47 protein-coding genes and 2 pseudogenes (1 of these 49 running past the window's edge) are annotated in these 56,609 nt (G+C 68.7%); 13 read left to right on the top strand and 36 right to left on the bottom strand.

Features of this window, described 5'->3' with window-relative positions; all coding sequences use genetic code 11:
• Together JWP60_RS00305 and JWP60_RS00300 are read right to left on the bottom strand one after the other, a co-directional pair.
• A protein-coding gene (locus tag JWP60_RS00305) for a nitrate/sulfonate/bicarbonate ABC transporter ATP-binding protein (protein WP_299785238.1) crosses the window boundary here: on the bottom strand, positions 1–890 show its 5' portion. The gene continues 424 nt to the left of window position 1, outside the view; the window shows 890 of its 1,314 coding nt (coding positions 1–890); it begins with the start codon at positions 888–890; its stop codon lies off the left edge, out of view.
• Positions 891–899: 9 nt separating this feature from the next.
• Positions 900–2,636, bottom strand: coding sequence for an ABC transporter permease subunit (locus JWP60_RS00300; RefSeq protein WP_299785236.1), 1,737 nt, complete (start codon positions 2,634–2,636; stop codon positions 900–902).
• 554 nt (positions 2,637–3,190) lie between these two features.
• Between JWP60_RS00300 and JWP60_RS00295 the strand changes: the two genes are divergently transcribed.
• From JWP60_RS00295 to JWP60_RS00285, 3 genes are read left to right on the top strand one after another with little or no spacing between them, the layout of a single operon-like run.
• Complete coding sequence (locus JWP60_RS00295; protein ID WP_299785233.1) at positions 3,191–4,213, top strand: glycosyltransferase family 2 protein; 1,023 nt, start codon at positions 3,191–3,193, stop codon at positions 4,211–4,213.
• On the top strand, positions 4,210–5,778 hold the full coding sequence (locus tag JWP60_RS00290; protein WP_299785231.1) for a glycosyltransferase family 39 protein: 1,569 nt from the start codon (positions 4,210–4,212) through the stop codon (positions 5,776–5,778). The genes JWP60_RS00295 and JWP60_RS00290 overlap by 4 nt, the downstream gene beginning before the upstream one ends.
• Complete coding sequence (locus JWP60_RS00285; RefSeq protein WP_299785229.1) at positions 5,775–6,644, top strand: ChbG/HpnK family deacetylase; 870 nt, start codon at positions 5,775–5,777, stop codon at positions 6,642–6,644. Before JWP60_RS00290 ends, JWP60_RS00285 begins: the two co-directional genes overlap by 4 nt.
• 449 nt (positions 6,645–7,093) lie before the next feature.
• Here the strand turns inward: JWP60_RS00285 and JWP60_RS00280 are convergent.
• The 7 genes and pseudogenes from JWP60_RS00280 to JWP60_RS00250 form a co-directional block, all read right to left on the bottom strand.
• A pseudogene (locus JWP60_RS00280) lies at positions 7,094–7,939 on the bottom strand (methyl-accepting chemotaxis protein); the annotation flags it as partial.
• Positions 7,940–8,413: 474 nt separating this feature from the next.
• Positions 8,414–8,572, bottom strand: coding sequence for a tripartite tricarboxylate transporter substrate-binding protein (locus JWP60_RS00275; RefSeq protein ID WP_299785227.1), 159 nt, complete (start codon positions 8,570–8,572; stop codon positions 8,414–8,416).
• A complete protein-coding gene (locus JWP60_RS00270; protein WP_299785225.1) occupies positions 8,569–9,948 on the bottom strand; it encodes a heavy metal sensor histidine kinase in 1,380 nt (459 codons plus the stop codon). Before JWP60_RS00270 ends, JWP60_RS00275 begins: the two co-directional genes overlap by 4 nt.
• On the bottom strand, positions 9,945–10,637 hold the full coding sequence (locus JWP60_RS00265) for a heavy metal response regulator transcription factor (RefSeq protein WP_299785223.1): 693 nt from the start codon (positions 10,635–10,637) through the stop codon (positions 9,945–9,947). Before JWP60_RS00265 ends, JWP60_RS00270 begins: the two co-directional genes overlap by 4 nt.
• A 15-nt stretch (positions 10,638–10,652) precedes the next feature.
• Positions 10,653–13,819 (bottom strand): annotated as a pseudogene (locus tag JWP60_RS00260) (efflux RND transporter permease subunit).
• Entirely contained in the window at positions 13,816–14,985 is a 1,170-nt protein-coding gene (locus JWP60_RS00255) for an efflux RND transporter periplasmic adaptor subunit (RefSeq protein WP_299785221.1), read from the bottom strand. Before JWP60_RS00255 ends, JWP60_RS00260 begins: the two are co-directional and overlap by 4 nt.
• Positions 14,986–15,021: 36 nt before the next feature.
• Complete coding sequence (locus tag JWP60_RS00250) at positions 15,022–16,488, bottom strand: efflux transporter outer membrane subunit (protein WP_299785220.1); 1,467 nt, start codon at positions 16,486–16,488, stop codon at positions 15,022–15,024.
• A gap of 226 nt (positions 16,489–16,714) precedes the next feature.
• On the opposite strand from JWP60_RS00250, the gene JWP60_RS00245 reads away from it, so the two are divergent.
• Positions 16,715–17,626, top strand: coding sequence for a sterol desaturase family protein (locus JWP60_RS00245; RefSeq protein WP_299785218.1), 912 nt, complete (start codon positions 16,715–16,717; stop codon positions 17,624–17,626).
• Here JWP60_RS00245 and JWP60_RS00240 read toward each other — a convergent pair.
• From JWP60_RS00240 to JWP60_RS00210, 7 genes are all read right to left on the bottom strand, one after another.
• Positions 17,529–18,428, bottom strand: coding sequence for an ABC transporter ATP-binding protein (locus tag JWP60_RS00240; RefSeq protein WP_299785216.1), 900 nt, complete (start codon positions 18,426–18,428; stop codon positions 17,529–17,531). The genes JWP60_RS00245 and JWP60_RS00240 overlap by 98 nt on opposite strands.
• A complete protein-coding gene (locus JWP60_RS00235; RefSeq protein WP_299785214.1) occupies positions 18,425–19,492 on the bottom strand; it encodes a dihydrodipicolinate synthase family protein in 1,068 nt (355 codons plus the stop codon). The genes JWP60_RS00240 and JWP60_RS00235 overlap by 4 nt, the downstream gene beginning before the upstream one ends.
• Positions 19,493–19,500: 8 nt before the next feature.
• Positions 19,501–20,379 (bottom strand): GNAT family N-acetyltransferase, encoded by an 879-nt coding sequence (locus tag JWP60_RS00230; protein ID WP_299785212.1) that lies wholly within the window; start codon positions 20,377–20,379, stop codon positions 19,501–19,503.
• Complete coding sequence (locus JWP60_RS00225; protein WP_299785210.1) at positions 20,366–21,430, bottom strand: NAD(P)-dependent oxidoreductase; 1,065 nt, start codon at positions 21,428–21,430, stop codon at positions 20,366–20,368. The genes JWP60_RS00230 and JWP60_RS00225 overlap by 14 nt, the downstream gene beginning before the upstream one ends.
• Positions 21,427–22,239 (bottom strand): ABC transporter permease, encoded by an 813-nt coding sequence (locus JWP60_RS00220; protein ID WP_299785208.1) that lies wholly within the window; start codon positions 22,237–22,239, stop codon positions 21,427–21,429. The genes JWP60_RS00225 and JWP60_RS00220 overlap by 4 nt, the downstream gene beginning before the upstream one ends.
• A gap of 92 nt (positions 22,240–22,331) precedes the next feature.
• On the bottom strand, positions 22,332–23,699 hold the full coding sequence (locus tag JWP60_RS00215; protein ID WP_299785206.1) for an L-serine ammonia-lyase: 1,368 nt from the start codon (positions 23,697–23,699) through the stop codon (positions 22,332–22,334).
• Position 23,700: 1 nt separating this feature from the next.
• Positions 23,701–24,426: a TetR/AcrR family transcriptional regulator gene (locus JWP60_RS00210; RefSeq protein ID WP_299785204.1), complete on the bottom strand. Its 726-nt coding sequence runs from the start codon at positions 24,424–24,426 to the stop codon at positions 23,701–23,703.
• Between the two features lie 85 nt (positions 24,427–24,511).
• On the opposite strand from JWP60_RS00210, the gene JWP60_RS00205 reads away from it, so the two are divergent.
• The gene (locus JWP60_RS00205) at positions 24,512–25,504 is read left to right on the top strand and encodes an ABC transporter substrate-binding protein (RefSeq protein ID WP_299785202.1); all 993 of its coding nucleotides are present in this window, start codon (positions 24,512–24,514) and stop codon (positions 25,502–25,504) included.
• Between the two features lie 78 nt (positions 25,505–25,582).
• Here JWP60_RS00205 and JWP60_RS00200 read toward each other — a convergent pair whose 3' ends face one another.
• From JWP60_RS00200 to JWP60_RS00185, 4 genes are all read right to left on the bottom strand, one after another.
• Complete coding sequence (locus JWP60_RS00200) at positions 25,583–25,981, bottom strand: c-type cytochrome (protein WP_299785200.1); 399 nt, start codon at positions 25,979–25,981, stop codon at positions 25,583–25,585.
• 14 nt (positions 25,982–25,995) lie between these two features.
• Entirely contained in the window at positions 25,996–27,774 is a 1,779-nt protein-coding gene (locus JWP60_RS00195; protein WP_299785198.1) for a GMC family oxidoreductase, read from the bottom strand.
• Positions 27,775–27,787: 13 nt separating this feature from the next.
• Entirely contained in the window at positions 27,788–28,522 is a 735-nt protein-coding gene (locus JWP60_RS00190; protein WP_299785196.1) for a gluconate 2-dehydrogenase subunit 3 family protein, read from the bottom strand.
• 194 nt (positions 28,523–28,716) lie between these two features.
• Positions 28,717–28,938, bottom strand: coding sequence for a hypothetical protein (locus tag JWP60_RS00185; RefSeq protein WP_299785194.1), 222 nt, complete (start codon positions 28,936–28,938; stop codon positions 28,717–28,719).
• 209 nt (positions 28,939–29,147) lie between these two features.
• Between JWP60_RS00185 and JWP60_RS00180 the strand changes: the two genes are divergently transcribed.
• The 3 genes from JWP60_RS00180 to JWP60_RS00170 all read left to right on the top strand — a co-directional run bounded on the left by JWP60_RS00180 (position 29,148) and on the right by JWP60_RS00170 (position 32,787).
• Entirely contained in the window at positions 29,148–29,597 is a 450-nt protein-coding gene (locus JWP60_RS00180; RefSeq protein ID WP_299785192.1) for a hypothetical protein, read from the top strand.
• Positions 29,598–29,789: 192 nt separating this feature from the next.
• Entirely contained in the window at positions 29,790–31,781 is a 1,992-nt protein-coding gene (ftsH, locus tag JWP60_RS00175) for an ATP-dependent zinc metalloprotease FtsH (RefSeq protein ID WP_299785190.1), read from the top strand.
• Positions 31,782–31,848: 67 nt separating this feature from the next.
• Complete coding sequence (locus JWP60_RS00170; protein ID WP_299785188.1) at positions 31,849–32,787, top strand: ornithine cyclodeaminase family protein; 939 nt, start codon at positions 31,849–31,851, stop codon at positions 32,785–32,787.
• A gap of 7 nt (positions 32,788–32,794) precedes the next feature.
• Here JWP60_RS00170 and JWP60_RS00165 read toward each other — a convergent pair whose 3' ends face one another.
• A complete protein-coding gene (locus JWP60_RS00165) occupies positions 32,795–34,699 on the bottom strand; it encodes an ABC transporter ATP-binding protein (protein WP_299785186.1) in 1,905 nt (634 codons plus the stop codon).
• 232 nt (positions 34,700–34,931) lie between these two features.
• Here JWP60_RS00165 and JWP60_RS00160 point away from each other — a divergent pair, with 232 nt between their 5' ends.
• On the top strand, positions 34,932–35,168 hold the full coding sequence (locus JWP60_RS00160; protein ID WP_299785185.1) for a hypothetical protein: 237 nt from the start codon (positions 34,932–34,934) through the stop codon (positions 35,166–35,168).
• An 18-nt stretch (positions 35,169–35,186) separates the two neighbouring features.
• Here JWP60_RS00160 and JWP60_RS00155 read toward each other — a convergent pair whose 3' ends face one another.
• Positions 35,187–35,897: a glutathione S-transferase N-terminal domain-containing protein gene (locus JWP60_RS00155; RefSeq protein ID WP_299785183.1), complete on the bottom strand. Its 711-nt coding sequence runs from the start codon at positions 35,895–35,897 to the stop codon at positions 35,187–35,189.
• A 326-nt stretch (positions 35,898–36,223) separates the two neighbouring features.
• On the opposite strand from JWP60_RS00155, the gene JWP60_RS00150 reads away from it, so the two are divergent.
• Positions 36,224–37,204, top strand: a complete 981-nt coding sequence (locus JWP60_RS00150) for an LLM class flavin-dependent oxidoreductase (RefSeq protein WP_299785181.1) — start codon at positions 36,224–36,226, stop codon at positions 37,202–37,204.
• An 87-nt stretch (positions 37,205–37,291) separates the two neighbouring features.
• On the opposite strand, the gene JWP60_RS00145 is transcribed toward JWP60_RS00150, so the two are convergent.
• Entirely contained in the window at positions 37,292–37,891 is a 600-nt protein-coding gene (locus JWP60_RS00145) for an ATP-dependent Clp protease proteolytic subunit (RefSeq protein ID WP_299785179.1), read from the bottom strand.
• A 178-nt stretch (positions 37,892–38,069) separates the two neighbouring features.
• Here JWP60_RS00145 and JWP60_RS00140 point away from each other — a divergent pair, with 178 nt between their 5' ends.
• On the top strand, positions 38,070–39,323 hold the full coding sequence (locus JWP60_RS00140) for an MFS transporter (RefSeq protein ID WP_299785177.1): 1,254 nt from the start codon (positions 38,070–38,072) through the stop codon (positions 39,321–39,323).
• A 3-nt stretch (positions 39,324–39,326) separates the two neighbouring features.
• Here the strand turns inward: JWP60_RS00140 and JWP60_RS00135 are convergent, their stop codons facing one another.
• Positions 39,327–40,274, bottom strand: coding sequence for a hypothetical protein (locus JWP60_RS00135; RefSeq protein WP_299785175.1), 948 nt, complete (start codon positions 40,272–40,274; stop codon positions 39,327–39,329).
• 228 nt (positions 40,275–40,502) lie between these two features.
• Between JWP60_RS00135 and JWP60_RS00130 the strand changes: the two genes are divergently transcribed.
• A complete protein-coding gene (locus JWP60_RS00130; protein ID WP_299785173.1) occupies positions 40,503–40,937 on the top strand; it encodes an RcnB family protein in 435 nt (144 codons plus the stop codon).
• Positions 40,938–40,956: 19 nt separating this feature from the next.
• On the opposite strand, the gene JWP60_RS00125 is transcribed toward JWP60_RS00130, so the two are convergent.
• The 3 genes from JWP60_RS00125 to JWP60_RS00115 are packed head-to-tail and all read right to left on the bottom strand — an operon-like array spanning position 40,957 to position 46,757.
• Entirely contained in the window at positions 40,957–42,357 is a 1,401-nt protein-coding gene (locus JWP60_RS00125; RefSeq protein ID WP_299785171.1) for an efflux transporter outer membrane subunit, read from the bottom strand.
• Positions 42,357–43,559: an efflux RND transporter periplasmic adaptor subunit gene (locus JWP60_RS00120; RefSeq protein ID WP_299785169.1), complete on the bottom strand. Its 1,203-nt coding sequence runs from the start codon at positions 43,557–43,559 to the stop codon at positions 42,357–42,359. Before JWP60_RS00120 ends, JWP60_RS00125 begins: the two co-directional genes overlap by 1 nt.
• A 6-nt stretch (positions 43,560–43,565) precedes the next feature.
• Positions 43,566–46,757 carry an efflux RND transporter permease subunit gene (locus tag JWP60_RS00115; protein ID WP_299785167.1) on the bottom strand — a complete coding sequence of 1,064 codons (3,192 nt, stop codon included), beginning with the start codon at positions 46,755–46,757 and terminating at the stop codon, positions 43,566–43,568.
• Between the two features lie 254 nt (positions 46,758–47,011).
• Here JWP60_RS00115 and JWP60_RS00110 point away from each other — a divergent pair, with 254 nt between their 5' ends.
• Positions 47,012–47,305: a hypothetical protein gene (locus JWP60_RS00110; protein WP_299785165.1), complete on the top strand. Its 294-nt coding sequence runs from the start codon at positions 47,012–47,014 to the stop codon at positions 47,303–47,305.
• Between the two features lie 62 nt (positions 47,306–47,367).
• On the opposite strand, the gene JWP60_RS00105 is transcribed toward JWP60_RS00110, so the two are convergent.
• The 9 genes from JWP60_RS00105 to JWP60_RS00065 all read right to left on the bottom strand — a co-directional run bounded on the left by JWP60_RS00105 (position 47,368) and on the right by JWP60_RS00065 (position 56,376).
• Positions 47,368–47,715, bottom strand: coding sequence for a hypothetical protein (locus JWP60_RS00105; RefSeq protein ID WP_299785163.1), 348 nt, complete (start codon positions 47,713–47,715; stop codon positions 47,368–47,370).
• Positions 47,716–47,786: 71 nt separating this feature from the next.
• Positions 47,787–48,518, bottom strand: a complete 732-nt coding sequence (locus JWP60_RS00100; protein ID WP_299785161.1) for a DUF2894 domain-containing protein — start codon at positions 48,516–48,518, stop codon at positions 47,787–47,789.
• A complete protein-coding gene (locus JWP60_RS00095; RefSeq protein WP_299785159.1) occupies positions 48,515–49,174 on the bottom strand; it encodes an OmpA family protein in 660 nt (219 codons plus the stop codon). The genes JWP60_RS00100 and JWP60_RS00095 overlap by 4 nt, the downstream gene beginning before the upstream one ends.
• A complete protein-coding gene (locus JWP60_RS00090; protein WP_299785157.1) occupies positions 49,171–51,351 on the bottom strand; it encodes a DUF802 domain-containing protein in 2,181 nt (726 codons plus the stop codon). The genes JWP60_RS00095 and JWP60_RS00090 overlap by 4 nt, the downstream gene beginning before the upstream one ends.
• On the bottom strand, positions 51,348–52,034 hold the full coding sequence (locus JWP60_RS00085; RefSeq protein WP_299785156.1) for a DUF3348 family protein: 687 nt from the start codon (positions 52,032–52,034) through the stop codon (positions 51,348–51,350). Before JWP60_RS00085 ends, JWP60_RS00090 begins: the two co-directional genes overlap by 4 nt.
• Before the next feature lie 239 nt (positions 52,035–52,273).
• Positions 52,274–53,173, bottom strand: a complete 900-nt coding sequence (locus JWP60_RS00080) for a dienelactone hydrolase family protein (protein WP_299785155.1) — start codon at positions 53,171–53,173, stop codon at positions 52,274–52,276.
• Between the two features lie 72 nt (positions 53,174–53,245).
• Positions 53,246–54,217 carry a tripartite tricarboxylate transporter substrate binding protein gene (locus JWP60_RS00075; RefSeq protein ID WP_299785154.1) on the bottom strand — a complete coding sequence of 324 codons (972 nt, stop codon included), beginning with the start codon at positions 54,215–54,217 and terminating at the stop codon, positions 53,246–53,248.
• A gap of 45 nt (positions 54,218–54,262) precedes the next feature.
• Positions 54,263–55,243, bottom strand: coding sequence for a zinc-binding dehydrogenase (locus JWP60_RS00070; RefSeq protein ID WP_299785153.1), 981 nt, complete (start codon positions 55,241–55,243; stop codon positions 54,263–54,265).
• Between the two features lie 53 nt (positions 55,244–55,296).
• A complete protein-coding gene (locus JWP60_RS00065; RefSeq protein WP_299785151.1) occupies positions 55,297–56,376 on the bottom strand; it encodes an isocitrate/isopropylmalate family dehydrogenase in 1,080 nt (359 codons plus the stop codon).
• Positions 56,377–56,609 lie beyond the last annotated feature (233 nt).

Below are 56,609 nucleotides of genomic sequence, written 5' to 3'. Positions count from 1 at the left end.
GCGCGGCCATTGAAGGGCGGGGCCGCGAGCAGGTGAAGCACCGCCTCGATGCGGCTGACGTCGGTATCCGGGAGTCGATAGTGGACATGGGCGGAAGCGGCGGCCAGCGTGGCAGCAGCCGAAACAGGGCGCATGGTCATCAGACCGTACACCTCGTCGATGAGACCTCGCACCTGGGCAGAGTCGGCATTGCGCGGCCGCGCGACTTCGATGAGGTACTCGCTGCGGATGCGACCCGGGTCGCTCGCAAGGATGATGATGCGGTCCGCCATCATGACCGCCTCTTCGATGTTGTGCGAGACCACGAGCATGCCCTTGGTCGGGATGCTCCCGCTGTCCCACAACTCCAGGATGTCACTGCGAAGCGTCTCTCCCGTGAGCACGTCGAGCGCGGAAAAGGCTTCGTCCATCAGGAGCACGTCCGGGTTCGTGACCAGGGCACGGGCGATTCCCACCCGCTGGCGCATGCCCCCGGAAAGCTCGCGTGGCAGGGCCCCTCCGAAGCCGCCAAGGTTCATGAGTTCCAGCATCGAGTCGGCGCGCTCCTGGCGCTCGTGCGACGCGATCCCTTGCGCCTCGAGGCCGAGCTCCACGTTCTGCTGCACCGTGAGCCAAGGAAAGAGCGCGAAGGACTGGAACACCATGGAAACGCCGGCGACGGGGGCGGTGATCGCGCGGCCGCGATACGTGACGCTGCCCGCGTCGGCCGCCAGCAGTCCGGCCATGATGCGCAGGAGGGTTGATTTCCCCGAGCCCGACTTGCCAAGCAGTGCGACGATCTCACCTTCCATGAGCGTGAAGTTCACGCCTTCAAGGACAAGCCGCGGCGCTCCGTCGGCGGTGCGGAAGGACTTCGAGACGCCCTTGAGGTCAAGCAGGAATTGCTTCATCGCGGATTCCTATGTGCTGCGGTCTTCCGCGAGGAGGTACAGGCGCCGCCAGAAGAAACGATTGAGCACCATGACGAACACGCACATGACGCCAATGCCCAGGGCGATGCGGTGGAAGTCCCCCGCATCGGTCATGCGCTTGATGTAGCTGCCCAGGCCATCCGCAACCAGCGAGGTCTTGCCCCAGGTTACGTACTCGGCGACGATGCTCGCGTTCCACGATCCGCCGCTTGCGGTGATGGCGCCCGTCACGAAGCTGGGGAACACCGCGGGCAGGTAGACGCGCTTCCACTTCAACCAGCCCTTGAGGCCCAGGTTCTCGGCCGCCAGCCGAAGCTCATTGGGCAGCGTCGACGCACCCGCAACCACATTGAAGAGGATGTACCACTGGGTGCCAAACACCATGAGCGGGCTGAGCCAGATGTTCGGGTTCAATCTGTACCTGACCAAGACGTACACGACCAGCGGGAACATCAGGTTCACGGGGAACGCCGCGAGAAACTGCGCGAGCGCCTGGACCTTCTGCGACCAGGCGGGGCGCAGCCCGATCCACACGGAAACGGGAACCCAGACCAGCGATGCGAGTGCGATCAGCACCAGCACCCGTGTCAGCGTGATGAACCCCAGGCCGAGCACGTGCGCCGCCTCGCGCCAGCCCACCACGCTGTGCACGTACAGGAAAAAGGCAAGCGCCGTGATGACCGCGATCAGGAGCATCGAGATGTCCCACACGCGCGTCCAGGGCACGCTGGACGTCTGCTTCTGGGGGGCACGTTGCACGTCGCGTGAGCCGGGTCCGCTGAACCAGCCCAGGGCGCCACGCATGCCAGCCCAGAATTGATCGGAGATGGCGCGTACGACGGCGCTGCGCCGGCCCCAGTCGAGCAGCCAGGAGTTCTGGGCTGTGTCGCCTTGGGACTCTTCGAACCGGAACTTGTCTGCCCAGGCCAGCAGCGGCCGGAAGAACAGTTGGTCGTACAGGATGATGCCGGCCAGCATCGCGCCGATCGCCCACAGGATGGCGCGACCGTTTTCCTCGGCGATCGCCACCGCAATGTAAGCACCGATGCCGGGCAGCTTGATGTCCTGGTTGGCGACCGACACCGCCTCCGCGGCGACCAGGAAAAACCAGCCTCCTGACATCGACATCATCATGTTCCACAGCAGCCCCGGCGTGGCGTAGGGAAGCTCCAGCCGCCAGAACCGCTGCCAACCGGAGAGCCGGAACACGCGCGCAGCCTCGTTCAACTCCGGCGGAATCGTCTTCATGGACTGGTACAGGCTGAATGCCATGTTCCACGCCTGCGAGGTGAAGATGGCGAAGATCGCTGCGCACTCGACACCCAGGAGATTGCCCGGGAACAGCGCGATGAAAGGGGCGATGGCAATCGCCTGGAAGCCGAGGATCGGCACCGACTGCAGCACATCGAGCAGCGGAATGAGGACCTTTTCCGCAGCACGGTACTTCGTTGCGAACGTCGCGAACACGAAGCTGAAGAGAAGCGAGCAGGTCAGCGCCATGAACATGCGCAAGATGGTGCGTAGCAGGTAGTAAGGCAGCTGCAACGGGTCCAGGGTGACGGGCGTGGGCTGTCCGAGCACGAAAGGTCGGCTCATTTGCGCCGCGCCGAACGCAAGCCCCACGAGAACGCTCAGGACGATGGGCAACAAGGCCCAGTCCCACCGGTTCGGGGTCGTCGATAGCAAGGACGTGCCGGTGCGACGCGATGAGAATATGGAAAACATGCCTTGGCCTCAGTGTTCCCACTGCGCTCGACCGCGGTAGACGGGCACGGGCCCGGGGTCTACGTTGTAGCCACGATGCGTAATGCGCTGCAGGTCCACGCGCACCTTTCCTTCAGAACAGGCCACCAACGTTGAACAGCGTCAGCAGTCCGAGCACGGAAAACAAGGCAGCAGCGATGCCGTGCACCAAGGCCAAGTGTGTCGACGAGAGTCCTGCGGCGCAGGGCAGCTACTCCCCAACGACGAGGGGGCGAAGTTTAGCGCATGGCCCAGTCGCCTCAGTGGTGGTGGGCCCGGCGACACTACGGCAGTCTGCGTCGGGTCGCGCAGTCGCAGCCCCGCTCCCTAGGCAACCCGACCACCTCGTACTGCACGTCAATAACTGCGTCGGCTCCGCGCTGCAGGTCGCGGAACTTGCCGGCCACGGCAAGAGCGCGAACGGCCTTTACGGGTTCTTAACGAGGAAACGTCTATGCTCCATCCATTCCACGACACCGCTGCGCCGGGCAGCTGGTGAGAGACCGCTGTAGCCCGGTCCGCTCCACGCACCTCCCATGCACACTGCACCGCAAATCCGCCATCCACTGCATGCAGCGGAAGGCGTACAACGGGACCGCAGCGAACGCTCGCTGCCCCCGCGCCTGTCCTGCGTCGTCCCCTGCCGCAACGAGGCCCGCAACCTGACCCTGCTACTGCCGATGTTGCGCGAAACGCTGGCCGCGCTTTGCACCGAGTGGGAAGTGATCCTGGTGGACGACGGCAGCACTGATGACACCGCGCTCGTCATGGAAGACTGCATCGAGGTGCCTGGCGTGCGCTTGATCCAGCTCTCGCGCAACTTCGGGAAGGAGGCGGCGCTGACCGCCGGACTGCAGGCGGCGCAGGGCGACGTGGTGGTGATGCTGGACGCCGACCTGCAGCACCCTGTCACCCTCATTCCGGAGATGGTAGAGCGCTGGCGAGCCGGCGCGGACGTGGTCTATGCCTATCGCGCCAGCCGCGCCGACGAATCGCTAGTCAAGCGCTCCGGCACGCGCTTGTTCTACTCGCTGCTCAATCGTTTCCATCGTTTCCCGATTCCGGAGGACGCGGGCGACTTCCGCTTGCTGGATCGCCGTGCCGTCGACGCGCTGCTGGCGCTGCCCGAGCGCAATCGCTTCATGAAGGGGCTGTACGCCTGGATCGGCTTCGACGCAGTGGGCGTTCCCTACGTGCCGCCACCGCGCGTGCATGGCCGCTCGCACTTTGGCGGATTGCGCCTGCTGGGATTGTCGATCGACGGCCTGACCGCCTTCACCACCTGGCCGCTGCGCATCGTCAGCGCTGTCGGCACGGCCATCGCCGGGGCGAGCTTCGCCTATGGCGCTTACCTCACGGGCGTGTACCTGCTGTACGGACACGAGGTTTCCGGCTGGACCACCATCGTGGTGGCACTGATGTTCTTTTCCGGTATTCAGATGATCTTCGCGGGCATCCTGGGCGAGTACATCGCCCGCATCTTCGAGGAGGTGAAGGCCAGGCCCCTGTACCTGGTCAAGCGCCAGATGGGCCGCGGCCTGAGTGGAGGGCCCCGGTGAACGCGCAGATGTTACGCGGCCGCCATGTTCCGCTGCTGCTGCTGTTCGTCTGGCTGGGCTTCACGGCCTGGGTGCGGCCGCTCGGGCTGCCGGACGAAGGCCGCTACGTCGGCGTGGCCTGGGGCATGCTGACTTCAGGCGACTGGATCGTTCCACGGCTGGACGGTCTGCCCTACTTCCACAAGCCGCCGCTGTTCTACTGGATGACCGCCGGGTCGATGGCGCTGTTCGGACCGCATGAGTGGGCGGTGCGCCTCACGCCCTGGCTGGGCGCTTGCGCCGGCGCCACCGCCCTCCATCTGTTCGCGCGGCGCTGGTGCGGCGAGCGGGTCGCGCGCGCCGCCTTGCTGGTGCTGGCGACGCAGCCCCTCGTCTTCATCGGCAGCCAGTTCGCCAACCTCGACATGCTGGTGGCTGGCTGCATGGCCGTCTCGGTGTTCGGCTTTGCCCATGCCGTCCTGGCCGATGCGTTGCCGGGGCCCCGGCGCGCCGGCCTCGCGGCGGGCTATGCCTTCGCGGCTCTCGCAGTGCTGGCCAAGGGGCTGATCGGCATCGTGCTGCCCGGTCTGGTGCTGCTCGCGTGGTTGCTGCTGCGCCGGCAATGGCGCTTGCTGCCGCGACTGTTGTGGCTTCCCGGCATGCTGCTGTTCACGCTGCTGGCCGGGCCCTGGTTCGTGCTGATGCAACTGCGCTTTCCCGAGTTCGCGCGCTACTTCTTCATCGTGCAGCAATTCTCGCGGTTCGCGCAGGGCGGCTTCAACAACCGCCAGCCGGTGATTTTCTATCCGGTGGTGCTGGCGGTGCTGGCCCTGCCGTGGTCCGGGTGGCTGGTGGCCGCGGTGCGCCGCGACAGCGAGCTCGATGCGACCGGACGGGCGATTCGCCAGTTGTTGTGGACCTGGTTGATCGCCATCACCGTGTTCTTCTCGCTGCCCCAATCCAAGCTCGTGGGCTACATCCTGCCGGTGTGCTGGCCGCTGGCCCTCCTGGTGGCGCAGCGCTTCGGCGCAATGGAGTGGCGCACGCCAGCACGCATCGGCCGCTTCTGGCGTGCCAGTGCCGGCGTGGCGTTGGCGGGATGCCTGGCCCTCGTTGTGGGCGTCGCCGTGTTCCCACGCAAATCGGGCCGAGCCATCGGCGTGGAGCTGCGCCAGGTCGTGGCGGACGGGGACCGGGTCGTTCTGCTGCAGGCCTACGACTTCGACCTGTCCTTCTATGCGCGCCTGCGGCATCCGGTGGTCGTGGTGGAGGATTGGCAGGGGGTCGAGGCGCGGCAGGACAACTGGCGCAAGGAACTCGCGGATGCCGGCCACTTCGACCCGGTGCAATCGCGCGCCGTGCAGGTCACTCCGGCACAGTGGCCGTCGATGTTGTGCGATGGCCGCACCACCTGGGTGATTGCCGCGCCAGAAGTGGCGGCGCGCTATGCAGTCATGGCCGATGCCAAGGTGATCGCGGCCACTGCAGACCGCAAGCTGTGGCAGTTGCCAGCCAACGCCCCAGCCGTGCTCAAGGCGGCGGGCTGCGGCCGATCACCCGCAGCGCACCCGCAAGGCATGTCATGACGGAAGTGGCAAGCCGCACGGGCGACCGCCTTGACCCCAGTGAAGCGTCATCGTCCATGCCGCAGCCCCGCCTGACGGTATGCGTCGATGACTTCGGCCTGGATGCGGGCATCCACCGCGCCGCCCTGGGCCTGGCGGCGCTCGGACGCCTCGGCGCTGTGAGTTGCATGGTCGCTGCGCCGGCCTGGCGTGAAGCAGCAAAGGCCACCGCGGAGCTCGCCCCGTGGCGGGTCGGCGTCGGCCTGCACCTGGACCTGACCGAATACACCGTGGATCCGCGGTGCCGTGGCTCGTTGCCTGAATGGTTGGCGCGCAGCGCCTTGGGACGGATCGACACCCTGCGGCTGCGCGCAGAGATCGAGGCGCAGTGCGATCGCTTCGAAAGCGCCGTCGGACGTGCGCCCGCGCATGTCGACGGGCACCAGCACGTGCATCAGCTGCCGGGCGTGCGCGAAGTCCTGATTTCGGTGCTGGCCTCTCGCTACCGGGAACTACCGTGGGTACGCAGCACGCGCGTGCCCCCTGCCGCAGGCGGCAAGGCACGGGTGATCCAGGCCCTGGGCGAACATGGACTGCGCCAGTTGTGCGCAGCGACGGGCATTGCCCAGAACCGGCATCTGCTGGGGGTGTATGGATTCCATGGTGGCGCGGATCGCTATCTTGCCTTGCTGACGACCTGGCTACGCTCCGCGGGCGACGGCGACCTGCTCATGTGCCATCCGAGCGTCGGCGGCGGGGCGGCGGCGTTCACCGCGGCGCGCCGCTGTGAATTCGATGTTCTTGCCGGGTCGGGTTTCGACGCGCTCGTGCGGCTTTGCGGGGTACAGCTAGGGGCTTTTGCCGCAGTGCCGCAGGTTGCTGCGTAGGGTGAGCGGACACATTGCGATCGCGCTGGCCGTCGCGCAGCGGCTGATCTGGTGTGTACCGCTCTCGCCTGCAGCGACGGGACAGCGTACCGGGGCACGGCACTGCGCCGTTGCTGGTGAAAGGCGCTTGGCGCAACCAGCGCGCGGAGAGGCGTGAAAGAGGCCTCTCCGCAGCGTCCCTGAGACTCAGAACGCGTATTTCATCCCGACGCTCACGCCTTGAAGGTGGCCTCCCGCCCAGCACCTCGGAGCCCCTCCGTTCGGGTCGAAGCCGGTGGAGTCCGGGTTGCTCGCATCATGGCAGTCGGTCGTCACGGAGCGACGCGCCGCGTCACCCGGGTCGTACGACGCACGACGGTACTGCCGTCCGGGCGCACCACGCGCGTCGTGCGGTGCATGACCGCACCCGGCGCGGCAGCGCCGGTCAGACCAGCGTGTCGGGCGCCCCCTCAGAACTGTCTCCACTCCATGGGGGAGCCGTTGGCAGTGACGCGGGCCGCAAGCGCCCCGCCGAACCCGCCGTGCAGCGGTCGCGTGCCTTCGCTGGGGCCGCGGATCCATTCCGGCGCCGCGATCCCGCGCGACGTGGTCCGCGTCACATCGGCAGACTGCGTACCGGGCATGGCGTGCTCGCCCTTGAGTTTGAACCGGGACACCTTCTGCAGCAGCGCCGCGGCCTGCTCTTTCATCGATTCGGTCGCCGCCGTGGCTTCTTCCACCAGCGACGCGTTCTGCTGCACGACCTGGTCCATCTGGGTGATCGCGGTATTCACCTGCTCGATGCCGGCGCTCTGCTCCTGGCTGGCCAGAGCGATCTCGGCGATGAGCTCGCTCACTTTACTGACCGAATCGACGATCTCCTGCATGGTCTTCCCGGCAGCATCCACCAGCTTGGTGCCCGCGTCGACCTTGTCGACCGAATCGACGATCAGCGTCTTGATCTCCTTGGCCGCTTGCGCGCTGCGCTGCGCCAGGTTGCGCACCTCCGCCGCAACCACGGCGAAGCCGCGGCCCTGTTCGCCGGCACGCGCCGCTTCCACCGCGGCATTCAGAGCCAGTATGTTGGTCTGGAACGCGATGCCATCGATCACACCGATGATGTCCGAGATTCTGCGCGACGCCTCGGAGATGCCGGTCATGGTGCTCACCACGCGGCCGACAACCTGTCCGCCCTTGCGCGCCACTTCCCTGGCCCCCACCGCCAGCTCGCTGGCCTGGCGGGCGTTGGCGGCGTTCTGAGTCACGGTCGATGTGAGTTCTTCCATCGAGCTGGACGTCTCTTGAATGCTCATTGAAAGAGTGGCTTGCGCGTTCCTCAGCGGTCTCTCGACGTGGTGCTGCGGTCCGGCACCCGTGAGTCTGTCGCAATGTGACGAGTTGTTAACACGTGCGGATGAGCTCGCAGCCGAATGCGTGGTGAATGTCACGGCACCCAAGTGCTGCCGCGCCGGACGGCATTCGCTTCAGGACAGGCGGTAACGCACCACGACGCTTGCAGACAGCACAAAGCCGGCTGGTCAGTAGTCTCTTTACGGCGCGTCCCGACCTGGCCGATGCGAAGTCTGCCTCCGAACTCACTCGGCGCGAGGCAGGGTCGCTAGCCCGCTCGGTCGCCGCCTTCCGCCTGGCGCATGAAGCCGTGCTGACGGCGGGCCGGGCCGCAGAAGTGCACGCGCCCCCGCCGCTCGTCCTGCAGTCCGCATGAGGGCGTGACGCGCCCTTTGCTGCGGCGTTCCCTGCTTACTCCCGGGTAACGTTGGCTTGGCGGATCACCTGGTGCCAGCGATGGCGGCTACCAGGGACTCGTTGAGCGCCTTGACCATGTCGGCCGGCGTACCCAGGGGCGCGACCACCGCGTACCAGGTGACGGCCTGCATCTGCGGCAGACCGATCTCGGCGAAAGCCGGCCTGCGGGCGCGGCGAATCAAGTCTGGGTCGCAGTGCGCAGCAGGCTGAAACCGATGGTCGTGACGCCGTTGTCGCTCCTCGCCGTCACGCGGCCGCCGTGCATGCGCGCGATGGCCTTCACGATCGCCAGGCCGAGGCCGAAACCGTGTTCGCTCTGGCCGTCGTTGCGCGCCACGTCCACGCGATAGAAGCGATCGAACAGGCGCTGCAGGTGCGCTTGAGCGATCGCCTCGCCGGCATTGCTGATCGCCACCCACACGAAGCGCTCGTCCGTGCGGATGCTCACCACCAGGCGCGCGCCAGGCCGGGAATGCGTGATGCCGTTCTGCACGAGATTCGACAGCGCCCGGCGGAACAGGGCCCGCTCCATCGTGGCGGTCACGTCCAGTTCGCCTTCCACCGTCACGACGATGTTCTTCTCGTCGAGCAGGAATTCGAAGAAGTCCAAGGTCTTGCGGACCTCGCCGGCCACGATGCATTCGGCCAGCGCGGTCGCCACCTCGCCCTGGTCGGCGCGGGCCAGGAAAAGCATGTCGTTGACGATCGAACGCAGCCGCTCAAGCTCCTCCAGGTTCGACTGGAGCACCTCCTGGAACTGCACCGCATTGCGCGGGCGCGAAAGCACGACCTGGGTCGCGCCGATCAGGTTGGCGAGCGGCGTTCGCAGTTCATGCGCAACGTCGGCATTGAAGCCCTCCAACTGCTGGTACGCATTTTCCAGCCGCTCCAGAGCGCCGTTGAAGGCGCCGGCCAGGTCGCGCAATTCCACCGGCAGGGCGCCGGCGGCCAGGCGCTGGGCGGACCGGTTCGGCTGCAGCGCCTGGGCATCGCGCGAGAGCTGGCGCACGGGCCGCAGCCCGACGCGCCCGATCCAGAAACCCATGCCGGCGGCCACCAGCGTGGCGACCAGCGCCAGCAGCGAGTAGGCGGCGGCGAAAGTGGCCAGGGTGCGTTCGAAGAAGCGCTTGTTCACGCCCACGACCAGCCGCACCGGCGGGCGCTCCTCCAGCGGGCCGATGGTGCGCGCGAGCGTCCGATAACCGATGCCGCTGTCGCTGACTCTGTCGCTGCCGTCCGCACGGATCTGCGCCGCCACATCCCGCGCGCCGCGGCCATAGCCGAAGCGCGGATCCGGCGACAGCACCCAGAAGCGCACGCTGCCGTCCGCAGGAGTCAGTGTGTCCATCTTGGCCGTCACCCGGGCCCAGCGCTCGAGCGTGCCGCTGCGCTCGATGCTGTATTGCAAGCCCTGGGAATAGGTCGTGAGCTGGTCGTCCTCGCGCCGCACCAGCTCCGTCTGCAGCACCATGTAGAGCGCGGCGCCCATGACTGCGAAGGTGACGAACGCCACCACGGCGTACATGCAGGCCAGCCGCCAGGTGATCGAGCCCTTCATTCGGCGCTGGCCTCCACCTCGTCGCGCGCCTCCAGCACGTAGCCCATGCCGCGCATGGTGTGCAGCAGCTTCGGGCTGAAGCCGCCGTCGATCTTGGCGCGCAGACGCTTGATGGCGACCTCCACCACGTTGGTGTGGCTGTCGAAGTTCATGTCCCACACCATTTCCGCGATGGCGGTCTTGGACAGGATCTCTCCCTGGTGCCGTGCCAGCACGGCGAGCAGCGCGAACTCCTTCGCGGTCAGGTCGATGCGCGTGGAGCCGCGCCAGGCCTTGCGGGAGATCAGGTCGATCTGGAGGTTGGCCAGGTGGAACTGCGTCGGCTCCTGGGTGCGTCCGCGCCGCGTGAGCGCCTGCAGGCGCGCCAGCAGTTCCAGGAAGGAGAAGGGCTTGACCAGGTAGTCGTCGGCGCCTTCCTGCAGCCCCCGCACCCGATCTTCGATGCGGTCGCGCGCGGTCAGCATGATCACCGGCGTCTGCTTGGCGCGGCGCAGGTCGCGCAACACCGTCAGCCCGTCCACGCCCGGCAGCATCACGTCGAGTACCACCACATCGTAATCGTGCACCAGGGCGAGGTGGCGGCCGTCGTAACCGTTGGTGGCCACGTCGACCGCGCAGCCCTGTTCGGCAAGGCCCTTTTGCAGGTACTCGATGGTCTTGGCTTCGTCTTCAACGATCAGCAGCTTCAAGTCGCGTGCCTCGCTTCACTGCGCCGCCGCTGGCTGCACGGCACCTTGCGGCGGCAGCTTGCGTTGCAGCCGCGCCTTCTTCTTGCGCGTGTACCACTGGTGGGCGCGATCGAGGTACAGGTAGACGACCGGCGTCGTGAACAGCGTCAGCGCCTGCGACAGCGCCAAACCGCCCACCATCGCGTAGCCCAGGGGCCGGCGCAGCTCGGAGCCGGCGCCATGACTGAGCATCAGCGGCAGGCCGCTCAGGAGCGCGCACATGGTGGTCATCATGATCGGGCGGAAACGCAGCAGGCACGCCTGGTAGATGGCCTGTTCGGGACTCATGCCTTGTTCGCGTTCTGCCTTGAGCGCGAAGTCCACCATCATGATGCCATTCTTCTTGACGATGCCGATCAGCAGGATGATGCCGATCAGGGCGATCACGCTCAGGTCGTAGCCGCCCGCCATCAGGATCAGCACCGCTCCCGCGCCGGCGGAGGGGAGCGTGGACAGGATGGTGAGCGGGTGGATGTAGCTCTCGTACAGCAGCCCCAGGACGATGTACACCGCGACCAGCGCCGCCGCGATCAGGTAGGGCTGGGTGGCGAGCGAGGCCTGGAAGGCCTGGGCGGTTCCTGGAATGACTCGTGCAGCGAGGCGGGCAGGCCCATCTGCCGCGTGGCTGCATTGATCGCGTCGACCGCATCGCCCAGCGCGGCGCCCGGCACCAGGTTGAACGACAGCGTCACCGCCGGGAACTGGCTCTGATGGCTGATGGCCAGGTAGGCGGTCTTGCTGGTGTCGATCTTCGCGAACGTGGACAGGGGCACCTGATGCTGGGTCAGCGGTGAGGTGATGTACAGCTTGGAGAACAGGTCCGGGTCGCGCTGCAGCGCCGGCGTGACTTCCAGCACCACGTGGTAGCTGTTGATCTGCGTGAAGTACTGGGCCACCTGGCGCTGGCCGATGGCGTCGTAGATGGTGGCGTCGATCATCGCCGGGGTGATGCCGAAGCTGGAGGCCCGGTCGCGGTCGATGACCACTTGCGCCGTCGCCGCCGAGTTCTGCAGGTCGGAGGACACGTCGGTGAGCTGCGGCAGGTGCTGCAGGCGCTCCAGGATCTTCGGCGCCCATTCGTTCAGCTCGTCGAGTTCGGGGTCCGTCAGCGTGTACTGGAATTGCGTGCGCGCCTGCCGGCCACCCACGTTGATGTCCTGGCCGGCCTGCATCAGCAGGCTCGCGCCCTCGACCGGGGCGAGCTTGGGCCGCAGCCGCGCGATGACCTCGTCGGCGCTGGCGCTTCTGCCCTCCTCCTTCGGCTTCAGCGCGATGAAGAAGTTGCCGGCGTTGAACTGCGAGGAGTTGCCGAACATGGCCAGTCCGGTGACGTCAGGGTCGCGCCGGACGATGTCGGCGAACTGCACCATGCGCTTGTTCATCGAGTCGAACGAGGAGTCCTGCGCGCTCTGGGCCGAGCCGAAGATGAAGCCGGTGTCCTGCTGCGGAAAGAATCCCTTCGGGATCACCGTGTAGAGGACCGCGGTGGCGGCCATGGTGGCGATGAACACGCACAGGGTGGCGAACTGGTGCTTCATCACCACGTCGAGGCCGCGGCGGTAGCCGTTCAGCATGGCGTCGAAGCCACGTTCGCACAGCTGGTACAGCCGCCCGTGCTTCTTGCCGTGCTCGTTGCGCAGGAAGCGCGAGCACAACATGGGTGTGAGGCTCAGGGACACCAGCACCGAGACAAAGATGGTCAGCGTGACCGTGACGGCGAATTCGCGGAACAGGCGGCCCACGATGCCGCCCATCAGCAGCAACGGGATGAACACCGCAACCAGCGACACCGAGATCGACACGATCGTGAAGGCGATCTCCGCGGCGCCCTTGTAGGCGGCCTCCAGCGGAGGCATGCCGTCCTCCACGTGCCGGTAGATGTTTTCCAGCATCACGATCGCGTCGTCGACGACGAAGCCGACCGAAATCGTCAGCGCCATCAGCGACAGGTTGTCGAGGCTGAAGCCGAGCGGGTACATGATGGCCGCCGTCCCGAGCAGCGCCAGCGGCACGGTCACGCTGGGGATCAGCGTCGCCGCGGTGCTGCGCAGGAACAGGAAGATCACCAGCACCACCAGCCCGATCGTGAGCGCCAGGGTGAATTCCACGTCGCGCACGGAGGCGCGGATGTTCTGCGTGCGGTCCACCAGCGTGCTGACCTGCACGCTGGGCGGGATCGACGCTTGCAGCCCGGGCAGGGCCTGCTTGATCGCGTCCACCGTGGTGATCACGTTGGCGCCCGGCTCCTTGTAGATCGGCAGGATGATGGCGCGACCGTCGGTGACCGCGCCCTCCTTGGGCGCACCCGCGCCCTTGAAGCTCCAGGCCGCGATCTTCACGTTCTCGGGGCCGTCCACGGCCTGACCGATGTCGCGCACGCGTACCGGCGCGCCGTTTCGGTAGGCGACGATCACGTCGTTCCAGGGCTGCGCCTTCAGCAACTGGTCGTTGCTGTAGACCGTGAAGGCCTGGTTCGGGCCGTCGATCGTGCCCTTGGGCTGGTTGACGCTGGCACTGCCGATCACGGTGCGCACGTATTCGAGGCTCACGCCGAGCGAGGCCAGCTTGGCGGGATCCGCCTGGATGCGCACCGAGGGCTTCTGGGCGCCGCCGATGTTGACGAGGCCGACGCCGGGCACGCGCGAGATCTGTTGCGCGAGGATGTCCTCGGCGTAGCGGTCGACCTCCGTCAGCGGCAGCGTGTCGGAGTGCACGGCCAACAGCATGATGGGCGCGTCGGCCGGGTTGGTCTTGCGCCAGTTCGGGGGGCTGGGCAGGTTGGCCGGCAGCTGGCCGGCGGAGGCCTGGATGGCGGCCTGCACGTCCAGGGCCGCCGAGTCGATGCTCTTGTTCAGGTCGAACTGCAGCGTGACCTGGGTGCTGCCGATGCCGCTTTGCGACGTCATCTGGCTCAGGCCGGAGATCAGCGAGAACTGGCGCTCCAGCGGCTGGGCCACGTTCGATGCCATGGTCTCGGGGCTGGCGCCCGGCAGGCTCGCCGAAACCTGGATCGTCGGGAAGTCCACCTGCGGCAGGGGCGCCACCGGCAGCAGAGGATAGGCGGCAACGCCGAGCAGCAGGATCGCCAGTGCCAGCAGCGTCGTGCCGATGGGGCGCTTGATGAAATTCGCCGAGACGCTCACCGGGTGCCTTCGCCGCCGGCCGGCTTGCCGGCCTGGCCGGATTCGACCACCAGGACGTCCGGCTTGAGCTTGTACTGGCCGTTGACCACGACGCGCTCGCCAGCCTTGAGGCCGCTATCGATGACGGAGATGCCATCCTGTTCGAGCGCCACGTGCACGGTGCGGATCTGGGCGCGCTTCTGGGCATCGACCACGTACACGTAGGAACCGTTCTGGCTGCGCTGCACCGTCGTCTGCGGCACGGTCAGGGCATGGTCACGGCGTCCGAGCAGCAGCCGCACGTTGACGAACTGCCCTGGCCACAAGGCCGAACCGCCGTTCGGGAAACGCGCCTTCAGCTGCACGGTGCCGGTGGTGGTGTCGACCTGGTTATTGAGCAGCGTGAGCTGGCCCTGGGCCAGTAACTTCGCGCCGTCGCGCGTGAGCGCGGTCACGGTGAGGGGCGCGCCCGCGTTTTGCTGCGCGCGGATGACGTCCTGCACCACCTCCTCGGGCAGCGTGAAGACCACGCCCGCCGGATCGAGCTGGTTGATCACGACCAGGCCGTTGGCGTCGCCGGCGTGCACGATGTTGCCAGCGTCGACGAGTCGCGCGCCGGTGCGGCCGGAGATGGGCGCGGCGATCGTCGTGTACGCCAGCTGCACCTTCTGGTATTGCACTTGCGCGGCATCCGTCTGCACCGCCGCCTCGAGCTGCGCCACGAGCGCCTTCTGCGTGTCGACCTGCTGTTGCGTGGCGGCGTCTTCCTTGATCAATCCGGTGTAGCGCCCGAGGTCCGTGTGGGCGTTGGCGAGCTGCGCGCGGTCCTTGGCCTCCTGCGCCTGCGCCTGCGCCAGCTGCGCGAGCATGGGTCGGTTGTCGAGCTGCGCCAGCACCTGCCCCGTCTTGACGTTCTGGCCCTCGACGAAGCCTACGCGCACCAGTTCGCCGTCGATGCGGGTCCTGACAGTGACGGTGGCCCACGGCGCGACGGCGCCAAGGCCGCCGCTGTACACCGGCACGTCCTGCGTCTGCACGGTGGCGGTGGTGACCACGATGGGGGCGGCGCCGGCACTCTTGGCGGGGCGCTTGTCCTGGGCCTGGGCGGAGGTGCTGACCCAGCGGACCACGACGGCCAGGGCCACGAGGGCGGCGACGCTCGCGACGATGCGGAGGGTTCGGTTCAAGGAGGGAGCAGTCATGGAAAAGGAGGGTTCGAAGACTCAGTGGATCTCGGCGGCGGCGGAAGTGCTCGCCGGGGCGGCGCCGGTGTGCGCGACCGGCGTCGCGGTCCAGCCGCCGCCGAGGCCGGTGATCAGGGTGACGGCGGCGGTGAGCTGGCGCCCGAGGATCTGCGCCGATGTGCGTTCGTTGGTGAGTGCCAGGTTCTGCGCGGTGATCACGGCCAGGTAGGTGCCGGTGCCGCCGCGGTACTGTCGTAGCGCGGACTGCTCCGCCACCTGCGCCGAGCTGACTGCGTCCTCCTGCAGCACGCCTTCCTGGTCCAGCACCCGCAGGATGGCCAGGTTGTCCTCCACCTGCTGCAGGCCCGAAAGCACCGTCGCCTTGTAGGCGGCAGCGGCGGCGTCGAGCCCGGCTTCGGCCTGGTCGCGGCGGGCGCTGCGCAGACCACCGTCGAACACCGTTTGCGCCAGGGCGGCACCGAGCGACCAGACGCGGCCGGGCGTGTCGAACAGCCTTGCGAGCGTGGCGCCGGCGCCGCCGCCGCTGGCACTCAGTAGCAGCGACGGGAAGAAGGCGGCCTGCGCGACGCCGATGGCGGCGTTGGCGGCGGCTGCCCGCCGCTCCGCCGCGGCGACATCGGGGCGACGCTCCAGCAGCTGCGAGGGCACCCCCACTGGGATCGCCGGCAGGCTGGAGCGCAACTGCGCCAGCGTCATGCGCCGCCGTGGCAGGTCGAAGGTGCTGGCCGGATGGCCCGCGAGGGTCGCGATGGCGTGCTCCAGTTGCGCGCGAGTGGCGTCGAGGTCGGCAGCCTGAGCCTGCGCTGCCTTCAGCGTGCTTTCGGCCAGGGCCACGTCCGAGTGCAGCACGGTGCCGGCACGGTACTGGCTCTGCGTGAGCTGCAGCGCCTTGGCGTAGCCGGCGGTGGTTTCGGCGTAGAGATCGCTCAGGACGTCGTTGACCCGCAGCGCCAGGTAGTCGCTCGCGAGCTGCGTCTGCACGCTCAGACGCGCGCCGGCCAGATCGTCGGCGCTGGCCTCGGCGCTGGCGCTGGCCGATTCGACGGTGCGCGCCACGCTGCCCCACAGGTCCGGCTCCCAGCTGGCGCCGAGGCTGAGCGCGAAGCTGTTGCCCGCGCTAGTCGCCGAGCTCGCGGTGCCGCTGCGCCCGCGGCTGGCCGAGGCGTTGAGACCCGCAGTGGGCCAGAAGGCGGAGCGCTCGATAGCGACCTGCGCGCGCGCCTGGCGGTACACGGCCTCGAGCTGGCGCAGCGTCTGGTTGGCCCCATTGGCCTCGCTCTCCAGCCGGTTCAAGTCGGGATCGGCGAACACCTCCCACCAGGGCTGCCGGGCATCGGGCAGCTGGGGCTGAGCGGGCTTCCACGGTCCGCTTTCCTTGAAGGCAGCAGGCAGCTCGATCCTGGGACGGACGTAGTCGGGGCCGCTGCTGCAGGCGGCCAGGGAGGCTGCGGACAGCAGCGCGATGGAGAGGAAACGTATGGACATGGATGGAACGGTCGCGCGAGCCTGCCTCGTCGCGGCCAAGTGCAGGACCTTAGCTAGCGCTACATGACCGTTCGCTGTCTTCAAAATGACGGGTTTGTCAGAAACGGGTTCGCCCCTGCGCGCCAGCGGTTCGCCCCAAACGGGTTGCCGTCCGCAGCGCGGCTGGCTACGCTGCGAAGCCATCGCTCATTCATTGCGCCCGGCTCGTCCCGCCGATTCCACGCCCATGGAAATCCTCTACACGATCCTGAAGGCCGCGGTCATCACCGTGCTGGCCTCGTCGCTGCTCGAAGCGCTGGTGCTCTCGGCGCGCAACGGCTTTGCCAGCTACGACTGGAAGGCCGCCGGCATTTCGGTGGTCGATTTCCTGGTGCGCGAATACCCGCTCGCCCTGCTGCTGCCGCTGGGGTTCTGGGGGGATGCGATGCGCTGGTTCTGGCAGCACCGGCTGTGGACCTTGCCCATGGACCACTGGACCGGCTGGGCGGCCTGCTTTGTCGGGCAGGAGTTCTGCTACTACTGGTACCACCGGGCCGCGCACCGGGTGCGCTGGTTCTGGTGCACGCACGCCGTGCACCATTCGCCGAACCAGTTGAACCTGGCGGCCGCCTACCGCTTCGGCTGGACCGGCCGCCTGACGGGCACCCTCGCGTTCTTCATGCTGGCACCGCTTGCAGGCATGCCGCCGCGCATCGTCCTGATGCTGTTGTCGCTCAACCTGCTGTACCAGTTCTGGATCCACGCGACCTGGATCCCGCGCCTCGGTCCGTTGGAGTGGATCCTCAACACGCCCTCGGCGCACCGCGTGCACCACGCCGCCAATCTCGAATACCTGGATGGCAACTACGGCGGCGTGCTGATCGTGTTCGACCGGCTGTTCGGCACCTACATTCCCGAGCGCGCGGACGCGCCGTGCCGCTTCGGCCTGGTGCAGCCCATGACCGGCTACAACCTGCTGACCATCGAGTTTCATCAGTGGCAGGCGTTGTGGCGCGACTTGCGCACCGCCAGCTCCTTCGCGGAAATCTGCGGCTACCTGCTCAAGCCACCGGGCTGGCGGCCGGGTGGCGTGGGGCAGACGACCGAGGATCTACGCCAGCAGGCGAATCGGGCCTGCGCCGCCACCGCCGAGGCCTGATGCCTACTCCACCCCGAGCAGGCGATAGATGCGGCCCACGTACTCGCCGAAGGCCGCCGTGGTCTTCACCTGCAGGCGGCGCGGGCTCCTCCAGCGCGATGGCGAAGGTGTCCGCCATGCGCGCCGGGCCAGCCGTCAGCACGGCGCAGCGCGAGCCGAGGAACACCGCCTCCTGGATGCTGTGCGTCACGACCACGAAGGTCTTGTGGGTCTGTTCCCAGATGCGCAGCATCTCGAGGTTCATCTTCTCGCGCGTGAGGGCATCGAGCGCGCCGAAGGGTTCATCCATCAGCACCAGTTTCGGGTCGTGGATCAGGGCGCGGGCGATCGCGGCCCGCTGCTGCATGCCGCCCGAGAGCTCGTACGGCATCTTGTCGGCAAAACCGCCGAGGCCGACCATGTCCAGCAAGCCAAGGGCCCGTTGGCGCGCTGCCTTGCGCGGCAGCCCCAGGATGTCCGCGGGCAGCAGCACGTTGTCCAGGATCGTGCGCCACTTCAGCAGCAGCGGCTGCTGGAACACCATGCCGACGTCGCGCCCCGGGTTGAAGTCGCTGCCGCCGCCCACCTCCAGCGTGCCGCCGTCGTGCCCGTGCAGGCCCGCCAGGATCTTCAGCAGGGTGGACTTGCCGCAGCCCGAGGGGCCGACGAGCGACACCATGTCGCCTTCGCCTATGTCCAGGGTCACGTCGGACACGGCGAGGAACTCCTGGCCGCGCTGCCGGTACACCTTGCGCAAGTTGCGCATGCGGATCAGGGGCCTGCGCGTGGCGGCGACTGGCGTCGGGACGGGGGTGGCGTTCATGCCAGCCAGCGCTCCACGTTGCCCTTCACGAAAGCGTCGTCGGCCAGGTCCGCGTGTTGGCGGTACACGCGATCGATCTGCTCCGCCTGCCCGCGGCCCAGACCCTCGTGCGGGTCCAGGCACCAGATGCCCTCCAGCAGACCCTGGCGGCGCAGCACTTCGTGGCAGCCGGCGATGCAGCCGTGGAAGTTGTTGGCGACATCGAAGAAGGCCGAATTGCAGTCGGTCACGCGCGCATCGAGCGCGAGCAGTTCGGGCGGCAGGTTGCCGCCGCCGGCCGCGAGGATCTCCTTGACCTGCTGCAACTGGCGCACGGCGCTGGCGGTCCACACGGACCAGTGGCCCAGCAGCCCGCCGCGGAAGCGTACCGTCACCGGTTCGCCGTCGCGCATCGCGGTGAAGGGCAGCGCGAGGTCCAGGATGATGTGGTCGTCGTTGCCGGTGTACAGATAGACGCGCTCCTCGGCCCGCGCGTCGACCAGCCCACGCACGACGTCGAGCGTGCGGTAACGATTGAAGGGCGCGACCTTGATGGCCAGCACGTTCGGGATCCGGGCGAAGCGGCGCCAGAAGTCGCTGGAGAGAATGGGGCCGCCGACGGCCGTCTGCAGGTAGAAGCCCACCAGCGGGATCTCCTGCGCCACGGCCTCGCAATGCGCGATCAGTTCGTCCTCGGAGGCGCTTGCGAGAGCGGCCAGGCTCAGAAGCCCGGCGTGGTAGCCGAGGCCGACGGCGGTGCGCGCTTCCGCCCGCGCCTGCGCCGTGGATCCGCACAGGCCGGCGACCATGGCCATGGGACGCTGGCTCCACGCGAGGCGGTCTTCCATGGCGCTGCGCAGCACCGTCTCGTACAGCCCCTTCTCGCGGATCGCGAACTGCGTCGTGTGCACACCCACGGCCAGGCCGCCGGCGCCGGCATCGACGTAGTAGCGGGTGAGCGCGCGCTGCCGGCGCCGGTCGAACTGGCGCTTGGCGTCGAGCGCGAGCGGGTGCGCGGGGATCACGGTGCCCTGCGCGAGCAGCGCAAGCACGTCCCGGGGCAGGTCGGATCGGTTCAGTGGCATGGGAACTCCTAGGCGAACTCGGGGCCGGCGATGGCGTGCAGCAGCGCGTACTGGCCGGCAGGGGGGACCTGGCCGCGGTCCACGCGTGCCATGCGCGCAAAGCCACGCTGCGGCTGGAAGCCGGCGGCCTCCAGCGCCGCGTGCATGCGGGGACGCGGATCGGGCACGTCGATGTAGATCGCGCCGTCGAGGCTGGCTGCGGCACGGTTGAGAGCGGCCGCGGCGGCTGCTTCGTCAGCGGCCAGCAGCGGTCCGATCTGGTGGGCCGTGCGGCCCGCACGAACGAGGGCCAGCGCTTGCGCGGTGCGCACGCACAGCGTCGAGGGACGCGCGAGCAGATCGGCGAGCAGCCGGGGGCGCTCGAAGCCGAGCGCCTGCCCGTCGAGGGCGACCAGGGTGTCGAGCCCCGGCAGCAAATCGGAAAGGACCGGCTGCGTGGCAGCCCGCGCTTCGCGGCGCCACCGCGTCAGCCGCAACTGCGGCTCGAAGCCGAACTGCCGGTACAGCGCCTCGCCGGCCGGGGTGGCATCGAGCATAGGAATGCGGCCGCTCGCCTGCACCTGTTCGAGGCAGCGGCCGAACACGGCGCGCCCCAGTCCGCGCGCGCGCTCGGCGGGCGTGACCAGGATCATGCTGATCCACGAGACGCCGCTGGCACCCGCCTCCGACGCGCCCATCGGCAGCACCGCCCCACTGGCGACGATGCGGCCTTTTTCGCGCACGACCTGGATGGTGCCGGCCTGATGGAACAGCGCCCAGTCCGCGGCGACCTGGTTCCAGTGGCTGTCGGCGACCAGGCCCTGCAGCATGGCGAGCGCAGTGGCGTCAAGCTGCGCCAGCGGCTCGACTTCGATGCGCTGGGCCGACGCCGACTCAGTACTTGCCATCCCGCGCCTCGAACTTGGTCGGCTTGCCATACATGCGCTGCTCGTGCGAGATCCAGTCGGCCACCCAGGCCACCAGCTGCTTGAGCGGCACCTTGGGATATCCGAACAGGCGCTCGGCTTCGCCGGTGTTCATCAGCCAGGCCGTGGGCGCCTCGCTGCCCGTGATCGTGGCGGGCTTGCCGAACTGGCGGCCGAACTCTTCGGCCAGCCAGCGAATGGAGGTCGTCTCGGGGCCGCTCACGTTGATCGGCGAGGTGGGCACCGTGGTGACGGCCAGGCAGCGCAGGGCCTGCGCGTTGGCGTCGCCCTGCCAGATCACGTTGACGTGGCCCATGGTCACGTCCACCGGTTCGCCGCGCCAGACCTTCGCCGCCACGTCGGCCAGCACGCCATAGCGGCAGTCGATGGCATAGCTCAGACGGAACAGCCGCCCGGGCGTGCCGTGCTTGCCGGAGAAGTACTGGAACATGCGTTCGCGGCCGACGCAGGAGTTGGCGTATTCGCCCGGGGGGGTCAGGTGCTCGTCTTCGCTCGCGCCCTGCCCGATCACCGGCACGAAGGGGTACACGCAGGCCGTCGAGAACGCAACGATCCGCGAACTGCGGAAGTTGTCGGCGACCAGCGCGGGAACGTGCGTGTTCATCGCCCAGGTCAGGCCGTAGTCATTGCCGGCGCCGAACTTGTGGCCCGCCATGAACACGATGTTGGGGCACTGCGGCAGGCGCGCCAGCGCCTCGCGATCGAGCAGGTCGCAGGCGATCGTCTCGACGCCGTGCTGCAGCAGCGACTGGCGCACTGCGGGATCGCTGAAGCGCGCGACGGCAATCACGCGGCGCGACTGCGGCAAGGCATTGCGCGCCAGCCGGGCCAGCGTCGGGCCCATCTTGCCGCCGACGCCCAGGATCATCAGGTCGCCTTCGAGCCGGGCAAGGTCGCGCACGAGGTCGCGCGAGGGCGTGGAGAGGTAGTCTTCGAGCGCCTCCTCGGTCGCGAAGCGTTCGGGGAACGGCAGGTCGTCGAGCAGGGGGCGGGCGGGGGAAGCAGCAGTCATTGGAGTCTCGCGTCTTGCGTGATGAAGAGCCGTTCCAGCAGCAGGACCAGCCCGTAGAGGATCACCCCGAGGCCCGTGATGAGCAGTACCGCCATGAAGACGGCCGGGGTGTCCAGCGAAGCCTGCACCTGGATCATCAGGTAGCCCAGGCCCTTGTCGGAAGCAATGAACTCGCCCACGACGGCGCCGGCGACGGCCAGCACCGTGGCGACCTTCATGCCGGAGAACAGGTAGGGGAGCGAGCCAGGCAGCTGGATGTAGCGAAACAGCTGCCAGCGCGAGCCCTTGAGCGCGCGCACCAGGTCCAGCAGGTCGGGCTCGGTTTCGTTGAGGCCGCGGATCGTGGTGAGCAGGATCGGGAAGAAGCAGAGGCTGAACGTGATCAGGATGTTCGGGCCGATGCCGTACTTGAACCACACGATGATCAGCGGCCCCATCGCCACCTTGGGGATCATGTTCAGCGTCACGAGCAGAGGGAACAGCACCGCAGTGAGGCGGCGGCTGGTGACGAACAGCAGGGCGCCGAGGATGCCGAGCACCAGCCCGAGCGCGTAGCCGCCGAAGACTTCCAGCGCCGTCACCCAGGTGTTGGACAGCCAGCTGTAGCTCGGTTTGCCCAGTGTCGCAAGGATGCGCGAAGGCGCCGGCAGCACGAACTCGCGGATTCCGAACAGGCGCACCGCAAGCTCCCACGCGCCGATGGCAACCAGGTGCACGACGAGGATGAGCGCCCAGCGGTGCCAGGCGGTGTTGTCCGCTTCGCGCACGGGAGCGGCGGCAGGCGCGATCGCGGCTTCGGTGGCGCTCATCTCAGTCCTTCGCTCGGGTCATGCGGCCATGATAGGAGCGTGCTTGCTGTGAGTCAACCAACTGGTTGATCAGTCCGCCGGAACGGCGCCGGTCAGCACTCGATCACGTTCACCGCCAGGCCGCCGCGCGAGGTTTCCTTGTACTGGGTCTTCATGTCGGCGCCGGTGTCGCGCATCGTCTTGATCACCTGGTCGAGCGACACGTAGTGGTGACCGTCGCCGAGCAGCGCCATGCGGGCGGCCTGGATCGCCTTCACGGCGCCCATCGCATTGCGTTCGATGCAAGGGACCTGCACGCGGCCGCCGACCGGATCGCAGGTGAGGCCGAGGTTGTGCTCCATGCCGATCTCGGCGGCGTTCTCCACCTGCGCCGGCGTGCCGCCCAGGACCTCCGCCAGCGCGCCGGCGGCCATCGAACAGGCGACGCCGACCTCGCCCTGGCAGCCGACCTCGGCGCCCGAGATCGAGGCGTTTTCCTTGTACAGGATGGCGATGGCCGCGGCGGTGAGCAGGAAGCGCTCCACGCCCGCCGCGTCGGCGCCGTGGATGAAGCGCGTGTAGTAGTGGAGGACCGCGGGCACGATGCCCGCCGCGCCGTTGGTGGGCGCCGTCACCACGCGGCCGCCGGCGGCGTTCTCCTCGTTGACGGCGAGCGCGTACAGGCAGACCCAATCCAGCACCACCAGCGGGTCGAGGGCGGCCGCCTGCGGGTTGCCGCGCAACTGGCGGCCCAGCGCCGGGGCGCGCCGCCGCACCGCCAGCGGTCCGGGCAGCACGCCTTCGTGCGCGCAACCGGCCTCCACGCACTCCTGCATCACCTGCCACAGGCGCGCCAGGGCGGCGCTGGTCTCCGCCGCCGGCCGCCACGCTGCCTCGTTCGCCTGCATCAAGGCGCTGATCGACATCCCGTGCCGCTGGCACAGGGCGAGCAGGTCATCGCCGCTGGCGTACGGATAAGGCAAGGCGGCGGGGGCCGTGCCCGCTGCGACGCTGCCATCTTCCACGACGAAGCCGCCGCCGACCGAGTAGTACTCGCGTTCCGCCAGCACCGTGCCGTCGCCCGCGCGTGCCTGGAAGCGCATGCCGTTGGGATGGAACGGCAGGGCCTTGCGGAAATACAGCAGGTGCTCCGGCTCGACGAAGCGGATCGCGCGCCGCCCCAGCAGGTGGAGTTCGCGGGCGGCACGCATCGCGGCGAGCCGGCGAGGCGCCGACTCGGTGTCCACGTTTTCGGGCTGCTCGCCCTGCAGGCCCAGCAGCACGGCGTCGCCGCTGCCGTGGCCCTTGCCGGTCGCACCCAGCGAACCGTACAGGCCGACGTGCACGCTGGCCGTCGCCTCGAGCAGGCCGCGTTCCTCGAGCCAGCGCGCGAACCGCGCGGCGGCGCGCATCGGCCCCACCGTGTGCGAACTGGAAGGGCCGATGCCGATCTTGAAAATGTCCAGGACGCTCAGGGCCATGTCAGCGCTTCCTTGGTGCGGCGTCGGGGCGCAGCGCGTTGAGGGCAAACTCGATCACGTGACGGCGACGCTGCACCAGCGCGCCCTGGTCGCCGAGTGGCCGGCCGAAGATCGCCGACAGCGTGTGGTTGTTCGAGAAGAAGAAGTACGAGATGCCGGCAATCGAGATGTAGAGATTGACGGCGTCGTAATCGTTGCGGAACACGCCGGCCTTGACGCCGCGGCGCAGCGTCGCCTCCAGCATCTCCACGAAAGGCATGTGCATCTGCTGCAGTTCGCCCGATGCGAGGATGTGGCGGCCCTGGTTGCGGTTCTCGTCGGTGAGCAGCGCGATGAACTCCGGGTGTTCGGCCAGGTAGTCGAAGGAAAAGCCCACCAGCTGCGCCATTGCCTCGTGCGGCGCCAGTTCGCCCAGCGACAGGCGTCGCTCTTTTTCGAGGATCTCCGCGTACACCGACTCGAGGCTGGCCAGGTACAGGCCTTGCTTGCTGCCCCAGTAGTGATAGACCAGCTGCTTGTTGACGCCGGCCGCGTTGGCGATCTCGTCGACCCGTGCACCGGCGAAACCGGACTTGGCGAATTCCGCGACCGCCGCGCGCACCAGGCCGTCGCGGCTCGCCCCCGGGTCGCGCCGCGCTGGTGCCTTGGCACTGGCACCCCGGGGCGCGATGGCCTTGGTCGCGCCATGGGCGGTGCCCGTCGTGCGGCTCTTGGTGGTGGTCGCCATGCCTGCGCTCTCCTTCGATTGATTATCAACCAAACAGTTGGTATAAAACAGTCGCCCGTTCCCTCTCCCCTGGAGTTTGCTTCCGATGAAAAACCTGTCGAAGGTGCTTGGCGCCGTCTTCCTGCTAGGCGCCGGCGCCGCCAGCCACGCCAACGAGAGCATCAGCCTGACGCTGAACTGGACGCCCACTGCCGATCACTCGCCCCTCTACTATGCGCGGGCGCAGGGCTGGTACAAGGAGGCCGGCATCGATCTCGACATCGAGTCGGGCAAGGGCTCGGCCGTGTCGGCGCAGCGCGTGGGCTCCGGCGGCTCCACCATGGGCATCTCCGACCTGCCCACCGCCATGCAGGCGCGCGGCAAGGGCGCGGACCTCACCGCGCTGATGGTGATCTACGCCAACAGCCCGCAAGGCTTCTACTGGCTCAAGTCGTCCGGCATCAAGGGCGCGAAGGACTTCCCCGGCCACAAGATCGGCAACCCGCCCGGCGATGCCGCGCGCCTGATGTGGCCGGCCTTCGCCAAGAAGGTCGGCATCGATCCGGTCGCCGTCACCTTCGTCAACGTGAGCCCGCCGGCCAAGGTCGCGGCGCTGAAGTCCAAGTCGGTCGACATCGTCAGCGACTTCTACAACGAGCATGACCTGAAGGTGCGCGAGTTCGGCCCCGACCTCGCCTTTCTGCCCTGGCGCGAAATCGGCGTCAACCTGTACGGCAACGCGTTCACCGTGAACAGCGCCTGGCTTGCCGGCCACAAGGAGGTGGCGGCGAAGTTCGTCGCCATCACGCAGCGCGCTTACGCCAGTTGCGTGAAGACCTTCGACCCGTGCCTGCAGGCGCTGATGGCCAGCGTGAGCGGGCTCGACGCGAACAACCAGCGCGACCAGTGGAACCGCATCAAGACGCTGATGCGCGACGACACGACCGAGAAGGTCGCGCTCGGCGCCTTCGACGCCGCGCGCGTGAAGTCCGACTACGCCCTGGTGCAATCGCTGATCGGCATCGACAAGCCCTTCGACCCGGCAACGATGTTCACCAACCAGTTCCTCGACACCAAGGTGAAGATGAGCGCGAACTAAGGCGCTGCTCCGGCCGCAACGAGCGGCCTGCTTTGCTTCTGCATGGACGCCATGAGAAGCCTGGAGAGACTTTCGCAGTCAGTGCGGGGCCGCCGCTGCCTTGGCCAGGTAGGCCACCAGGTCCGCAACGTCCCTCGGGTTCGGCATGCCGGCGTAGGGCATGCGGTTGCCCGGCACCAGGGCTTGCGGATCGGCCAGGAAGGCGGCCAGCGTCGCTGCATCCCACGTGATGCCGCTGCGCTTCATGGCCGGGGAATAACGGAAATCCTCGATCGAGGCCGACTTGCGCCCGACGATGCCTGCCAGGGATGGCCCGACCCCGTTGACGCCCGCCTGGACCGCATGACAGGAACGGCAGTCGGTGAAAAGCTGTTCGCCGCGCTGCAGGTCCTGCGCGCGGGCCGGCGCCGCCGCGACCAGGAGCAACACGGCGGGCAGCAGTTGCGACAGCTGCGGGAGCTGGAAGATCGTCTTCATGGTCTGTGCTCGCTTCAGGCCGACACCAGCGGGCCGGGGTTGCGCAGGTAGCGATTCTTCACGGTATCGGCGGCGCGGTAGGCGAGTGCCCCGACCAGGCCCGTGGGCTGGTAGGCCCCGTTGTGCGCGAAGGTGCTGGCGCCCATGACGAAGAGGTTGTGCGCGTCCCAGCTTTGCAGCCAGGGATTCACTGCGCTGTCGGCCGGGCTCGTGCCCATCGAAGTGCCTCCGCCATTGTGGGTGGAGAGATAGGGCACGACCGACCAGGACTGCGGCTCACCGCTGGCGGCGCTCATGTGGGTCGGGTTCAGCGACCTGGCCAGTTCGTTGACGATCCTGGCCGCGTGCGCGTTCAGGCGTTGTTCGTTGTCCTTGTAGTCGAAGGTCATGCGCAGCAGCGGCTGGCCGAAGGCGTTGCGGTACGTGGGATCCAGATCCAGGTAGTTGTAGCGGTGCGGCATGGACCCGCCGCTGGAACTGATGCTCATGGACGATCCGTACCACTTGGCCGTCGCCTCCTTCCACCGGGAGCCCCATGCTGGCGTGCCGCGCGGCACCGGACGGTTGCCGATCGGCAGGTTGGTGTTGTGGCCCGCGGAGACGATGTAGCCGCCGACCACACCGAGCGCGCCGCGGTCGAACTGCCAGTTGGCGTTGAAGTCGTCGATCACGACGTTCGTGCAGCCCGCCGAAATGAACGGGTTGAACTCCTTGCCCTCGAAGAACAGGTTGGCGGCCGTGCGCGTCTCGTAGCAGTAGTTTCGACCGATCACGCCAGTCTGCGTCGCGGGATCGTACGGTTTGCCGATGCCCGACACCAGCATCAGGTGCACGTTGTTCAGCGTGAAGGAGCACAGGAACACCATCTGCGCGGGCTGCTCGATCTCCTCCCCGGTGAGCAGGTTCGTGTAGACCACGCCAGTGACGCGCCTGGCCGAGGCGTCCTTCAGGATGCGCGTCACCCACGAATGGGTGCGCATCTCGAAGTTGGGGCGCTTGAGCGCGGCGGGAACGACCGTCAGATGCGGGCTGGCCTTGGCATTCGCCTCGCAGCCAAAGCGCTGGCAGAAGCCGCAGTACTGGCAACCGCCGAAGCTCACGCCGTCGGGGTTGGTGTAAGCGCGCGAGGAATTGGCCGCCGGGCGGGGAAAAGGATGGTAGCCGGCCTTGGCCGCGGCCTCCGAGAACATCTGTCCGGCCAGGATCGGGTTGAGCGGGGGATTGGGATACTCGCGCGAGCGCGGCGCCTCGAAGGGATTGCCTCCCGCCTGTGTCTGGCCGCCCAGGTTGCCGGCCTTGCCGGAAACGGCCGCAGTGCGCTCGAAGCGGTCGTAGTACGGCTCGATCTCCTCGTAGCTGATGCCCCAGTCGCGCACCATCATGTCCGCGGGGATGTGCGCCTTGCCGTAACGTCCCTCGTACAGGCTGCGCGCCTTGAACTCCATGTCGCTCCAGCGCCAGGTGCCGCCGCTCCAGTGCAGGCCCGAACCGCCGACGCCTTCTCCCGGCAGGAAGGCGCCCAGCCTGCGCACGGGCAGCGCCTCCTGCCGGTCCGTGTTGCGCATCGTGATCGTGTCGCGGGCAGCGTCCTGCATCATCTCCTGGCGCTGCACGTACCGCAGTTCGTCGCGCACCGTGGGGACCTGGAAGTCGGCCTCGGTGGTGGTCATGCGGCCGCGCTCGAGGGCGACGACCGTCAGGCCGGCTTCGGAGAGTTCCTTGGCGAGAATGCCGCCCGTCCAGCCCAGGCCGACGATGACGGCGTCGACTTCCTTAAGTTTCCTGATTGTCATGGCGCGGCCCGGGTCAGCTCATGTCGGCGATGCCGAGCGGTTGGACGGGAAACTTCTTTCCCAGGTACCGGACCACGTTCTGCTGGTGCACGGCCACGACACCGCCGAAGCCCACCAGCTTCCAGCCTGCCTTGTCCTTGTTGCCCCCGTACAGCGGATCCGAGAACATGCCTTCCATCACGTTCTGGTACAGCATGTCGAAGAAGGTCCGGGCCGGCGGTCCATCCTCGAGGACGAGCTTGCCGCCTTGCAGCGCGACGAGGAAGGCCTCGCGCTCTGATGCCTCGAGTTGTTCGAAGCGCTTGCCGTACTGCTTCACGCAGTGCGCAGTGGCCGCGGGGATCGCGGCGCGGTAGACCTCGGCCGGCGTGAGTGGAAGCTGATAGCCCTGGTTCGCCGTGCCGCTTTTCCAGGGCCCCTGGCGATACAGGCGCTCGCCTTTGCCCCACCCGCTGGCCAGTGCGCGGTCGATGTAGACGTTGACGCCAAGGTCCGTGCCCTTGGGCGTCCAGGCATCGGCCGGGATCATGTGATCGACGACGGCCTCGATGAAGGCCGCCTCGTCAGGCGTGAGATAGGTGTACCCCACCGGCCCGGTTGCCGCCCCGCCTGCCGCCGCGTGGGGCGCCGGGGCGGGGTTGCCGGCCTGGGCCATGGTGGCCTGGGGTACCGCAGTGGCCACGGCCACCGCACCACCGGTGGCCACCTGCTTCAGAAAACTGCGCCGATCGCGCCCCTCGTGTTCCATCGTCCCTCCGACCTTGAGCGGTACGCTGCGCGGCAAGGCGAGCGTCCAGATGGCGGAGTATTTCCAAATGCGCGAAGGGCCACATCCGGGATCGTGCCGATTGCGCCCAGGCGCCGGCTACTGATCGAGCGATCAGCGGGGATGCAAGATGCAGTGCGACGGCACGCCGCGGCACACGCCAGCGTCGCTGCAGATCAGTGGCCGAAGCGAAGGACCAACCCCACCGCAAAGGCCGCCATCAGCAACCAGCACACCGTCCCCAGGAAGATCCGCAGCCGCGAAGGCCGGGGCTGGGCCGGCGCCGGCGCCGGCGCTTCCTGCGACATCTCCGGCACCTGGCCGTAGCGCTTGACCGGGATGCGCTCGCTTTCGTCCACGCTCGCCCTGGCCCGGACCAGGTCGTCTGCCGGGGTCATTGCCTGCTCTCCTGCTGGGACCGTTCGAAAATCCATAACAGACCGAGCATACCCGTGCCCTTTTGCGCCGCAATCCGCCAAGCGGCGTACGCCAGCCGGCGCAGGCGGGCGCGCGTCCATGCATCCCCGCTTCCACCCACTGCCGTGTTGCAGTACAAGGAGACAGGGACCGGCAGCCCTCGTGCCGGCGCAAGCAAAGGGGAGCGGCCATGAGCAAGGACGAGCGCGAGCGGCGGCACCAGGCCAACCTGGAACGCATCCAGAACGTGCAACGCGTGGTCGGGCGGGCCGACCGCCTGCGCATCGACCACGAGGGCACGCTGTTCGAGCGCGCCCGGCTCACCAGCGAGGAAATCTGCTCGCACCTCGCCACTGAATCGGGCCTGGCCGCCTTCGACCGCCTGCTGCGGCGGGCCGAGGAGCGCGACGTGCGCCAGTCACGCGACATCGTGCGCTTCGTCGCCGCCGTCTGGAACCAGCAGCCGCTGGCGCTGGCCACGCTGCGCGGCCTGGAGCAGCCCATTGGCGACGACATGCTGGCGGTGCTCGATGCCTTCCGCCATGCCCGACTCAATCTCGCCGAGCACGTGGAGGGCGGCCCGCGCCGGGTGGCACGGGTGCTCAGGAAGTGGAATCTCGCCGATCAGGCGCTGCGCTAGCGCGCGACTGCCTCGGGGCGTCCCGTGCCAGGTCGGCGCCCGGGCGGTCGGGAATCGGCCAGCAGCCGGCGACGATCCGCGCAGGCCCGTCTCCTGTTCCTGTCAGCGATTTGCTCGACCTTGTCTTGCGCCACCCGCGAGCGCGGCGACCCGTGCATCATGCAGGCTGCCCGCGCCACCCCAGCAGCGTCCATGACCCCCTATCCGCCTCCGACCCCGCCCACCAAACCCGCCGCCAACGCCCGCCCCAAGCTGCCGCCCCGCAAGATGTGGGCGCTGTTCATCCTGGCGCTGGTGGTCAACTACGTGGTGTCGGTGTTCCTGTTCCCGAGCAGCGATGCGCCCATCACGGTGCCTTACACCGTGTTCCGCGACGAGGCCGGCAAGGGCAACGTCGAATCGATCTACAGCCGCAACACCAGCATCGAGGGCCGCTTCAAGGCGCCGGTCACCTGGCCGCCCGCGGGACAGCCGAAGCAGAAGCCCTTGCGCGGCACCCAGGCGCAACAGCCCTCGCGCACGGCCGGCACCTTCACCACCGAACTGCCGGCCTTCTTCGACCGCCAGCTGGAGCCCTTCCTGATTTCGCACGGCGTGGAGATCAGCGCGGTGCCGATCCAGCAAGGCAGCGGCTGGGCGACCCTGATCTATGGCTTCGGCCCGGCCATCCTGCTGATCGGGTTCTACGTGTGGATGTACCGGCGCGCGGCGGCGCAGGGCGGCGGCGGCATGGGCGGCATGGGGGGCATCTTCGGCATCGGCCGCAGCAAGGCGCGGCGCTACGACGCGGAGAAGGACGACCGCGTCACCTTCAACGACGTGGCCGGCATCGACGAGGCCAAGAACGAACTGGTGGAGATCGTCGACTTCCTCAAGGCGCCGCAGAAGTACACGCGCCTGGGCGGCACGGCCCCCAAGGGCGTGCTGCTGGTCGGCTCGCCCGGCACCGGCAAGACGCTGCTGGCGCGCGCGGTGGCCGGGGAGGCCGGCGTGCCCTTCTTCTCGATGAGCGCAGCGGAGTTCGTGGAGATGATCGTCGGCGTCGGCGCGGCGCGCGTGCGCGATCTCTTCAAGCAGGCGCGCGAGAGTGCACCGGCCATCATCTTCATCGACGAGATCGACGCCATCGGCCGCGCGCGCGGGCAGTTCTCCATGGGCGGCGGCGCCAGCGAGCAGGAGCACACGCTGCAGCAGATCCTGACCGAGATGGACGGCTTCACCGGCCGCGAAGGCATCATCCTGCTGGCCGCCACGAACCAGCCGGACGTGCTCGATCGCGCCCTGCTGCGGCCCGGCCGCTTCGACCGGCGCGTGGTGGTCAACCTGCCGGACAAGACGGGCCGCAAGGCCATCCTGGACGTGCATGTGCGCAAGGTGCCGCTGGCCACCAGCGTCAGTCTCGAGGAGCTCGCGCAGACCACGCCCGGGTTCTCGGGCGCCGACCTGAAGAACCTGGTCAACGAGGCGGCGCTGCTGGCCGCGCGCCGCAACGAGAACGACGTGTCGCAGAAGGACTTCCTCGACGCCCTCGAGAAGATCGTGCTGGGCCCCGAGCGTCCGCTGCTGCTGGGGCCGGACGACCGCGAGCGCATCGCCTATCACGAGAGCGGGCATGCGGTGCTGGGCCTGCTCGTGCCGGGCGCCGACCCGGTGCATCGCGTGACCATCGTGCCGCGTGGGATGGCACTGGGCGTCACCTACCAAAGGCCGCAGACCGACCGCTACAACTATCCCGAGGCCTACCTGCGCGCGCGCATCGTCGGCATGCTGGGCGGCCGGGCGGCGGAGGAGGTGGTGTACGGAACGCGCACCACCGGCGCCGAGAACGACATCGAGCAGGCGACGCAGATGGCCCGCAACATGGTGACGCGCTGGGGCATGAGCGACGCGGTGGGCATGGTGCAACTGGCACCGCCGCAGAACGCCTTCCTCGGTGGTGGCGGCAGCTTCGGCGGCGAGAAGCCCTTCAGCGAAGAGACCGCGAGCCTGGTCGATTCCGAAGTGCAGCGCATCCTCAACGAATGCCACCAGGACGCGAAGCGCCTGCTGCGCGAACACCGCCCCGCGCTCGACGGCCTGGTGCAGGCGTTGCTGAAGCAGGAGACGCTGTCGGAACAGGAGATCCTCGACGCCACCGGCCTGCCGCCGGCGCCGGATCTGCAGAGTCGGCCCTTGCAGGTTTGACGGCCGATGTCATGCCGGGTGTTCGGATGACATCCCGGGAGACAGGCAGAGACAAACAGAACAGCCGATGCAGATCTTCGACCCCGCCGCTGCCCAAGCCGCCCTTCCCTTCGAGCGCCTGGTCCCCGCCTTGCAAAGCCTCTTCGCGCAGGGCTGCGAGGTCCCCGCTCGCCACGTTCACGAAGTGAGCGTCCCCAGCGGCACGTCCTTCACTTCCCTGGTGATGCCCGCCTGGATCCCCGGCCGCTACTACGGCATCAAGACCATCAACATCGCGCCGGGCAACGCGGCGCTCGGACTGCCGGGGCTGCACGCCACCTACCTGCTGTTCGACGGCAGCACCGGCGTGCCGCTGGCGCTGATCGATGGTGACGTCCTCACGGCGCGGCGCACGGCGGCGGCGTCCGCGCTGGCGGCAAGCAGGCTGGCACGCGAGGACGCACGGCATCTGCTGGTGATCGGTGCCGGCCGCATCGCGGCGCTGCTGCCGCCGGCGTATCGCACGGTCCGCGCGATCGAACAGGTGAGTGTCTGGGCGCGCTCTCCGCACAAGGCACAGGCGTTGGCCCGCAGCTGGCAGGCGCAAGGTTTTGCCGCGCGAGCCGTCGCCGATCTGCCCACTGCCTGCGCCGAAGCAGACATCGTCAGCTGCGCCACGCTCGCGGCCTCACCGCTCGTGCACGGCGCCTGGCTGCGCCCCGGCACGCACCTGGACCTGATCGGCAGCTTTACGCCGGCGATGCGCGAGGCGGACGACGATTGCTTCCGCGGCGCCGCGCTCTACGTGGACAGCGAGGAAGCGCTGAAGAAAAGCGGTGACCTGCTGGGCCCGTTGCAGCGCGGCGTGCTCCGCGCCGAAGACCTGCGCGGCACGCTGGCGACGCTCTCGCGCGAGGACGGCGCCGGCAGGCGCAGCGCCGGCGAGCGCACGGTCTTCAAGTCGGTGGGCAACGCGCTGGCAGACCTGGCCGCGGCGATCCTGGTGGTCGAAGCCAGCAAGGCCTGAATTTGCCTCAGGCGGTGCCCGCCGCCACCAGCCGCAGCGCGGAGCCTTGGCCCGACCCATCGTTGGCCGCGGGCTGATCGTCGCTCGCCTCGTGTGCATCCAGCAAGCCGCCGCGCGCATGCTGCGCGAACAGGCGCGCGTAGTAGCCGCCTTGCGCCAGCAGTTCCTCGTGGGGGCCGACCGCGTCGATGCAGCCGTCGCGCAGCACCACGATGCGGTCGGCATCGACCACGGTGGAAAGCCGATGCGCCACCACCAGCGTGGTGCGGCCCCGCGTGAGGGTGCGCAGCGCCGCCTGCACCAGCGCCTCGCTCTCGTTGTCCAGCGCACTGGTCGCTTCGTCCAGCACCAGGATGGGCGGATTCTTCAGCAGCGCGCGGGCGATCGCGATGCGCTGCTTCTGGCCGCCCGAGAGTCCGGCGCCGCGCTCGCCGACCACGGTCTCGTAGCCATCGGCCAGGCGTTCGATGAATTCATGCGCGTTGGCCGCGCGCGCCGCCGCCTCGGCCTGCTCGCGCGTGGCTCCCGGCGTGCCGTAGCTGATGTTGGCCAGGATGGTGTCGTTGAACAGGTGGACGTCCTGCATCACCGTGCCGATCTGGCTGCGCAGCGAGCGCTGCGTGCAGCCGCGGATGTCGCAGCCGTCGACCAGGATGCGGCCAGCCGTGGGTGCATGCAGCCGCTCCAGCAGCGAGACCAGCGTGGTCTTGCCGCAGCCGCTGGGGCCCACCAGGGCCACGGTCTCGCCCGGGGCGACCGCCAGCGTCAAGTCGTGCAGCACCGGGCGGCCGTCGCCGTAGTCGAAGCTGAGGTTCTCGAAGCGCACCGCGCCCTGCGTGACGGCCAGGTCGCGGGCACCGGGCTGGTCGGCCACCGGGTCCGGCGCATCGAGGATGGCGCAGACGCCTTCCAGGGCGACGCCGGCGCGCCGCACGGTGGAATAGACGGCGGTGAGTCCCTGGATCGGACCGAACAGGCCGCCCACGTATTGCAGCGCGGCCACCAGCGTGCCGACGGTGCCCTGCCCCTTCAACACCAGCCACGCACCCAGCGCCGCCACGGAAAGGCGGGCGGCGGCGGCCGACAGCCCCTGCAGCGAATTGGTGCGGGCATCGCGCCGGGCGCCGCGGGTCACGCGCTGGTTGCCCTGCGCCACGGCATCCAGGAAGCGCTGCTGCTCCGCCTCTTCCATCGCGAATCCCTTGACGGTGCGGATGCCGGCCAGCACCTCGGTCCAGCGGCCGAAGGTGGCGCTCCAGTGATCCAGCAGTACGCGGTCGCGGTGGGTCTGCTCGCGCGCGGCGCGCATGCCGATCAGCGCCGGCAGCGGCGCGAACAGGCACACCGCCAAGGCCAGCCGGGCATCGAGTTTCAGCAGAGCGGCGAGCGCCAGCGCGAGGTAGGCAATGGCGGGCAGGGCCTTGAAGGCGAGTTCACCGACCGCGCCGACGAAGCCGTTGATGGAGGCATTGACCCGGCTGACCATGCTGCCGACCGTCTGCTGCTGGTGGTACGTGAGCGGCAGTTCGTGCAGGCGCGCGGTCACGCGCTCGCGCAGTGCGAAATCCAGGTCCAGCCGCACGCGCCAGCTGCGCGCCTCGAGCAGGCGCGAGAGCCACACCTGCGCGAGTTCGGCACCGGCCACGAGCAGCAGGGTCAGCAGGATGGCGCGGCCGGCGTTGGCGGGCACCGCCCCGGGCGAGGCCAGGCGCGCCAGCGTATCCACCAGGCCCATGACGGCCAGCGGCGCGGTCGCCGAGACGGCGGCCAACAGCAGGGCCAGGCCTACGACCTTGGCGATCGGGCGTTCGAAACCGCGCAGCCAGGGCAGCGCCCGCCGGGCGACGGCAAGGGTGCCGCCGGTGGGCGGCGGCGGGAGACGGGCGGGCTTGGCGAGCGTCAGCGTGGACATGGCGTAAGACGGGGAGGGCGCGCTGGCAAAACGGTCTGTACGGATGTACAGTCGGCATGCCGCAGGTGACTGCCACTTTAACGTCTTACGGATGAGTAGGATGACAAGCCTGCGCGTTTGTCAGAAAGTACCAGGCGCCGTGATGGTCTACAGTAGACAGGTTCGGCAAACGACCAGCACGCAGAGGGGATCGGATGGCAGCACCGCAGGATGCGCTTTGGGGGCGGACGGGATGAAGCTCGTCGCCCCGCTGTTCACGCTGAGCCTCCTGGCGGGGTGCGAGGCGCACGTCGTGCAGGACGACGGGCGCTCCGTCGTGGTGGAGGGCCGCAAGTGGACCACGTCGGCCTCGCTGCAGACCGCGGCCGATACCGAATGCCAGAAGCGGGGCCTGCGCGCCTTCTTCCGCTCCAACGACCACGGGCAATACATCTTCGACTGCGTGCACGCCTCGCGGCCCCTGAAGTGAGGGCCGCGGCGGCGCGCTTCAGTCCGGCTTCTTCGGAATTTCCAGTCCGCGCATCACGGCCGGGCGCGTCACGAAGGCATCGAGCACGCGCCTGACTTCGCCGAAGGCATCGAAGCCGACCAGCTCGCCCGCGCCATAGAAGCCCGCCAGGTTGCGCACCCACGGAAAGATCGCGATGTCGGCGATCCCGTACTCCTCGCCCATCATCCACTGGCGGCCCTTGAGGTGCGCATCGAGCACGCCGAGCAGGCGCTTGCTCTCGGCCACGTAGCGGTCGCGCGGACGCTTGTCTTCATAGTCCTTGCCGGCGAACTTGTGGAAGAAGCCGAGCTGGCCGAACATCGGGCCGATGCCGCCCATCTGGAACATCAGCCACTGGATCGCCTGGTAGCGCCGGGCGGGGTCCTGCGGCAGGAACCGTCCCGCCTTGTCGGCCAGGTAGATCAGGATGGCGCCCGACTCGAACAGCGCCAGCGGCTTGCCACCCGGACCCTGCGGGTCGAGGATCGCCGGGATCTTGTTGTTCGGATTCAGGGAGAGGAACTCGGCCGAGAGCTGGTCGTTGTTCTCGAATCCCACCCGGTGCGGCTCATATGGCAGCCCGGTCTCCTCCAGCAGGATGGACACCTTGACGCCGTTGGGCGTGGGCAGCGAATAGAGCTGGATGCGGTCCGGATGCCGCGCCGGCCACTTGCGGGTGATCGGAAAGGAAGACAGGTCGGTCGTCATGCGCGGTCCTGGGTGGCAAAGCGGCGAGTGTGGCGCAAACCTGCGGCACGCGTACTCGGCGCCCCGGCGGCCGGCCAGCAGCGCATCGCGAAACTGAGCATGGGGCGTTGTCGGACAGACAGCGACGTTGCCTTCCGGCGGTGAATACTTTTTGCTGCGCTATTCTGTGTGTACTGTCTCTCTACCCGCGCATGTTTTGTGCGCGGGCGCAGGCGACGCCTCTCGGACGTCCTGCATTGGGCCCGCCTTGTGCGGGCTCCTTTTCTTTGCGTTCCGATCCGCCCTCCGCCCCTTGATGCTCTGCCCCACGGCACCAACTCACTTGCATGGCCACGCTTTCCGTCCTTGATCTTTCCCCCATCACCCAGGGCAGCGATGCAGCCCGGTCCTTCCGCAATTCGCTGGAGCTGGCACAGCGGGCCGAGCAGCTCGGCTATCGCCGCTTCTGGCTGGCCGAGCATCACGGCATGCCGGGCATTGCCAGCGCCGCGACCGCGGTGCTGATCGGTCACGTGGCCGGTGGCACGCGCACGATCCGCGTGGGAGCCGGCGGCATCATGCTGCCCAACCACTCGCCGCTGGTGATCGCCGAGCAGTTCGGCACGCTCGCCTCGCTGTACCCGGAGCGCATCGACCTGGGCCTGGGGCGTGCGCCCGGCTCGGACCAGCGCACCTCCCGGGCGCTGCGCCGCAACCTCAGCTCCGATCCCGACCAGTTCCCGCGCGACGTGGTGGAGCTGATGGACCTGTTCTCCGATGAGCCGCAGCAGCCCGTACGCGCCGTTCCGGGCACCGGGCTGAAGGTGCCGATCTGGATCCTGGGGTCCAGCCACTTCGGGGCGCAGCTCGCCGCGATGCTGGGGCTGCCGTATGCGTTTGCCTCGCACTTCGCGCCGGCGGCGATGGAGCAGGCGATCGCCTTGTACCGCTCCACCTTCAAGCCCTCGGCGCAATTGGCCAAGCCGTACGTGATGCTGGGATTCAACGTGTTTGCCGCCGACCGCGAGGAGGACGCGGCGGTGCTTGCCACCTCGATGCAGCAGGCTTTCGTGAACCTGCGCACGGGCACGCCCTCGCGCCTGCCGCCGCCGGTGCCCGGCTACCGCGAGACGCTGGGTTACCAGGAGCGAACCATGCTCGACGAAGTGCTCTCATGCACGGCCATCGGCTCGCCGGACACGGTGCGCCGCTCGCTGCGTGCCTTCATAGCCCGCACCGGCGCCGACGAACTGATGATCACCTGCCAGATGTTCGACCACACCGCCCGGCTGCGGTCTTACGAGATCGCGGCGGAGGTGATCGGCTGAAGGCAGCGGACCTCCGAACAGCCAAGTATCCGGACGCAGAAGACGCTTTTGCGTGTTCTGCGTCCGGCTGCCCGTGTCCGGCTGCCCTCAGCCCTTGCGCTTCAGCTCGCTCTTGTGCTGGATGATGCGGCTCACCAGGCCGTAGGTGATCGCTTCTTCGGCCGAGAGCCAGCGGTCGCGTTCGATGTCTTCCTGCACCTCTTCCAGCGGCTTGCCGGTTTCGCGCGAGATCGTGCGCGCGATGCGCTCGCGCGCCTTGATGATTTCCTGCGCGTGAATCGCGATGTCGCTCGCCGGGCCGCCCGCGCCGCCCGAGGGCTGGTGGATCAGGAAGCGGGTGTTGGGCGTGCAGACGCGCCGCTCCCTGGGCACCGACAGGTACAGGTGGGTCGCGGCGCTGCCGACCCAGCCGGTGCCGATCATGTTCACCGGGGCGTTGATGAAACGGATGATGTCGTGGATCGCATCGCCCGATTCGAGGTGGCCGCCGGGTGAGCTGACCAGCATGTCGATGGGCGCGTCGGACTCGGCGTCGAGTGCGATCAGGCGGCGCGCGATGTCGCTCGCGCTGGTGTCGCTGATGGCCCCGAACAGCAGCACGGTGCGCGACTTGAAGGCTTTCTCCTCGAGAAAGGCGTTGCGCGGTTCGGCCGTTGCTGCCGGGGTTTCGGGATCTGGATGTTCCATGGGTGCCTCCTGGGGCGCACATCATGCCCGATGGCCGCACCGCCCGGCTGCGCGGCGGCCGCATCCCCTCGCGCGTGAAGTCCCTGCAGCCCGCCACGACGGCCGGCCATGCTAAGGTCCGGATCTTCGGGTTTACCCGGAGTCCGCGCGATCCCGCCGGGCTCCCTCTCTTCGCGTCATGACACTCCCCCGGCTGCAGCCCGAGCAAGGGCCTCCCCTCACTCGTCCGTCTCGTTCCGCCACTGCTCCCGATCGCACGCTGCTGCGGGCCGTGCTGGCCCTCGGCGTCGGCGGCTTCTCCATCGGCACCGGCGAATTCGTGATCATGGGGCTGCTGCCCGAAGTCGCGCACGACCTGGGCGTCACCATTCCGCAGGCCGGCCACGTGATCAGCGCCTATGCGCTGGGCGTGGTGATCGGTGCGCCGGCACTGGCCGTGCTGGCGGCCGGCTGGGGCCGCCGCGCGCTGCTGATCGCCTTGATGGCCGCGTATGCGGTGGCCAACTTCGGCTCGGCGCTGGCGCCCGGCTACCTTTCCTTGAACCTGCTGCGCTTCGTCTCGGGATTGCCGCACGGCACCTACTTCGGTGTCGCAGCCTTGGTCGCAGCTTCGCTGGCGCCACCGGGAAGGCGGGCTGCGGCGGTGGGAATGGTGATGCTGGGCCTGACCGGCGCCACGCTGGCGGGCGTGCCGATCGCCTCCGCGCTGGGCCAGCATTACGGCTGGCGTGCCGCCTTCGTGTTCGTCGGCGTGATCGCGCTGCTGGCCGTGGTGCTGGTCCGCCTCTACGTGCCGGCAATGCCGGTGCAGCGCGGTGCCGGGCCGCTGCGCGAACTGCAGGCGCTGCGCAATCCGCACGTGTGGCTCACGCTGGCGATAGGCGCCATCGGCTTCGGCGGCATGTTCGCCGTGTTCAGCTACATCAAGCCGACGCTGATCGAGGTGGCCGGGCTGCCGCTGGCCCGCGTGCCGCTGATGCTGGCCCTGTTCGGCACCGGCATGGTGGTGGGCAACCTGGTGGGTTCGCGGCTCGCGGACCGTTGGCTCATGCGAACCATCGGTGGACTGCTGCTGTGGTCGTTTCTGGTGCTGGGCGGCTTTGTCTTCGCGGCGCATCACGTCGCGACCGCGGCGCTGGGCCTCTTCCTGATCGGAACCATCGTCGCGATCGCGCCGGCCCTGCAGATCCGCCTGATGGACGTGGCCGGCGAAGCGCAGACCCTGGCTGCGGCCTTGAATCACTCGGCCTTCAACCTGGCCAATGCGCTGGGCGCGTGGCTGGGCGGCGTGGCGATCAGCGCCGGGCTGGGCTGGACCTCGACCGGCTGGGTCGGTGCCCTGCTGGCCCTCGGCGGCCTGGGCGTCTTCGCGCTCGCGCTGCGGGCCGATCGCCATCGCCACTCACCGGGCGGAGCGGCGACGCAGGCCTGACCCTCAGTTGCTGCCCGCTGCCGCGTTGAAGCCGCCGGCGCCAAGGCGCGCCTGTGCGGGGCGGCTGCCCATGTCGGCGGCGCGTTGCAGCCAGCGCTCGGCCAAGGCAATGTCTTGCGGCGCCGTGGTGCCCTTCTGGAACGCAACGGCCAGGAAGTAGCTCATCTCCATGCGGCCGTAGTGCACCGCCTCGGGCGTGACCTTGCCGCAGCGCTTCACGATGGCCGGCACGTCGCCTTGGCCATCGGCAAAGGCCTGCATCTGCTGGATGGTGTCGGTGAGGAAGCGGTCGCGCTCGAGCTTGGCCAGGTTGCGGTCGGGCATGAGCTTGACGAGTTCGTCGGCCATGATGGGCAGGAACTCGAAGGGCGTCATGCCGCCGCGGGCGCGCGGCGAATACCAGGCGCGCAGCATCGCCTTGTCGAGGGGCAGCAGCCCTTCGGTGTGGGTGGTGAAGTAGCTCAGCACCGTCTCGCCATCCGGGTGACCGCGCACGCCCATGACGTGCATGGACTCGTGATAGGCGCAGCGCCGCTCTTCGCTGTCGCGCATCTGCATGGTCACGGAGTCGAGCTTGTCCTCGGTGCGGAAATTCAGCCGCGTCTCGCAGGGCTGGTTGTCCGAGAGGGCGGCGTCCGGCGTGATCTCGATGCTCACGTTGGCCAGCTGCGCGGCATCGGGACGGTCGGTGACGTCGATCACCTTCACACCAGCCTCGCCGGCGGCGGCCCGCAGGGCGGTCAGAGCGTGCTGCTTGTGGGCGGCCACGTTGGTCCCGTAGACGCGGACCTTGATGTCCTGCTCCCAGCGCACGAGCCGCGTGGGCGTGCCGCTCTGGTGCCACAGCACTTCCCACATCGTGTTCATGCCTTGTTCGAACTCATCGGCGTGCGCCATGCACGGGCTGAACACGGCTGCGGCCAGGAGAGCGATGACGCCAGACTTCCACATCGGAGCGATTCCTTCGTTGAATTGAACGAAGTAGGAGCACGCCTACGCGTGAGAGTTCAGTCCGACACGCGAATGCGCGCTTATGACGCGAAAAATCCCGCACTGCGCAGCTACATGCCGCACCATCCCAGTCCCGCTACACGGCCTTGCAATTAGGCGCCATGCGTACGCCTGCCGTTACGCGGCGTCCCGCAAGATGGACATCGACAACTTCGAAGGACCTACAAGATGAAAGCCAGAACTCTTCTCTGCAGTCTCGTGATCGCATCGCTGGGGGCGGGCACTGCCGCCTTCGCCCAGCCCCGCCGCGACGACAACGGCCGCGGCAACGATGCGCGCCAGGAGCAGCGCGACAACCGCAACAACCCCAACGGCCGCAACGGCCGCAACGACCACAACGACCGCAACGACCGCAACGACCAGAACAACGGTCGCAGCAACAACCGCGATGAGCACCGCTTCTACGACGCCCGCAGTCCCGAGTTCCACCGCGGCGGCCGGCTGCCCAACGAGTACCGCAACCGGCAGTACGTGGTGAACGACTGGCGCGGCCACCGTCTCTCGGCCCCGCCGCGCGGTTATCAGTGGGTGCAGGTCGGGCCCGACTATGTGCTGGCGGCCGTCGCCACCGGCATCATCGCCAACCTGATCGTCAACCGCTAGCAGCCAGACTCCGTGGGCGCTACCACTCGCCGCCCACGGCCTTGACCAGGAGCACGGAGACCAGCAGCCGCTGGCCGAGCAGCTGCGCCACCTGGCGCTGCGCGGTCAGCAGCGACTGCTGGGCCGTGATCACCTCCAGGTAGCTCGCCGCGCCGCCCTCGTAGCGGTCGTTGGCGAGATCCAGCACGCGCTGCGCGCTCTGCTCGGCCAGGTTGGCCTGGGCCAGGCCGCGGTCCAGCGCGACGCTGCCGTTGATGCCGTCCTGCACTTCCTGCATGGCCGTGAGCACGGTGCGGCGGTAGTTGGCCACGGCCAGCTGGTAGCCCGCCTGCGCGATCGCCACGTTGGCGTCCGTGCGGCCGGCGTCGATCAGCGGCTGCGTGACCGAAACCCCGAAGGACCACAGCAAGCTGGGCACGTCGAACAACATGCCAAGGTTGCGTGAGTCCACCCCCAAGGTCGGATTGAGGAAGACGCTTGGATAGTAGGCGGCGCGCGCGATGCCGATCTGCGCATTCGCTGCCGCCATCGCCCGCTCGGCGGAAGCCACGTCGGGCCGCCGCTGCAGCACTTCGGAGGGCACCGCCACCGGCACGGCCGGCGCGCTGCGCGGGGTGATTTCCGCGGGCACCGCAAAGAGCGGCGCGGGGCGGCCGATCAGCGCCGCGATCGCCGTTTCGAACTGGCTGCGCTGGCGGCGCAGCACGTCGACCTGCGTCAGCGTCTGATCGAGCAGGGCCTGCTGCTGTGCCACATCGAGCCCCGACGTCGCGCCGAGCTGGTGGCGCGCGGTCGCGAGATCGAGCGCGCGGCGCTGCAGCGCGATCGATTGCGCCAGCACGTCGAGCTCGATATCGAGCTCGCGCAAATTGAAGTAGTTGGCCGCCAGGTCGGTGGTGAGGACCAGCCGCACGTTCTGGAAGTCGGCGGCCGTCTGTTCGGCCAGCGCGCGCGCCGCGTCGACGGTGCTGTGCACGCGACCCCAGAGGTCGGCCTCGTAGGCCACCGAGAAGCTCAGGCCGAAGTCGTTCTGCACCGTCTGGAAGTTCGGCGCGTTGTAGTTGGTGAGCGGCCGGTTGGCCGAGATCTCCTGGCGCGCGGCCCGCATGCTGGTGGAGAGCTGCGGGAACAGGCCCGACGCCTGCACGTCGACTTGCGAGCGTGCCTGCGCCAGCCGCGCGGCGGCGGCATCGAGATTGGGGTTGGCGGCCAGCGCCTGCGCTTCGAGCGCGTCGAGTTGCGCGTCACCGAAGCTGTGCCACCACGCGCCGCGCACCGCGGCGTCGTCGGGCTTGGCCAGTTGCCAGCCCGGCTCGGTCTTCCAGGAGGCGGGCACTTCCAGCTGCGGCGGCCGATAGGGCGGCGTGACCGAGCAGCCCGCGAGCGCCGCGACCGCGGCGAGCAACAACACACGCCGCATCACGGTGTGCCCTTGGCCGGTGCCGGTCCCGGCGTCGCGCCGCGCGTCTCCGCGACCACCTGCACCTTGTCGCCGGCAGCCAGCGAATCGGAGGGATTGAGCACCAGCGTCTCGTTGCCCTGCAGGCCTTGCGCCACTTCCACCGTTTCACCGTAGTTCCGGCCCAGGCGCACCGGCACCATCTGCACGGTGCCGGCCGGATCGACCTTGGCCACCAGCGTGCCTTGGCCACGGAACAGGAGCGCGTTGGACGGAATGGTGAGGGCGCCGCTGGCCAGCGCCGACAGCTCCACCTGCACGAAGGCGCCGGGCAGCAGCGCGGCATCGCGATTGGGCAGCGCGATTTCGACCTGCATCGTGCGCGTGGCGGTGTCGATGGAGCCCGCCGTGCGCGCGACCTGGCCCGCAAAGCTGCGGCCGCGGATTTCGGCCTGCGTCACCACCGCGGGCTGGCCCTGCCGCACGAGCTGCGCATAGGCCTGCGGCACGTTGACGTAGACGCGCAGCGGATCGGTCTGCGACAGCAGGAACAGCGGCTTGTTGCTGTCGATCAGGTCGCCGATGTCCACGTTGCGCCGCGTGATCACGCCGGAGAACGGCGCCAGCACGCGCTTGAAACCTTCGAGCTGCCGCAGCCGCTCGACGTTGGCATCCGCCCCGGCGAGGTTGGCGCGAGCCTGCACGTAGCCGCTGCGGCGCTCCTCGAGTTCCTGCTGCGACACGGCATCGCGCTTGCGCAGCGCCTCCCAGCGGTCCACCGTGGTCTTGGCGAGCTCCACGGTCGCGGCGGTCTGGTTGCGCGCGGCGATCGCCTGCGACAACTGTTGATCGAGCTCGGGCGTCTCGATCTCGGCAAGCAGCTCGCCCTTCTCGACGCGGCTGCCGATGTCCTTGGTCCAGCGGCGCAGATAGCCCCCGGCACGCGCCGACACCGGCGCCTGCACGAAGCCTTGCAGCGTGCCGGGCAGCACCAGCTTCTGGCCGGCGCCGGTGGCCTTGACCTGCGTGACGCGCACGTACTGCAGTGCGCTTTCCGCCGCATGCGCTTCCAGGGTGCGCGCGTTGCCGGCGCGCATGAACAGCACGCGGCCGGCACCGGCCGCCAGCAGCACGAGCACCGCAATGGTGGCGATGCGCGTGAAGCGCTGCACCCGGCGGCGCTGTGATTCGTCAACGACGTCGACGGGACCTTCTTGCGACATGATCAATCAACTTTCCAGGGGCAAGCCAGCGACCGGCGCGACGGCGCCATGGCCGCGCCGGGCAGCGCGGCGCGCCAGGCGCTCGTGCACGCCGGCGTACAGCACCGGCACGAACAAGAGGGTGGAGACGGTGGCGAACAGCAGCCCGCCGATCACGGCGCGACCGAGCGGCGCGTTCTGTTCGCCGCCCTCGCCCAGGCCGAGGGCCATGGGAATCATGCCGCTGATCATCGCCAGCGCCGTCATCAGCACGGGACGAATGCGGGTGGCGCCGGCGGATTGCGCGGCCGCCATGGGCGACATGCCGGTCTCGCGCTGCTGGCGCGCGAAAGCGATCACCAGGATCGAGTTGGCGGTGGCGACGCCCATGGTCATGATGGCGCCGGTCAGCGCCGGCACGCTGAGCGTGGTGCCGGTGATGAACAGCATCCAGGCAATGCCGGCCAGTGCCGCGGGCAAGGCGGCGATGATGATCGCCGCGTCGATCCACGATTGGAAATTCACCACCACCAGCAGGTAGACCAGAACGATCGCCATGGCCAGCCCGAGGCCGAGGCCGGCAAAGGAGTTCTGCATCGTCTGCACCTGGCCGCGCAGCTGCACCTGGTTGCCGCGCTTGAGCCTGGGCGTGACCTGGTCGACCAGCCGCTGCACCTCCGCGGCCAGGCCGGCGAGGTCGCGGCCCTGCACGCTGACATAGACGTCGATCGCCGGCTGGATGTTGAAGCGCGAGACGATCGGCAACTGGCGGCCCGGCTGCGCTTCCACCAGGTTGCCCAGCAGCTGCGGCGCACTGTTGCCGCCGGCCGCGCCGACCGGCAGATTGAGCAGCGAGTTGATCGAATCGACTTCGTACTGCGGGCTCTGCACCACGACGTTGTAGACCACGCCGTTCTGCGGATTCAGCCAGAAGGCCGGCGCCGTCTGCGAGCTGCCCGAGAGCGCGATCAGCACGTTCTGGCCGACGTTGCTGGCCGAGAGACCGACCTGCTGCAATCGCGTGCGGTCCATCTGCAGGTCGAGCGCGGGACCGTCCAGGCGCTGGTGCACGTGGGCATCGACCGCGCCCGGCACCGCGCGAATCTTCTTGGTCAGTTCCGCGGCCAGGGCGGCGTTGCCCGCCACGTCGTTGCCGGTGAACTGCACGTCGATCGCAGCCGGCAGCCCGAAGTTCAGGATCTGCGTGACGATGTCGGCCGGCTGGAAGAAGAACTCCACGCCCGGAAAGCGCCGCGGCAGCTCCGAGCGCAGCAGCGTCACCCAATGGTCGGTGGCACTGTGCCCCTCTTTCAGCGACAGCAGGATCTCGCCATCGAGCGTGCCGATGGTGCCGGCGTTGCTGTACGAGAGATTGATGCCGCTGTTGGGAATGCCGAGGTTGTCGAGGATCGTCTCCAGCTCGGTCGCCGGCACGATCTGCCGGATCGCCTGCTCCACCCGGTCGGCCAGGCGCGCCGTCTCCTCGATGCGCGTGCCGGTGGGCGCGCGCATGTGCAGGCGGATCTGGCCCGCGTCCACGGTCGGAAAGAAGTCGCGCCCCAGCACCGGCGCCAGGCCGCAGGACAGCACGCAGAAGGCCAGGAAGAGCGCGCCGAAGCGGCCCTTGCTGGCCAGCAGCGACGAGAGCATCACGGCATAGCTGACGCGCAGGCGCTCGAACTGCCGGTCGAAGGCCAGGTACACGCGCTGCAGCGGCCCGGGCGGACCCTGGTTGCTGCCGTGCTCCTTCATCATCAGCATCACCAGCGTGGGCACCAGCGAGCGCGAGAGGAAGTACGACGCGATCATCGCGAACACCACCGCCTCGGCCAGCGGCACGAACAGGAAGCGCGCCACGCCCGAGAGGAAGAACATCGGCACGAACACGATGCAGATGCACAGCGTGGAGACGAAGGCCGGCACGCCGATCTCGCCCGCGCCCACCTCGATGGCCTGCAGCAGCGGCTTGCCCTCGTGCATGTGCCGCTCGATGTTCTCGATGGTCACGATCGCCTGGTCCACCAGGATGCCGACCGAGAGCGCCAGGCCGCCCAGCGTCATGATGTTGAGCGTCTCGCCCAGCGCGAACAGCACGAGGATGGAGGCGAGGATCGACAGCGGAATCGTCAAACCGATGATCAGCGTGCTGCGCCAGTTGCCCAGGAACAGCAGCACCATCGCCGCCGTCAGCGCCGCCGCGATCACCGCCTCGGCAACGACCCCGGTGATCGCCGCCGTCACGAAGATGGACTGGTCGAACAGCGTGGCGATCTTGATGTCCGGCGGCAGCTGCTGCGCGGCGATCGGCAGCATCGCCTTGAGGTTGGAGACGATGTCCAGGGTGGAGGCGCCGCCGTTCTTCAGGACCGACAGCAGCACGCCGCGCTGGCCGTCCTGCCGCACCACGTTGGTCTGCGGCTGGAAGCCGTCGCGCACGAAGGCAACGTCGCGCAGGTAGGTGGTCGTGCCGCCGCTGGTGCGCACCGGCAGGTCGTTAAGGCCCGAGATCGCCTCGGGCGAGCCGTTCATGCGCACCGTGTACTCGGTGTCCCCGAGCTTGGCGGTGCCGGAGGGCAGGATCAGGTTCTGCGTGTTGACGGCATTGACCACGTCGGCCGGCGCCAGGCCGCGCGCCTGCAGGGCCTGGGTGTCGAGGTCGACCGAGATCACCTTGACCTTGCCGCCGTAGGGAAAGGGAATCGCCACGCCCGGAATGGTGACGAGGCGCGGGCGCAGCGTGTTGATTGCGTCGTCGAACACCGTCTGCTCGGGCAGCGTGCCGCTGGAGAGCGCGAGCTGCACCACCGGGATGCTGGAAGCGGAGTACTTGATCACCAGCGGCGGGGTGATCCCGGGCGGCAGCTGCCGCACCTGCGTCTGCACCGCGGCCACCGTCTGGGCGATGGCGGACTGGATGTTCGCGTTGGGCTGGAAGAACACCTTGAGCACCGACACGCCGGGCAGCGAGGTCGATTCGATGTGCTCGATGTCGCTGACCGTGGTGGTCAGCCCGCGCTCGCTGGAGGAGGCGATGCGCTGCCCCATCTCCTGCGCGGGCAGGCCCGTGTAGTTCCAGATGATGCTCACCACCGGAATGTTGATTTCCGGAAAGATGTCCGTGGCCATGTTGCGCAACGCCAGCGGCGTGGCCAGCACGATCAGCATGGCCATCACGATGAACGTGTAGGGGCGCCTCAGCGCCAGCGTGACGAGGGACATCGGGCAGAGGGGGGAAGGTACAGCGGGACGGAACTGCCCATCATAGGGGAAGGTGCTCGCCGCGCCAACAGCGGATTCACCCCGCGTTGACCGCTCCCCGTCGCTTGACGGTCCTGAGCGTCAGCGCTGAAATCACTGCCGATTTCGGAGCAATCCGTCGTCACCGGCCCATTGCCGGTTTTCACCACCCCCGCGGGAACCACGTTCCCGCAGGGGCGGTGGGTCCCGCTCGATCTTCTTCATGGAGGAATGAGATGGAACCCACCGACTACGACACGCACTACGACAACTGGTCCAACCAGATCGCTGCCATCGCGCAGTTGCTGACCGACCAGCCGGGTCGTGCCATCGAGCTCGCCATGGAGGCGGGCGGTGAACAGGCAGTGCGGGCGATGTTCGATGCCGTCCTCGACCAGGGACACCGCAAGGCGCTGGTCGATGCGCTGAAGTCGCCGGCGCTGGCCGACGGGGCGCGCAAGCTGCTGGAGAGCCTCCTGTACGGGAGCATCCGGCCGCTGGCCGCCCTGCTGCTGAAGAAGCTGACCTGATCGTCCGGGTTCAGCAAACCAAAGGCCTGCCCTCCGGGGCGGGCCTTTTCATTGCCATGCGGTCAGCGGACCAGCTTGAGCGGCGGCCGCCCCAGGGCATTCACGTTGAACTCGAAGCGGCGCAACTGTTCCGCCGTCGGCCACGTTCCGTACTCCTTGGCAAAGGCCAGCTTGCGTTGGTTGGGCGGGAACTTGATTTCGCCGTTGCGCCCGAACTTGATGCCCTCGGCCGCCGCCGCCAGGAAGCCGCCGATGCCGCGGGTGTTTTCCGCCACGTGCCGGGCCGAGCCGAGATCTGCCATGGCATTGAATTCCGCCGGCGTGCGCGGCCTCCAGGGAGCGAAGGTGGCGGCGGCAAACCTCGCCCACTCTTCGTCGCTCATGACGATGCGGCCATCGATCACCTCCATCGCTGCCTCCTTGCGGGCCTTTTCCGGGGGCAATGAGCTTAGCAGCGGCGCACCTGCAGGCAAGCCGCGCCTCATCTCTTCTGCCGACGCGCCTTCGCCACCTTGCCCGCCTTCGCGGCCGCCGCCGCGTCGCGCGAGCGCTCCAGCCACTGCAGCGATTCGACGTGCGCGAGGAAGTGCCGCAGGTAGTCCGGCGACAGCTCGCGCATCAACTCCAGCGCTTGCAGCACCAGCACGTGCGAGTTCAGCGGGCCTGCTTGCGCCGGCTTGCGGGCCAGCGCCTGCTCCACCTGCTGTTCGCTGCGCTGCCGGTCCCAGGAGCCCCGAAAGCGGCGCGCACTGGCCAGTTCGTTCGCCTCGGGGGCATCTGCGCCAGCGGGGTCGCCGCGGCGCCCGGCCGCGCGGATGGATTCGTTCAAATGCATCAAGGGCGCGCATGCGGCCTTTGCCTGCGCCGGGGCGACCAGGCGGCGCATCGCGACGATGTCGCCCGTTACCTGCAGACGGCGCAGCGCCCCGGCCTGCGCCGGATGTCGGCCTATCAGGCCCTCGGCTTCCGCGCGTGCGGCCTGCTGGCACTGCTCGACGCGCGCGCCAAAATCGGCGAGTGCTGCTTGCAGCCGCTCCTGCAGCAGCCGCTGCACGGGAGCCGGCTGGCCTTGCAGCTTTTGCGCCAGCGCCTCCAGGTAGCGAAAGCGCACCGGATCGCTACGCCATCTGCCCTCGCTGCGCAAGCCGGCAAGCTGCTCCAGCAACGCGCTGCCTGCGTCCTGCGGCAAAGGGCTGGCCGCGGTCTCGCTCATGGCCGCCCGCTGTTCACCGCCGCGGGGGCTGCGGTTCTGGGCACCGGGGCCATCTCCACCCGCCGATTCAAGGAGCGCCCCTGTTCGCTGCCGTTGGAGGCGACGGGCTGTTCGGGCCCGAAGGCCGCCGCGAACACCTGCGCGGACGGCATGCCTTCCTCGATCAGCGCGCGCGTCACGGTGAGCGCGCGCTGCGCGGACAGCTCAAGGTTGTCGGCAAAGCGTCGGTTGCCTTCCTGGATCGGCTTGTCGTCGGTGAAGCCGCTGACCATCAGCATCTCGTTGCGCTCGCCCAGGTATACCCGCAGCGGCTGCACCAGGCTTTGCAGCAGTTGCCGCCCTTCGGGCCGCAGCTGGTCGGAGTTGAGCGGAAACAGCACGCTGCCGCTGATGCCGATGCGCCCCCCGTTGAGCGTGACGCGCCCCGAGGCCAGCGGAACGGCCAGCGCCTGTTCCAGCGCCATGCGCCGCTGCTCCTCGACGCGGCGCTTGCCCACCTCCTCCTGCAGATGCGACACCAGGTCCATCTGCACCACCAGCACGCCCACCAGCACCAGCACGAAGGCGCCCAGCAGGCCGGCCATCAGATCGCCGAACACCGCCCACACCGGCGCGGTCGCCTCGGCGCCGAGGTCGCCTTCATCCAGTTCCATCATCCGCGGCTACCCTCGACCAGCGCCAGCGGCTTGGCAGGCTTGCCCTCCAGCTGGCGCAGGTGGTCGACCAGGCCCTGTTGCGAGGCGATGCTCAGGTCGATCACCTCGCGCGCCTGCGCCACGTAGTAGGCAAGTTGCTCGTCGCTGCGCGCCGTGGAGCGCTGCAGCGAGGCTTCGATGCGCTGCAGCGTCTCGACCAGTTTCTCGTTGCTGGCCTGGAACTGCTGCACGCCCGCGCCGAACGCTTCGCCCAGGCTGGCCAGCTCCAGCGCGCTGCCGGTGACCTGCGCCGCCACTGCGCCGGCCGCTCCGGCGTGCGCATCGAGCGTGTGGGCAAACTGCTGCCCCGCGCGATCGAACAAGGAGCCCGCCGAGGCCACCAGGCTTTCGATCGCACCCCGCTGCGCGCCCGAGTCGTGCTGCAGCGCCTGCAGCAGCGCACCGAGCTGCTCCAGCAAGGCGCTGCGTTCGCTCAGGGCCAGGTTGTCGCGTTCGGCGACGCGGCTCATTTCCGCGCGCAGTTCGGTGATCACGCCGGCCGCGGCTTGCGGTACTTCCGCGGCGGTCTGCAGCAGGCGCGTCAACGGCGCTTCGAGCGCGGCGCCAAGCGTTGCGAGATGGCGCGTGACTTCGCCCTGCAGGTCGCCCAGGCGCGCGACTGCCGCTTCGCCGCGCAGGCTTTCCTCCTGCCGCAACGCGGCGAGTTCGCTGCGCCACAGGCCCGCAAGTTGGTCCATGCGCTGGCCGTGCTGCTCGCTCCAGCGCGCTTCGCTCTCGCTGCGCGCGTGCACCAATGCGTGCGATTGATCCAGCAGGCGCGCAACCTCGCCCAGCGTGCGGCCCGCCTGCGTGGCGGTGCGTTGCGTGATGTCGCTGCTGGCCTGCTCCAGCGCGGCCCACACGGCCTGCTGCTGCGCGACCGCCTGCTCGCCGGCACGCCCCCATTGCGCTTGCAGGTCGGCGGACATGGCCACCAGCGCCTGCGTGAAGGCCTGCAGCTTCTGCTGATGCGCGCGTTCCTGGTCTGATTGCGCGTGCGCCAGGCTGTCGGCAACGGTGGCAACGAGGCTGGCACTGCGCTGCTCGAAGTTGGCGGCGAAGGCCACGAGCGAGCGCTCCAGTCCCGCGCCCACGGCCTCGCTGCTGCGCTCGTGCCGCTGCAGCGCGGCCGACCAGGTCTGCGCCACGTTGCGCGCGCTGGCATCGAACTGCTGCGACAAGGTGTCCACCTGGCCCTGCGCCACGGTGCCCAGGCGCTCATGCAGGCGCTGCGCCTCTTGCACCACCTGCGCCATCGCGCCGACCACCACGGGCCGGATGCTCTCGCCCGCCGCGGCCGCACCGGCATCCAGGCTCTCCTTCAGCGCGGCGCCCACCGTGTGTGCGAGCTCGCCGTAGGCACGGGTGACTTCAGCCTGCAGCTGCGCGTGCCGGGCCAGCAGTTGCGCATCGAGCTGCTCGCTGCGCCGCTCCATGCGCTCCATCATCGCCTCGAGCTGGTGCACCACCTGCGGCAGCGCGTGCGCCTGCGCTTGCACCGCGCGCACCGTCTCCTGTCGCTGCTGCGCCCGTGAAAAGGGCAGCAAGGTGGTCGCGATCAGCGCATCGAGCTGGCGCGCCAGCTCCAGCCGCTCGCGCCGGCCGATCGCCGACATCAGGCCCAGCATGGCCGAGGCCGCGACGCCCGCCACCGAGGTGCCGAAGGAAAGCCCCAGGCCCTTGATCGGCGCCGCCAGCGCGGAGCGGATCGCCTGCAGATCGGTCGAGCCCTCCAGTGCGAAGACCGCGCCCTTGAAGGTGACGACCATGCCGAGGAAAGTGCCCAGCATGCCGAGCATCACCAGCAGGCCGACCAGATACGGCGTCAGCGCCGGCCCGGGCAGCCCCACCCGCTCGCCTTCGACGCGCAGGCGCACGGTGTTGCGCAGCGAGGGCGGCACCTGCGGCAGCCAGTCGGCGAGTTGCGCCAGCGGCTGCGGAACGTGATCCAGCGCCGCCGCCAGTCCGGCGCTCGCGGCGCGGTACTGCCGCAGCTCGAAGGCACCGACCAGGTACACCGCGCCGATCGCCACGGTCATCGCGAGCGGCAACCAGCCGGCGCCGACAAAGCCCAGCGCCACCCACAGGACGGCCGCTGCACCGATCGCGAAGGCGGCCACAAAAAAACGCTTGCTCATGCTCGATTCTTCAATTCATTGCCCAGGGCCTCGATCAGGCCCAGCACGGGTTGCAGGCGCAGGTCCAGTTCGGCCAGCAGCACCTGCCGCCACTCGCCGGCAAAGTCTTCCAGCCACGTGGCTGCGCCCTCGCTCGTGCCGTCGCCATTTGCTTGCGCGCGCAACTGGACGAAGCGCCGCTCCAGCAGCGTGGTCACCGTGGGCAGCACCGCCTGCTCGCGCGCGGCCAGCGCCTGGGCCAGGACGGCATCGAGCGCGGCCAGTTGACGCAGTCGCGGCGAGACGCGCGCGAGCGCCTGCTGCACGTGTTCGCGCAGGGGCTGGATCATCTGCTCCATCTGCCGCTGCAGTTCGAGGTGCCTTTGCTGCCAGGGCTTGCTGCCCTCGGGGCTGAGGGCCAATCTGCGCGGGTCCTGCGCGATCGCGCCGGCCAGCGCGCTGCGCACGCGCTGCAGGTCGGCGGACAGCGCCTCCGCCGAAACGGGCGGCGCATCGCCGCTGGCCGGGGCCGCTGTGCGGATCTGCCGGATCGCTTGCTGCGCCTGCTGCAGCCCGATCGCATCGAAGGCGTTCAGCCAGAGACTGAGCCGCTCGGCGACGTCCATGCCCGGCGTTTCCGCTTCCGCGGGCATCCACGCCGCCAGTTGGCGGACCAGGCTGGACTGGCCGAAAGTGCTGCGCAAGAAAACGATTCCTTGGCACGCGCCGTAGCGCGCGCTGACGAGGGTGGATGGGGTGGCGCCGGGCGCCGCGAAGTGCGCACACACGCGCGGCGCGGGGCCCGCTGCCTGCGGTGAAGCGTCCGGCGGACGCGACCCGTATTAGAAACGATCCGGCACGGCCTGCCCGCGCTGCTCCGTGCTGAATTCACGGGCCGGGAACACCGCAGCGCGCACTTGCCGCCACGCCGGCCCGCAGCGCTTCAGAGCGGAATCAGGTTCGACTTGAAGAAGCCGATGGTGCGGTCCCACGCCAGCTTGGCGGCTGCGGGGTCGTAGCGCGGCGTGGTGTCGTTGTTGAAGCCGTGCTGCGTGCCGGCGTACTGGTAGACGGCGAACTTCACGCCGGCGGCCTTCAAGGCCGCTTCGTACGCAGGCCAGGCCGCGTTGATGCGTTCGTCGGTGCCCGCCAGATTCACCAGCAGCGGTGCCTTCACCTTGGCCGCGTCTTCCGGCGGCGGCGTGTTGCCGTAGAAGGTGACGGCCGCATTGAGGTCCGGCAGGGCGGTCGCCAGCCAGTGCACGATGCCGCCACCGTAGCAGAAGCCGACCGCGCCCATGCGGCCGTTGCCGTCCGGGCGCGCGCGCAGCCAGGCCGCCGCGGCCAGGAAGTCCGCGCGAGTCTTGGGCTGATCGAGCGTGGCAAAGGCGGTGCGCGCCTTGTCCTCGTCGCCCGGATAGCCGCCCACTGAAGTGAGCGCGTCGGGCGCGAACGCCATGAAGCCGTCCAGCGCCAGCCGCCGGGCGATGTCCTCGATGTGCGGATTGAGGCCGCGGTTCTCGTGGATCACCAGCACGGCGGGCACCTTGCGCGTGCCGGCGGACGTGGGGCGCGCGAGATAGCCGCGGATGGTGCCGTGGCCGGCCGGCGATGGCACGGTCACCCATTCGCTCTTCACGCGCGCATCGTCCGGCTTGATCTGCTGGCCCGCCGCGAAGTCGGGGCTCAGGGCGGCCAGCAGGCCGGCGGCCGTCACGCCCGCCTTGGCAAAGCGCTGCGCGCGCTCGAGGAAGCCGCGCCGGTCCACGTCGCCGTGCACGTAGGCGTCGAAGAGAATCAGCAGTTCCTGGTCGAAGTCGTGGGCGGTGAGGCGGGTGGTCATGCGAGTCTCCTGCACGGAACAAGCGCGCAGCTTAGCGCCGCCCGCGCCGCGCGCCGCCGGCGTTACATTGCCTCACTCGCTCTTGACCTTGGCGCTTTTCACCAGGCCGACCCAGAACTTGCCGTCGTCCACCAGGAAGTTGCCGAAGGCCTCGGGCGAGGGCGACAGCGACACCTCCGTGCCCTCGCGCGCGAGCGCTGCTTTCACGGCCGGTTGCTGCATCGCGCTGACCGTGGCCTCATAGATCTTGCGGACGATGGGCGCGGGCGTGCCGGCCGGCACGAACATGCCGTACCAGAACTCGAGGTTGTAGTCGGGCAGGCCGGCCTCGCGCATGCCGGGCACGTCGGGCACCAGCGGCGAGCGCTCGCGGGTGCTGACGGCCAGCACGCGCAAGCGACCGCCGCTCGCCTGCGGCAGCACCGAGGGCGAGGTCCCGAAGGTCACTTGCGTGTCGCCGGCCATCACCGACTGGATCGCCAGGCTGCCACCGCGATACGGGACGTGCGTCATCTGCGCACCGGTCAGTTGCGTGAACAGCGCGGCACCGAGATGCGGCGCCGAGCCATTGCCGGAGGTCGAGTAATTGAGCCTGCCGGGCGACTTCTTCGCCGCCGCGATCAGCTCCGGCACGGACTGGATGCCGGTGGCGGGATTCACCGCCAGCACCAGCGGCGAAGTCGTCATCCTGGTCACCGGCAGCAGGTCGGCAGGCGCATAAGGCAGCTTGGGATTGAGCGCGGGATTGACCGAGATGCTGCTCGGGCTGGCGATCAGCAGCGTGTAGCCATCCGGCGGCGACTTGGCCACGATGTCGGCGGCAATGCTGGAGCCGTTGCCCGGCTTGTTGTCCACCAGCACCGGCTGGCCCAGGGCCTTGCCGAAGGCATCGCTCATCACCCGCGCCACGGTATCGGCAGCGCCTCCGGGCGCAAAGCCGATCACGAGCCGGATGGGGTGAGCGGGATAGCCCGCGGGCTGCGCCCAGGCCGCCACGCCGAGGTCGGCGAGGACCAGGGCTGCGGCAAGATTTCTTCTCTTCATGCCTTGTCTCCTTGGCCCGCCGCGGGCTCGTTCGTGCAGCAAAACTCAGGAAGCGATACGCAGCACGATCTTGCCCACGTGGCCGCCGGCTTCCATGCGGGATTTCGCCTGGGGCACTTCGGCGAAGGAGAACTCGCGGTCGATCTGCGGCCGGATGCGGCCGACCGCGATGTGCGGCAGCACCTCGGTGATGAAGCGCGGCACCGAGGCGGCGCGTTGCGCCTTGCTGCGCAACTTGTTCGACACGCCGAAGACGGCCAGCCGCTTGGCGTGCAGCACCTCGAGATCGAGGTCCGCATGCAGCACGCCGTCGACATAACCCACGGTGGCCAGTCGCCCCTGGAAGGCCATCGCGCGAATGTTCTCCGCGAACACCGAGCCGCCGACCGCGTTGATCACCAGGTCGGCGCCGTGCTGGTCGGTGGCCTGCAGGACCTCGGGTGCGAAGTCGGCCGTGCGCGTGCACAGGCCCACATCGAGGCCGTAGCGCTTGAGCGCATCCAGCTTCTCCTGCGAGCCGGAGGTGCCGATCACGCGCGCGCCCAACACCTTGCCAAGCTGCAGCGAGGCGACCCCGACGCCCGAGGACACGCCGTTGATCAACAGCCATTCGCCCGCCGCCAGGCGGCCCTGCAGCACCAGCATGTCGAAGGCGGTCAGGAAGGTCAGCGGGATGGCGGCGGCCTCTTCCCACGTCAGCGTGGAGGGTACGGCCATCGCTTCCGCGCAGTCCATCACCGCGTACTCGGAGAAGGCGCCGGGGCAGCGGCCCATGACGCGGTCGCCGGCGCGGAAGTCGCCAACGTCCGGCCCCACCGCCGCGACCACGCCCGCGCCTTCGCCGCCGATCGCCTTCCAGCTGCCCGTCGCGCCGTGCAGGCCATGGCCCGCCACGAACTCGCCGCGATTGAGGCTGGAGGCGTGCATGCGCACCAGCATCTGGCGCGGCCCGGGCTGCGGCACCGGCACGTCGCGCATTTCCAGCACGGCGTCGGCTTCGTTCATCTGCATCCACCACGACTGCATCGGTCTCTCTCCTTTGCCGGGCGGGAACCCGGATGGTCAGCGCAAGTGGCGCCTCACTTGCGCAGGTTGCGCAGCACCGCCTGCGTGAAGCTGGCGGTGTTGCCCTGGCCGCGGATGTCGCCGGTGCGCGCCTGCGCGTCGGCCAGCGCCGCGGTCGTGGCTTCGGACATGGACTTTGCCATGCGCACGGCGCCTTCGTTGCCGCGGCTGTGTCCGAGCCACTCGAACATCATGCGCGTCGACTCGATGATCGCGTAGGGATTGGCGATGCCGCGACCGGCGATGTCGGGCGCCGAGCCGTGCGTGGCTTGCGCCATCGCGACGTTGCCGTCGCCGATGCACAGGCCGGGTGCCATGCCCAGGCCGCCGACCAGGCCCGCGGCCTCGTCGGACAGGATGTCGCCGAACATGTTGGTGGTGACCACCACGTCGAAGCTTTGCGGATCGCGCACCAGGCGCATCGCGAAGGTGTCGACGATGACGTCGTCGACCAGCACGTCCGGGTATTCGGCGGCCAGCTTCTGGCACTCCTCCACGAACATCCCGCAGCTCAGTTTGAACACCGTGTCCTTGTGGATGTAGGTGAGATGCTTGCGGCGCTGGCGCGCCAGCTCGAAGGCGGCGCGCGCGACGCGGCGGCTGCCGGTGCGCGTGATCACACGGACCGACAGCGTGACCTCGTCGGTCGGACGGAACTCGCCCGAACCCAGCACCATGTTGCGATCGGGCTGGAAGCCCTCGTTGTTCTCGCGCACGATCACCAGGTCCACGTCGTCGTGCAGGCAGCCGATGCCGGGATACGAGCGCGTGGGCCGCACGTTGGCGAACAGGTTGAATTGCTTGCGCAGGATCGGATGCGGATTGATCGCGTTCGGTCCCTTCGGATAGGCGCGGTGGCCGATCGGGCCGAGGATCCAGCCGTCCAGGGTCTTCAGGGTGTCCAGCGTTGCGGGCGGCAGCGTGTGGCCATGGGTCTCGAGCGCGCGGGCACCGATCGGCAAGGGGCGCCAGTCGACGGCGACGCCATGCAGTTCGGCGGCGGCGCGGCTGATCTCCACGGAGGCGGGCACGATCTCGTGGCCGATGTCGTCGCCGTTGAGGATACCGATGCTCAGGGGTGCGGTTTGGGTCACGTTGATTCAGTCAGGGTTGCGGGCGGGCGAAAGACTGGGGGATGTGGATGTCATTGCGGGCTTGACCCGCAATCCACGACGGCGCTCGAATCAAGCGCTGCATGGATCCCGGCTCGAGGCCGGGATGACCATGGCGGTGACATCCATGGGGATGACCGCCACGGAGGCGGGCGAAGGCCGGCGCACCGGTCATTCGTCGAGATGGATGTTGCGGGCCTTGGCCAGGGTGGTCC

The sequence above is a fragment of the Ramlibacter sp. genome, assembly GCF_028291745.1.
GTDB lineage: Bacteria > Pseudomonadota > Gammaproteobacteria > Burkholderiales > Burkholderiaceae_C > Ramlibacter.
The sequence above is the reverse complement of the archived record's forward strand: the minus strand, read 5'-3'. Positions and strand labels throughout refer to the sequence as shown.

Coding starts and splice junctions, on each gene's coding strand:
- JWP60_RS00285 (WP_299785229.1), top strand. CDS start 5,775: ATGACGGAAGTGGCAAGCCGCACGGGCGACCGCCTTGACCCCAGTGAA.
- JWP60_RS00210 (WP_299785204.1), bottom strand. CDS start 24,426: ATGGCGACCACCACCAAGAGCCGCACGACGGGCACCGCCCATGGCGCG.
- JWP60_RS00170 (WP_299785188.1), top strand. CDS start 31,849: ATGCAGATCTTCGACCCCGCCGCTGCCCAAGCCGCCCTTCCCTTCGAG.
- JWP60_RS00080 (WP_299785155.1), bottom strand. CDS start 53,173: ATGACCACCCGCCTCACCGCCCACGACTTCGACCAGGAACTGCTGATT.
- JWP60_RS00115 (WP_299785167.1), bottom strand. CDS start 46,757: ATGTCCCTCGTCACGCTGGCGCTGAGGCGCCCCTACACGTTCATCGTG.
- JWP60_RS00105 (WP_299785163.1), bottom strand. CDS start 47,715: ATGGAGGTGATCGATGGCCGCATCGTCATGAGCGACGAAGAGTGGGCG.
- JWP60_RS00205 (WP_299785202.1), top strand. CDS start 24,512: ATGAAAAACCTGTCGAAGGTGCTTGGCGCCGTCTTCCTGCTAGGCGCC.
- JWP60_RS00230 (WP_299785212.1), bottom strand. CDS start 20,379: ATGGCAAGTACTGAGTCGGCGTCGGCCCAGCGCATCGAAGTCGAGCCG.
- JWP60_RS00195 (WP_299785198.1), bottom strand. CDS start 27,774: ATGACAATCAGGAAACTTAAGGAAGTCGACGCCGTCATCGTCGGCCTG.
- JWP60_RS00215 (WP_299785206.1), bottom strand. CDS start 23,699: ATGGCCCTGAGCGTCCTGGACATTTTCAAGATCGGCATCGGCCCTTCC.
- JWP60_RS00145 (WP_299785179.1), bottom strand. CDS start 37,891: ATGGAACATCCAGATCCCGAAACCCCGGCAGCAACGGCCGAACCGCGC.
- JWP60_RS00110 (WP_299785165.1), top strand. CDS start 47,012: ATGGAACCCACCGACTACGACACGCACTACGACAACTGGTCCAACCAG.
- JWP60_RS00240 (WP_299785216.1), bottom strand. CDS start 18,428: ATGAACGCCACCCCCGTCCCGACGCCAGTCGCCGCCACGCGCAGGCCC.
- ftsH (WP_299785190.1), top strand. CDS start 29,790: ATGACCCCCTATCCGCCTCCGACCCCGCCCACCAAACCCGCCGCCAAC.
- JWP60_RS00090 (WP_299785157.1), bottom strand. CDS start 51,351: ATGAGCAAGCGTTTTTTTGTGGCCGCCTTCGCGATCGGTGCAGCGGCC.
- JWP60_RS00160 (WP_299785185.1), top strand. CDS start 34,932: ATGAAGCTCGTCGCCCCGCTGTTCACGCTGAGCCTCCTGGCGGGGTGC.
- JWP60_RS00225 (WP_299785210.1), bottom strand. CDS start 21,430: ATGACTGCTGCTTCCCCCGCCCGCCCCCTGCTCGACGACCTGCCGTTC.
- JWP60_RS00270 (WP_299785225.1), bottom strand. CDS start 9,948: ATGAAGGGCTCGATCACCTGGCGGCTGGCCTGCATGTACGCCGTGGTG.
- JWP60_RS00075 (WP_299785154.1), bottom strand. CDS start 54,217: ATGAAGAGAAGAAATCTTGCCGCAGCCCTGGTCCTCGCCGACCTCGGC.
- JWP60_RS00070 (WP_299785153.1), bottom strand. CDS start 55,243: ATGCAGTCGTGGTGGATGCAGATGAACGAAGCCGACGCCGTGCTGGAA.
- JWP60_RS00220 (WP_299785208.1), bottom strand. CDS start 22,239: ATGAGCGCCACCGAAGCCGCGATCGCGCCTGCCGCCGCTCCCGTGCGC.
- JWP60_RS00235 (WP_299785214.1), bottom strand. CDS start 19,492: ATGCCACTGAACCGATCCGACCTGCCCCGGGACGTGCTTGCGCTGCTC.
- JWP60_RS00130 (WP_299785173.1), top strand. CDS start 40,503: ATGAAAGCCAGAACTCTTCTCTGCAGTCTCGTGATCGCATCGCTGGGG.
- JWP60_RS00250 (WP_299785220.1), bottom strand. CDS start 16,488: ATGTCCATACGTTTCCTCTCCATCGCGCTGCTGTCCGCAGCCTCCCTG.
- JWP60_RS00155 (WP_299785183.1), bottom strand. CDS start 35,897: ATGACGACCGACCTGTCTTCCTTTCCGATCACCCGCAAGTGGCCGGCG.
- JWP60_RS00185 (WP_299785194.1), bottom strand. CDS start 28,938: ATGACCCCGGCAGACGACCTGGTCCGGGCCAGGGCGAGCGTGGACGAA.
- JWP60_RS00100 (WP_299785161.1), bottom strand. CDS start 48,518: ATGAGCGAGACCGCGGCCAGCCCTTTGCCGCAGGACGCAGGCAGCGCG.
- JWP60_RS00180 (WP_299785192.1), top strand. CDS start 29,148: ATGAGCAAGGACGAGCGCGAGCGGCGGCACCAGGCCAACCTGGAACGC.
- JWP60_RS00140 (WP_299785177.1), top strand. CDS start 38,070: ATGACACTCCCCCGGCTGCAGCCCGAGCAAGGGCCTCCCCTCACTCGT.
- JWP60_RS00300 (WP_299785236.1), bottom strand. CDS start 2,636: ATGTTTTCCATATTCTCATCGCGTCGCACCGGCACGTCCTTGCTATCG.
- JWP60_RS00095 (WP_299785159.1), bottom strand. CDS start 49,174: ATGATGGAACTGGATGAAGGCGACCTCGGCGCCGAGGCGACCGCGCCG.
- JWP60_RS00295 (WP_299785233.1), top strand. CDS start 3,191: ATGCACACTGCACCGCAAATCCGCCATCCACTGCATGCAGCGGAAGGC.
- JWP60_RS00135 (WP_299785175.1), bottom strand. CDS start 40,274: ATGTGGAAGTCTGGCGTCATCGCTCTCCTGGCCGCAGCCGTGTTCAGC.
- JWP60_RS00245 (WP_299785218.1), top strand. CDS start 16,715: ATGGAAATCCTCTACACGATCCTGAAGGCCGCGGTCATCACCGTGCTG.
- JWP60_RS00200 (WP_299785200.1), bottom strand. CDS start 25,981: ATGAAGACGATCTTCCAGCTCCCGCAGCTGTCGCAACTGCTGCCCGCC.
- JWP60_RS00150 (WP_299785181.1), top strand. CDS start 36,224: ATGGCCACGCTTTCCGTCCTTGATCTTTCCCCCATCACCCAGGGCAGC.
- JWP60_RS00125 (WP_299785171.1), bottom strand. CDS start 42,357: ATGCGGCGTGTGTTGTTGCTCGCCGCGGTCGCGGCGCTCGCGGGCTGC.
- JWP60_RS00165 (WP_299785186.1), bottom strand. CDS start 34,699: ATGTCCACGCTGACGCTCGCCAAGCCCGCCCGTCTCCCGCCGCCGCCC.
- JWP60_RS00190 (WP_299785196.1), bottom strand. CDS start 28,522: ATGGAACACGAGGGGCGCGATCGGCGCAGTTTTCTGAAGCAGGTGGCC.
- JWP60_RS00120 (WP_299785169.1), bottom strand. CDS start 43,559: ATGTCGCAAGAAGGTCCCGTCGACGTCGTTGACGAATCACAGCGCCGC.